55 protein-coding genes, 1 tRNA gene and 1 pseudogene (2 of these 57 cut by a window edge) are annotated in these 56,241 nt (G+C 69.5%); 21 read left to right on the top strand and 36 right to left on the bottom strand.

Annotated features, from left to right (window positions below; genetic code table 11):
- The 6 genes from AB0M73_RS01920 to AB0M73_RS01895 form a co-directional block, all read left to right on the top strand.
- A protein-coding gene (locus AB0M73_RS01920) for an ABC transporter permease (protein ID WP_363885634.1) crosses the window boundary here: on the top strand, positions 1–902 show its 3' portion. The gene continues 97 nt to the left of window position 1, outside the view; 902 of the gene's 999 nt are visible here — the last part of the coding sequence; its start codon lies beyond the left edge, outside the window; its stop codon occupies positions 900–902.
- A gap of 58 nt (positions 903–960) precedes the next feature.
- Positions 961–2,718, top strand: coding sequence for an ABC transporter substrate-binding protein (locus AB0M73_RS01915; RefSeq protein ID WP_043722381.1), 1,758 nt, complete (start codon positions 961–963; stop codon positions 2,716–2,718).
- Between the two features lie 84 nt (positions 2,719–2,802).
- The gene (locus tag AB0M73_RS01910; RefSeq protein ID WP_273935457.1) at positions 2,803–3,813 is read left to right on the top strand and encodes an ABC transporter permease; all 1,011 of its coding nucleotides are present in this window, start codon (positions 2,803–2,805) and stop codon (positions 3,811–3,813) included.
- Positions 3,813–4,859: an ABC transporter ATP-binding protein gene (locus AB0M73_RS01905; protein ID WP_043722376.1), complete on the top strand. Its 1,047-nt coding sequence runs from the start codon at positions 3,813–3,815 to the stop codon at positions 4,857–4,859. Before AB0M73_RS01910 ends, AB0M73_RS01905 begins: the two co-directional genes overlap by 1 nt.
- 4 nt (positions 4,860–4,863) lie before the next feature.
- On the top strand, positions 4,864–5,889 hold the full coding sequence (locus AB0M73_RS01900; protein WP_363885631.1) for a dipeptide ABC transporter ATP-binding protein: 1,026 nt from the start codon (positions 4,864–4,866) through the stop codon (positions 5,887–5,889).
- A gap of 354 nt (positions 5,890–6,243) precedes the next feature.
- A complete protein-coding gene (locus AB0M73_RS01895) occupies positions 6,244–7,077 on the top strand; it encodes an alpha/beta hydrolase (RefSeq protein WP_363885629.1) in 834 nt (277 codons plus the stop codon).
- Between the two features lie 76 nt (positions 7,078–7,153).
- Here AB0M73_RS01895 and AB0M73_RS01890 read toward each other — a convergent pair whose 3' ends face one another.
- Positions 7,154–9,145, bottom strand: a complete 1,992-nt coding sequence (locus AB0M73_RS01890) for a protein meaA (protein ID WP_363885627.1) — start codon at positions 9,143–9,145, stop codon at positions 7,154–7,156.
- Between the two features lie 199 nt (positions 9,146–9,344).
- Between AB0M73_RS01890 and AB0M73_RS01885 the strand changes: the two genes are divergently transcribed.
- Positions 9,345–9,947, top strand: coding sequence for a hypothetical protein (locus tag AB0M73_RS01885; protein ID WP_363885625.1), 603 nt, complete (start codon positions 9,345–9,347; stop codon positions 9,945–9,947).
- A gap of 24 nt (positions 9,948–9,971) precedes the next feature.
- On the opposite strand, the gene murA is transcribed toward AB0M73_RS01885, so the two are convergent.
- Positions 9,972–11,240 (bottom strand): UDP-N-acetylglucosamine 1-carboxyvinyltransferase, encoded by a 1,269-nt coding sequence (gene murA, locus AB0M73_RS01880; RefSeq protein WP_363885623.1) that lies wholly within the window; start codon positions 11,238–11,240, stop codon positions 9,972–9,974.
- 79 nt (positions 11,241–11,319) lie between these two features.
- Here murA and AB0M73_RS01875 point away from each other — a divergent pair, with 79 nt between their 5' ends.
- The gene (locus AB0M73_RS01875; protein WP_363885621.1) at positions 11,320–11,892 is read left to right on the top strand and encodes a cob(I)yrinic acid a,c-diamide adenosyltransferase; all 573 of its coding nucleotides are present in this window, start codon (positions 11,320–11,322) and stop codon (positions 11,890–11,892) included.
- Positions 11,893–12,013: 121 nt separating this feature from the next.
- Here the strand turns inward: AB0M73_RS01875 and AB0M73_RS01870 are convergent, their stop codons facing one another.
- The 15 genes from AB0M73_RS01870 to AB0M73_RS01800 all read right to left on the bottom strand — a co-directional run bounded on the left by AB0M73_RS01870 (position 12,014) and on the right by AB0M73_RS01800 (position 23,794).
- Positions 12,014–12,439 (bottom strand): DUF2550 domain-containing protein, encoded by a 426-nt coding sequence (locus tag AB0M73_RS01870; RefSeq protein WP_363885619.1) that lies wholly within the window; start codon positions 12,437–12,439, stop codon positions 12,014–12,016.
- A 28-nt stretch (positions 12,440–12,467) separates the two neighbouring features.
- Entirely contained in the window at positions 12,468–12,824 is a 357-nt protein-coding gene (locus AB0M73_RS01865) for a F0F1 ATP synthase subunit epsilon (protein WP_363885694.1), read from the bottom strand.
- A 142-nt stretch (positions 12,825–12,966) separates the two neighbouring features.
- On the bottom strand, positions 12,967–14,391 hold the full coding sequence (gene atpD, locus AB0M73_RS01860) for a F0F1 ATP synthase subunit beta (RefSeq protein WP_043722359.1): 1,425 nt from the start codon (positions 14,389–14,391) through the stop codon (positions 12,967–12,969).
- A 1-nt stretch (position 14,392) separates the two neighbouring features.
- The gene (locus tag AB0M73_RS01855) at positions 14,393–15,283 is read right to left on the bottom strand and encodes a F0F1 ATP synthase subunit gamma (protein WP_363885618.1); all 891 of its coding nucleotides are present in this window, start codon (positions 15,281–15,283) and stop codon (positions 14,393–14,395) included.
- A gap of 8 nt (positions 15,284–15,291) precedes the next feature.
- Positions 15,292–16,932, bottom strand: a complete 1,641-nt coding sequence (gene atpA, locus AB0M73_RS01850) for a F0F1 ATP synthase subunit alpha (protein ID WP_363885616.1) — start codon at positions 16,930–16,932, stop codon at positions 15,292–15,294.
- 49 nt (positions 16,933–16,981) lie between these two features.
- Positions 16,982–17,800, bottom strand: coding sequence for a F0F1 ATP synthase subunit delta (locus AB0M73_RS01845; RefSeq protein ID WP_363885615.1), 819 nt, complete (start codon positions 17,798–17,800; stop codon positions 16,982–16,984).
- Positions 17,800–18,336 carry a F0F1 ATP synthase subunit B gene (atpF, locus tag AB0M73_RS01840; protein ID WP_363885613.1) on the bottom strand — a complete coding sequence of 179 codons (537 nt, stop codon included), beginning with the start codon at positions 18,334–18,336 and terminating at the stop codon, positions 17,800–17,802. Before atpF ends, AB0M73_RS01845 begins: the two co-directional genes overlap by 1 nt.
- Positions 18,336–18,857, bottom strand: coding sequence for a F0F1 ATP synthase subunit B (locus AB0M73_RS01835; protein ID WP_043722351.1), 522 nt, complete (start codon positions 18,855–18,857; stop codon positions 18,336–18,338). Before AB0M73_RS01835 ends, atpF begins: the two co-directional genes overlap by 1 nt.
- A 5-nt stretch (positions 18,858–18,862) precedes the next feature.
- Entirely contained in the window at positions 18,863–19,120 is a 258-nt protein-coding gene (locus AB0M73_RS01830; RefSeq protein ID WP_043722349.1) for a F0F1 ATP synthase subunit C, read from the bottom strand.
- Positions 19,121–19,196: 76 nt separating this feature from the next.
- Entirely contained in the window at positions 19,197–19,940 is a 744-nt protein-coding gene (gene atpB, locus AB0M73_RS01825; protein ID WP_043722348.1) for a F0F1 ATP synthase subunit A, read from the bottom strand.
- Entirely contained in the window at positions 19,937–20,350 is a 414-nt protein-coding gene (locus AB0M73_RS01820; protein WP_052395682.1) for an ATP synthase subunit I, read from the bottom strand. Before AB0M73_RS01820 ends, atpB begins: the two co-directional genes overlap by 4 nt.
- A gap of 17 nt (positions 20,351–20,367) precedes the next feature.
- Positions 20,368–20,553 (bottom strand): AtpZ/AtpI family protein, encoded by a 186-nt coding sequence (locus tag AB0M73_RS01815; protein WP_198047383.1) that lies wholly within the window; start codon positions 20,551–20,553, stop codon positions 20,368–20,370.
- A gap of 370 nt (positions 20,554–20,923) precedes the next feature.
- The gene (locus tag AB0M73_RS01810; protein ID WP_157495657.1) at positions 20,924–22,093 is read right to left on the bottom strand and encodes an MraY family glycosyltransferase; all 1,170 of its coding nucleotides are present in this window, start codon (positions 22,091–22,093) and stop codon (positions 20,924–20,926) included.
- Positions 22,094–22,199: 106 nt separating this feature from the next.
- Entirely contained in the window at positions 22,200–22,850 is a 651-nt protein-coding gene (locus AB0M73_RS01805; protein WP_043722345.1) for an L-threonylcarbamoyladenylate synthase, read from the bottom strand.
- A gap of 140 nt (positions 22,851–22,990) precedes the next feature.
- Complete coding sequence (locus tag AB0M73_RS01800; protein WP_363885609.1) at positions 22,991–23,794, bottom strand: hypothetical protein; 804 nt, start codon at positions 23,792–23,794, stop codon at positions 22,991–22,993.
- Positions 23,795–23,852: 58 nt separating this feature from the next.
- Here AB0M73_RS01800 and AB0M73_RS01795 point away from each other — a divergent pair, with 58 nt between their 5' ends.
- Positions 23,853–24,449, top strand: coding sequence for a hypothetical protein (locus AB0M73_RS01795; protein ID WP_363885608.1), 597 nt, complete (start codon positions 23,853–23,855; stop codon positions 24,447–24,449).
- Here AB0M73_RS01795 and prmC read toward each other — a convergent pair.
- From prmC to rpmE, 5 genes are all read right to left on the bottom strand, one after another.
- Entirely contained in the window at positions 24,430–25,305 is an 876-nt protein-coding gene (prmC, locus tag AB0M73_RS01790; RefSeq protein WP_363885606.1) for a peptide chain release factor N(5)-glutamine methyltransferase, read from the bottom strand. The two genes, AB0M73_RS01795 and prmC, sit on opposite strands and share 20 nt — an antisense overlap.
- Positions 25,298–26,386 carry a peptide chain release factor 1 gene (prfA, locus tag AB0M73_RS01785; protein WP_363885604.1) on the bottom strand — a complete coding sequence of 363 codons (1,089 nt, stop codon included), beginning with the start codon at positions 26,384–26,386 and terminating at the stop codon, positions 25,298–25,300. Before prfA ends, prmC begins: the two co-directional genes overlap by 8 nt.
- 14 nt (positions 26,387–26,400) lie before the next feature.
- Positions 26,401–27,039, bottom strand: coding sequence for a response regulator transcription factor (locus AB0M73_RS01780; RefSeq protein ID WP_363885602.1), 639 nt, complete (start codon positions 27,037–27,039; stop codon positions 26,401–26,403).
- Positions 27,036–28,379, bottom strand: a complete 1,344-nt coding sequence (locus tag AB0M73_RS01775) for a HAMP domain-containing sensor histidine kinase (RefSeq protein ID WP_363885600.1) — start codon at positions 28,377–28,379, stop codon at positions 27,036–27,038. The genes AB0M73_RS01780 and AB0M73_RS01775 overlap by 4 nt, the downstream gene beginning before the upstream one ends.
- Before the next feature lie 472 nt (positions 28,380–28,851).
- Positions 28,852–29,064 carry a 50S ribosomal protein L31 gene (rpmE, locus tag AB0M73_RS01770; RefSeq protein WP_043722329.1) on the bottom strand — a complete coding sequence of 71 codons (213 nt, stop codon included), beginning with the start codon at positions 29,062–29,064 and terminating at the stop codon, positions 28,852–28,854.
- Positions 29,065–29,290: 226 nt separating this feature from the next.
- On the opposite strand from rpmE, the gene AB0M73_RS01765 reads away from it, so the two are divergent.
- Together AB0M73_RS01765 and AB0M73_RS01760 are read left to right on the top strand one after the other, a co-directional pair.
- A complete protein-coding gene (locus AB0M73_RS01765) occupies positions 29,291–29,698 on the top strand; it encodes a hypothetical protein (protein ID WP_363885598.1) in 408 nt (135 codons plus the stop codon).
- Positions 29,699–29,806: 108 nt separating this feature from the next.
- The gene (locus tag AB0M73_RS01760) at positions 29,807–30,298 is read left to right on the top strand and encodes a CHAP domain-containing protein (protein WP_363885596.1); all 492 of its coding nucleotides are present in this window, start codon (positions 29,807–29,809) and stop codon (positions 30,296–30,298) included.
- 191 nt (positions 30,299–30,489) lie between these two features.
- Here the strand turns inward: AB0M73_RS01760 and rho are convergent, their stop codons facing one another.
- The 6 genes from rho to argS form a co-directional block, all read right to left on the bottom strand.
- A complete protein-coding gene (gene rho / locus AB0M73_RS01755; protein WP_363885594.1) occupies positions 30,490–32,592 on the bottom strand; it encodes a transcription termination factor Rho in 2,103 nt (700 codons plus the stop codon).
- Between the two features lie 334 nt (positions 32,593–32,926).
- On the bottom strand, positions 32,927–33,802 hold the full coding sequence (gene thrB / locus AB0M73_RS01750) for a homoserine kinase (RefSeq protein ID WP_363885592.1): 876 nt from the start codon (positions 33,800–33,802) through the stop codon (positions 32,927–32,929).
- Entirely contained in the window at positions 33,799–34,869 is a 1,071-nt protein-coding gene (gene thrC / locus AB0M73_RS01745) for a threonine synthase (protein ID WP_363885590.1), read from the bottom strand. The genes thrB and thrC overlap by 4 nt, the downstream gene beginning before the upstream one ends.
- Positions 34,866–36,158 carry a homoserine dehydrogenase gene (locus AB0M73_RS01740; protein WP_363885588.1) on the bottom strand — a complete coding sequence of 431 codons (1,293 nt, stop codon included), beginning with the start codon at positions 36,156–36,158 and terminating at the stop codon, positions 34,866–34,868. Before AB0M73_RS01740 ends, thrC begins: the two co-directional genes overlap by 4 nt.
- A gap of 2 nt (positions 36,159–36,160) precedes the next feature.
- Positions 36,161–37,585 (bottom strand): diaminopimelate decarboxylase, encoded by a 1,425-nt coding sequence (gene lysA / locus AB0M73_RS01735; protein WP_363885586.1) that lies wholly within the window; start codon positions 37,583–37,585, stop codon positions 36,161–36,163.
- Between the two features lie 5 nt (positions 37,586–37,590).
- A complete protein-coding gene (gene argS, locus AB0M73_RS01730; protein ID WP_363885584.1) occupies positions 37,591–39,264 on the bottom strand; it encodes an arginine--tRNA ligase in 1,674 nt (557 codons plus the stop codon).
- Positions 39,265–39,449: 185 nt separating this feature from the next.
- Between argS and AB0M73_RS01725 the strand changes: the two genes are divergently transcribed.
- Entirely contained in the window at positions 39,450–40,292 is an 843-nt protein-coding gene (locus tag AB0M73_RS01725; protein ID WP_363885583.1) for a DUF3105 domain-containing protein, read from the top strand.
- Positions 40,292–41,032 carry a DUF305 domain-containing protein gene (locus AB0M73_RS01720; RefSeq protein ID WP_363885581.1) on the top strand — a complete coding sequence of 247 codons (741 nt, stop codon included), beginning with the start codon at positions 40,292–40,294 and terminating at the stop codon, positions 41,030–41,032. The genes AB0M73_RS01725 and AB0M73_RS01720 overlap by 1 nt, the downstream gene beginning before the upstream one ends.
- 310 nt (positions 41,033–41,342) lie before the next feature.
- Here the strand turns inward: AB0M73_RS01720 and AB0M73_RS01715 are convergent, their stop codons facing one another.
- Positions 41,343–42,527: an ROK family protein gene (locus AB0M73_RS01715; RefSeq protein WP_363885691.1), complete on the bottom strand. Its 1,185-nt coding sequence runs from the start codon at positions 42,525–42,527 to the stop codon at positions 41,343–41,345.
- Positions 42,528–42,624: 97 nt separating this feature from the next.
- Positions 42,625–42,921, bottom strand: a complete 297-nt coding sequence (locus AB0M73_RS01710; protein ID WP_363885579.1) for a hypothetical protein — start codon at positions 42,919–42,921, stop codon at positions 42,625–42,627.
- A gap of 117 nt (positions 42,922–43,038) precedes the next feature.
- On the opposite strand from AB0M73_RS01710, the gene AB0M73_RS01705 reads away from it, so the two are divergent.
- Positions 43,039–44,454, top strand: coding sequence for an APC family permease (locus tag AB0M73_RS01705; RefSeq protein ID WP_363885577.1), 1,416 nt, complete (start codon positions 43,039–43,041; stop codon positions 44,452–44,454).
- On the opposite strand, the gene AB0M73_RS01700 is transcribed toward AB0M73_RS01705, so the two are convergent.
- From AB0M73_RS01700 to AB0M73_RS01690, 3 genes are all read right to left on the bottom strand, one after another.
- A complete protein-coding gene (locus AB0M73_RS01700) occupies positions 44,429–44,866 on the bottom strand; it encodes an SsgA family sporulation/cell division regulator (RefSeq protein ID WP_232241091.1) in 438 nt (145 codons plus the stop codon). The two genes, AB0M73_RS01705 and AB0M73_RS01700, sit on opposite strands and share 26 nt — an antisense overlap.
- Positions 44,867–44,965: 99 nt before the next feature.
- Positions 44,966–45,868 carry a cation diffusion facilitator family transporter gene (locus tag AB0M73_RS01695; RefSeq protein WP_363885575.1) on the bottom strand — a complete coding sequence of 301 codons (903 nt, stop codon included), beginning with the start codon at positions 45,866–45,868 and terminating at the stop codon, positions 44,966–44,968.
- A 77-nt stretch (positions 45,869–45,945) separates the two neighbouring features.
- Positions 45,946–46,677, bottom strand: coding sequence for an alpha/beta fold hydrolase (locus tag AB0M73_RS01690; protein WP_363885573.1), 732 nt, complete (start codon positions 46,675–46,677; stop codon positions 45,946–45,948).
- Between the two features lie 69 nt (positions 46,678–46,746).
- On the opposite strand from AB0M73_RS01690, the gene AB0M73_RS01685 reads away from it, so the two are divergent.
- Positions 46,747–46,818 (top strand) — tRNA-Arg (locus AB0M73_RS01685).
- Positions 46,819–47,255: 437 nt separating this feature from the next.
- Here the strand turns inward: AB0M73_RS01685 and AB0M73_RS01680 are convergent.
- Positions 47,256–48,332, bottom strand: coding sequence for a hypothetical protein (locus AB0M73_RS01680; RefSeq protein ID WP_363885571.1), 1,077 nt, complete (start codon positions 48,330–48,332; stop codon positions 47,256–47,258).
- Between the two features lie 698 nt (positions 48,333–49,030).
- Between AB0M73_RS01680 and AB0M73_RS01675 the strand changes: the two genes are divergently transcribed.
- From AB0M73_RS01675 to AB0M73_RS01660, 4 genes are all read left to right on the top strand, one after another.
- On the top strand, positions 49,031–49,747 hold the full coding sequence (locus tag AB0M73_RS01675) for a hypothetical protein (protein ID WP_363885569.1): 717 nt from the start codon (positions 49,031–49,033) through the stop codon (positions 49,745–49,747).
- A gap of 170 nt (positions 49,748–49,917) precedes the next feature.
- Entirely contained in the window at positions 49,918–50,250 is a 333-nt protein-coding gene (locus tag AB0M73_RS01670) for a hypothetical protein (RefSeq protein WP_363885567.1), read from the top strand.
- On the top strand, positions 50,240–50,722 hold the full coding sequence (locus AB0M73_RS01665; RefSeq protein WP_363885565.1) for a hypothetical protein: 483 nt from the start codon (positions 50,240–50,242) through the stop codon (positions 50,720–50,722). The genes AB0M73_RS01670 and AB0M73_RS01665 overlap by 11 nt, the downstream gene beginning before the upstream one ends.
- Before the next feature lie 752 nt (positions 50,723–51,474).
- Positions 51,475–51,744, top strand: coding sequence for a hypothetical protein (locus tag AB0M73_RS01660; RefSeq protein ID WP_363885563.1), 270 nt, complete (start codon positions 51,475–51,477; stop codon positions 51,742–51,744).
- A 17-nt stretch (positions 51,745–51,761) separates the two neighbouring features.
- On the opposite strand, the gene AB0M73_RS01655 is transcribed toward AB0M73_RS01660, so the two are convergent.
- Both AB0M73_RS01655 and AB0M73_RS01650 read right to left on the bottom strand, forming a co-directional pair.
- Positions 51,762–51,944: a hypothetical protein gene (locus tag AB0M73_RS01655; RefSeq protein WP_363885561.1), complete on the bottom strand. Its 183-nt coding sequence runs from the start codon at positions 51,942–51,944 to the stop codon at positions 51,762–51,764.
- A 742-nt stretch (positions 51,945–52,686) separates the two neighbouring features.
- A pseudogene (locus AB0M73_RS01650) lies at positions 52,687–52,902 on the bottom strand (MFS transporter); the annotation flags it as partial.
- Between the two features lie 45 nt (positions 52,903–52,947).
- On the opposite strand from AB0M73_RS01650, the gene AB0M73_RS01645 reads away from it, so the two are divergent.
- Both AB0M73_RS01645 and AB0M73_RS01640 read left to right on the top strand, forming a co-directional pair.
- A complete protein-coding gene (locus AB0M73_RS01645; RefSeq protein ID WP_363885559.1) occupies positions 52,948–53,616 on the top strand; it encodes a hypothetical protein in 669 nt (222 codons plus the stop codon).
- Positions 53,613–56,241: the 5' portion of a tetratricopeptide repeat protein gene (locus tag AB0M73_RS01640; protein WP_363885557.1), read on the top strand. The gene runs 728 nt beyond the window's last position; only the first 2,629 of its 3,357 coding nucleotides appear in the window; its start codon is at positions 53,613–53,615; its stop codon lies beyond the right edge, outside the window. The genes AB0M73_RS01645 and AB0M73_RS01640 overlap by 4 nt, the downstream gene beginning before the upstream one ends.

Here is a 56,241-nt window from a genome sequence, read left to right as displayed (position 1 = left end):
GGCAGATCGCCTGGTTGCGACTGAAGCGGGACCGAGTCGCGATGGCCGGCGGTGTGGTCGTCGTGATCCTGGTTCTCGCCGCCGCGGCGGCGTTCGTCATGGACCGGGTGTTCGGCCTCATCCCGACCACGGAGTTCAACCAGTCGCTGATCGACCCCGACCTGCAGATCCCCAAGGGCTTCTTCGGCGGCCTGAGCGCCGACCACCCGCTGGGCGTCGAGCCGGTCAACGGCCGCGACCTGCTGGCCCGCATCTTCGCCGGGTCCTGGGTGTCGCTGCTGATCGCCTTCCTGTCCACGGTGGTGTCGGTGGTCATCGGCACCGTGCTCGGGGTGATCGCCGGCTTCTTCGGCGGCTGGGTCGACACGCTGATCAGCCGGCTGATGGACGTCTTCCTGGCGTTCCCGCTGCTGCTGTTCTCGCTGGCGCTGGCCGGCGTGGTGCCGGACACCGCGTTCGGTCTGTCCGGCGACGCGCTGCGCATCGCCCTGCTGATCTTCATCATCGGCTTCTTCAACTGGTCGTACATCGGCCGGATCATCCGCGGCCAGACGCTGTCGCTGCGCGAACGTGAGTTCGTCGACGCCGCGCGCAGCCTCGGCGCACGGGCTCCGCACATCCTGTTCCGGGAGCTGCTGCCCAACCTGGCCGCGCCGATCCTGGTGTACTCCACGCTGTTGATCCCGACCAACGTGCTGTTCGAGTCGGCGCTGTCCTACCTCGGCGTCGGCGTTCGCCCGCCCACCCCGACCTGGGGCGGCATGCTGTCCGACGCCACGCAGTACTACCAGATCGACCCGGAGTTCATGCTCGTGCCGGGTATCGCGATCTTCATCACGGTGTTGGCGTTCAACCTGTTCGGTGACGGTCTGCGCGACGCGCTCGACCCACGTGCCCGCTAGCGGGACACAGCCTTCCCACCAGTCTGGAAGCAGTTCGAGAAGAGGGGTTGACCAGATCATGAAGAGAAAGCGGGTCATGGCGGCGGTTGCCGTCGCCTCCGCGCTCGCCGTGGGCCTGACCGCGTGTGGCGGCGGTGGCGGTTCGAGTTCGAACAACACCGCGGGCGGCGCCTCCGGGTTCAACGCCGGGGCCGACAAGGTGGTCAACCCCTCGGACGCCAAGGGCGGCGTCATCAAGATGGCGAACTCCGGCGACTGGGACTCGCTGGACCCGGGCGACACGTACTACGCGTACTCCTGGAACTTCGTCCGCCTCTACGGCCGGTCCCTGGTGACGTTCCAGTCGGCGCCGGGCGCCGAGGGCGCGAAGCTCGTGCCGGACCTGGCGGAGTCGCTCGGCAAGCCCAGCGACGACAGCAAGACCTGGACCTACAAGCTCCGCAGCGGCGTCAAGTTCGAGGACGGCAAGACCGTCACGTCCAAGGACGTCAAGTACGCCGTCGAGCGCTCGCTGGACAAGACCGTCTTCCCCAACGGTCCGACGTACTTCAACGACTACCTGGACCTGGGCGACTACAAGACGCCCTACAGCGACCCGACGCCGGACAAGCTCGGCCTCAAGGCCATCGAGACGCCGGACGACTCGACCATCGTGTTCCACCTGAAGACGGCGTTCTCCGGCTTCGACTACTTCGCCATGCTGCCCTCGACCATCCCGGTCGAGCAGGCCAAGGACACCGGCTCCAAGTACAAGGAGCACGTGGTCTCCACCGGCCCGTACATGTTCAAGGAAAACAACCTCGGCAAGAACTTCACGCTGGTCCGCAACCCGCAGTGGGACCAGAAGACGGACCCGGTGCGCAAGGCGCTGCCGGACGAGTACGACGTGTCGCTCAACGTCAACGCCGACGACATCGACAACCGCCTGCTCTCGGGCGACCTCGACGTCGACATCGCGGGCTCCGGCGTGCAGGCGGCGGCCCAGGGCAAGATCCTGAGCGACCAGGCCAAGAAGGCCAACGCGGACGACCCGACGGTGGCTCGGCTCTGGTACACCTCGATCAACGGTGACGTGGCCCCGCTGGACAACGTCCACTGCCGCAAGGCGGTCGAGTACGCCGCGGACAAGACCGGCTACCTCGCCGCGTACGGCGGCCAGACCGGCGGCCAGGTCGCGACCAACATGATGCCCCCGATCATTCCGGGCGCCGAGTCGTTCAACACCTACGAGACGCCGAACAACGCCGGCGACCCGGCCAAGGCCAAGCAGGAGCTGCAGGCCTGCGGCAAGGCCGACGGCTTCGAGACCAACATCTCCTACCGGGCCGAGCGCCCGAAGGAGAAGGCGGCGGCCGAGGCGTTGCAGCAGTCGCTGTCCAAGGCCGGCATCAAGCTGACCATCAAGCCGTTCCCGACCGGCGACTACTACAAGCTGTACGCCGGCAAGCCGGACTACGCCAAGAGCAACAACCTCGGTCTGATGATCAACGGGTGGGGCGCCGACTGGCCGGACGGCTTCGGCTTCCTCAGCCAGATCGTCGACAGCCGGGTCATCCGGGCCTCGGGCGGCAACACCAACCTGTCGGTCAAGGACCCCGCCGTGGACGCGCTCATCGACAAGGCGCTGACCACGACCGACACCTCGGCCCGCGAGAAGGTCTGGGTCGACGTGGACAAGAAGGTCATGGACGACGCCTACACGCTGCCCGGACTCTGGTCGAAGGGCCTGCTCTACCGGCCGCCGCACCTGACCAACGTGTTCGTCAGCAACGGCTACCAGATGTACGACTACCTCGCCCTCGGCGTCAAGAAGTAAGCGGGAAGGTAGGTGAAGGCGTAGGGCACTCGGCCGCCGCCGTCCGTTTCGACGGCGACGGCCGGGCTGCTGTCAGCCGTCCCCGTGTTCGCATATCTGATTCGTCGCCTGCTCGGGGCGATCGTGATGCTGTTCATCGTCAGCATCGCGGTCTTCCTGATCTTCTTCCTGCTGCCCCGCATCGGTGGCGCGACCGCGGACGACCTGGCCTCGCGCTACGTCGGCAAGACCGCGGACGCGGCGCAGATCCACCTGATGGCGCAGAAGCTCGGGTTCACCGACCCGCTGTACGTCCAGTACGGGCGGTTCCTGGCCGGCATCTTCGCCGGCGCCGACTACAGCACCGGCCCGACGACCGTGCACTGCCCGGCTCCGTGCCTCGGCTACTCGTTCATCACGCAGAACCCGGTGCTGCCGGACCTGCTCGACCGCTTCCCGGTGACGCTGTCGCTGGCCATCGGCGGCGCGATCGTTTGGCTGTCCTTCGGCGTCTCGGCCGGTGTGGTCTCCGCGCTGCGCAAGGGTTCGCTGTTCGACCGGACCGCGATGGGCATCGCGCTGGCCGGCGTGTCACTGCCGATCTTCTTCACCGGTCTGTTGGCGCTGAACATCTTCAGCTACAACCTCGGCTGGTTCCCGGCGGGCGGCAGCTACACCAACTTCACCGACAACCCGGCGCTGTGGGCCTACGACCTGGTCCTGCCGTGGGTGACGCTGGCCTTCCTCAACGCCGCCGCGTACGCCCGGCTGACCCGAGCCGGCATGCTGGAGACGATGGGCGAGGACTTCATCCGCACCGCGCGGGCCAAGGGCCTGCCGGAGCGGACCGTGGTCGTCCGGCACGGCCTGCGGGCCGCGCTGACCCCGATCACCACCATCTTCGGCCTGGACATCGGCATCCTGCTGGGCAGCTCGATCCTGACCGAGCACACGTACTCGCTCAACGGCCTCGGCGCGTACGCGTTGCAGGCGATCACCAGCAACGACCTGCCGAAGGTGCTGGGCGTGACCATCCTGGCCGCCACCTTCGTCATCGTGGCCAACCTGGTGGTGGACATTCTGTACGTGGTCATCGACCCGAGGGTGCGTATCTAGTGACCGATCTGTACGAGGCGCCGACGCAGCGCAGCTTCCTGGAGGTCGACGACCTCCGGGTGCACTTCAACACCGACGACGGCGTGGTCAAGTCGGTGGACGGGCTGTCGTTCAAGCTGGAGCGCGGCAAGACGCTGGGCATCGTCGGCGAGTCCGGCTCCGGCAAGAGCGTGAGCAGCATGGCCCTGATGGGCCTGCAGCGCTACGCCAAGGCCAAGATGTCGGGCGAGATCTGGCTGGACGGCGAGGAGCTGCTCTCGGCCGACGACGAGCACGTGCGCTCGTTGCGGGGCAAGAAGATGGCGATGATCTTCCAGGACCCGCTGTCGGCGATGCACCCGTTCTACACGGTCGGCGCGCAGATCATCGAGGCCTACCGGATCCACCACAAGGTGACCAAGGCGGTGGCCCGCAAGCACGCCATCGAGATGCTGGACCGGGTCGGCATCCCGCAGCCGAGCTCGCGCGTGGACGACTACCCGCACCAGTTCTCGGGCGGCATGCGGCAGCGCGCGATGATCGCCATGGCGCTGAGCTGCGACCCGGAGCTGTTGATCGCCGACGAGCCGACGACCGCGCTGGACGTCACCGTGCAGGCCCAGATCCTGGACCTGATCAAGGACCTCCAGCAGGAGTTCGGCTCGGCGGTCATCATCATCACGCACGACCTGGGCGTGGTGGCCGAGCTGGCCGACGACATCATGGTGATGTACGCCGGGCGCTCGGTGGAGCAGGGCAGCGCGCGCGAGGTGTTCCACTCGCCGCAGCACCCGTACACCTGGGGCCTGCTGGGCTCGATGCCGCGGCTGGACCGGGACCGCTCCGAGCGGCTGCTGCCGATCAAGGGCACCCCGCCCAGCCTGATCAACGTGCCCAGCGGCTGCGCCTTCCACCCGCGCTGCGCGTTCAAGGACCTGCCCGGCGAGGCCACCACGTCGCAGGTGCCCGAACTGGTCGACATCGGCGGCGGCCACAAGGTGGCCTGCCACATGACCGTCGACCAGCGGCTGCGTATCTGGACCAACGAGATCCAGCCGAAACTCTAGGAATATGGAGACCACTGTGGACAGTCTGTTGTCGGTTTCGGGGCTGCGCAAGCACTTCCCGATCCGCCGGGGACTGCTGCGCCGGCAGGTCGGTGCGGTCAAGGCCGTCGACGGGCTCGAGTTCTCGGTGCGGGCCGGCGAGACGCTGTCCCTGGTCGGCGAGTCGGGCTGCGGCAAGACCACGACCGGCCGGCTGTTGACGCGGCTGCTCGAACCGACCGAGGGCAAGATCGTCTTCGAGGGACGGGACATCACGCACCTGTCCAACGCGGCGATGCGGCCGCTGCGCCGCGACGTGCAGATGATCTTCCAGGACCCGTACTCGTCGCTCAACCCGCGGCACAACGTCGGCACCATCATCGGCGCCCCGTTCCGGCTGCAGAAGGTGTCGACGCCGCAGGGCGTGAAGAAGGCCGTGCAGGAGCTGCTGGAGTTGGTGGGGCTCAACCCCGAGCACTACAACCGCTACCCGCACGAGTTCTCCGGCGGGCAGCGCCAGCGCATCGGCATCGCCCGGACGCTGGCCCTGAAGCCCAAGCTCATCGTGGCCGACGAGCCGGTGTCCGCGCTGGACGTGTCCATCCAGGCCCAGGTGATCAACCTGCTGGAGGACCTGCAGAGCGAGCTGGACCTGACGTACGTGATGATCGCGCACGACCTGTCGGTGGTGCGGCACGTGTCGGACCGGGTGGCGGTGATGTACCTCGGCAAGATCATGGAGATCGCCGACCGCAACGCCCTGTACGAGCGGCCGATGCACCCGTACACGGTGGCGCTGATGTCGGCCGTGCCGGTGCCGGACCCCGACAACAAGGGCAAGCGGGAGCGCATCCGCCTGTTCGGGGACGTGCCCAGCCCGATCAACCCGCCGCCGGCCTGCCGCTTCCACACCCGGTGCTGGAAGGCCCAGGACAAGTGCAAGACGGTCGAGCCCCCGCTGGTGGAGCTCGCCCCCGGCCAGCAGGTCGCCTGCCACTTCCCCGAGAACGTCGCCACCACCCCCGACAAGACCACCGCCGCCGCCGAGTAGGCCCCGACACCCGCGAGTCCCGCTCTCGGGCAGCCATACAACCAGTTCCGAACCCCCGCGAGTCCCGCTCTCCGTCACACCGAAAGTCCGAATCCGTTTCGTGCTTTCGATGTGACGCTGGGCGGGACTCGCGGGGTTTTGCTGTCCGGGGTTGCCCGTTCGGACAGGGGGCGGGCATCGGCCGCACGATGCCCTTCACTCGCCCATATCCGGCCTGACCTGCGCTTATCGTGTGCCGCAACAGCACGATCCGGAGCTACCGTGACCGCAGTCACATCGTCTACAACTTGATTGTGCACGATGTAATCGCCTACGGTTCCTGACATCGAGAACGACCACGAAGGAGCCCCCGAGATGCGCATCAAGGCCACCATCGCCCGCACCCTGGCCGTCGGCGCCGCCGTCGCGCTGACCGCGACGCTGTCCCTGGCGCCGTCCTCCTCGGCCTCGCAGGCCACCCCGGACGCCGCCGAGCACCACGGCCCCAAGCCGACGGTGATCCTGGTGCACGGCGCTTTCGCGGACGCCTCCAGCTGGAACGGGGAGATCACCGAGCTGGAACGCCGCGGCTACCCGGTGATCGCGGCGGCCAACCCGCTGCGTGGCGTCGCCTCCGACGCGGCCTCCATCCGGGGCCTGATCGAAAGCGTCAAGGGCGACGTCATCGTCGTCGGCCACTCCTACGGCGGCCAGGTCATCACCAATGCCGCTCTTGGCGAGAAGAACGTGAAGGCCCTGGTCTACGTGGCCGCGTTCCTGCCCGAGAAGGGCGAGTCCGCCCTCGACCTGACCAACAAGTTCCCCGGCAGCACGCTGGGCGCCACCATCCAGACGGTCGCGCTGCCCGACGGCAACACCGACCTGTACGTGAAGCAGGACCTGTTCCCGAAGCAGTTCGCCGCCGACGTCCCGCTGTCGCAGGCCAAGCTCATGGCCGCCACCCAGCGGCCGGTCACCCAGGCCGCGCTGACCGAGCCCTCGGGCGACGCCGCCTGGCACACCATCCCGTCCTGGTCGATCATCCCCACCGGCGACAAGAACATCCCGGTGAAGGCCCAGGAGTGGATGGCCCAGCGCGCCCACGCCCACACCGTCGAGATCAAGGGCGCCTCGCACGCCGTGCTGGTCTCCCAGCCCCACGCCGTCACCGACCAGATCATCGCCGCCGCCAACGCCACCACCCGCTGACCCCAGTTATGCAGGGAAGGACGCCTTACCCTCGTTCAACGCGGGTAAGGCGTCCTTCCCTGCATTGGGGGGTAACTCAGAGGCCGTGGGCTTGGCGGATGACGGTGACGATCTCGTCCATGATCTGGGTGAGCTCGTAGTCCTTGGGGGTGAAGACGCGGGCCACGCCCTGAGCGGCCAGGGCGGCGGCGTCATCGGGGGGAATGATGCCGCCGACGATGACCGGCACGTCGCCGGCGCCGGCGGCCCGCAGGCCCTCGACCACGGCCGGCACGACCTCCAGGTGCGAGCCGGACAGCACGGACAGGCCGACGATGTGCACGTCCTCCTGGACAGCGGCGGCGACGATCTGGGCGGGTGTGAGCCGGATCCCCTGGTAGATGACCTCGAAGCCGACGTCACGGGCCCGCACGGCGATTTGCTCGGCCCCGTTGGAATGGCCGTCGAGACCGGGCTTGCCGACCAGGACCCGCAGCCGCTCCCCGATCTCACGGCCGGTCTCCCGCACGCGTTCCCGAACGGCGGAGATGGCCGAGCCGGCCTCGCCGCCGGCTGCGGCGCCGGAAACACCGGTGGGGGCCCGGTATTCGCCGAAGGCCTCGCGCAGCGCGGCCGCCCACTCGCCGGTCGTCACCCCGGCTTGGGCGCAGGCGAGGCTGGCTTCCATGAGGTTCTCGTCGGTCTTGGCGGCATCCCGCAGGGCGACCAGCGACGCCTCCGCGGCGGCGTTGTCCCGCGACGCCCGCCACCGTTGCAACGCCTCGACGGCCTGCTTCTCCACCGCCGGGTCGATGGTCTCGATGGCCTTCGCGCCCTCGGCCTGCAGCGGCGACGGTTCGCTGGTGTCGAACTTGTTCACGCCGACGATCACGTCCTCGCCGGCCTCCAGCCGCCGACGGCGCTCGGCCAGCGAGCTCACCAGCGAGGACTTCATGTAGCCGCTCTCCACGGCGGCCACCGCGCCGCCCATGGCCTGCACGCGGTCGATCTCGTCGCGGGCCCCGGCCAGCAGCTCGTCCACCTTGGCCTGCACCACGTGCGAGCCGTCGAAGATGTCCTCGTACTCCAGCAGATCCGTCTCGTAGGCCAGCACCTGCTGCATGCGCAGGGCCCACTGCTGGTCCCACGGCCGCGGCAGGCCGAGCGCCTCGTTCCACGCCGGCAGCTGGATGGCCCGGGCGCGGGCGTCGCGGGACAGCGACACCGCCAGCATCTCCAGCACGATGCGCTGCACGTTGTTCTCCGGCTGCGCCTCGGTCAGCCCCAGCGAGTTGACCTGCACGCCATAGCGGAACCGGCGCTGCTTGGGGTCCTCGATGCCGTAGCGGTCGCGGGTGATCTCGTCCCACAGCGCCGCGAACGCCCGCATCTTGCACATCTCCTCGACGAAACGCACGCCGGCGTTGACGAAGAAGGAGATGCGGGCGACCACGTCGCCCATGCGGTCGGGCGGCACCTGCCCGGAGTCGCGGACCGCGTCCAGCACCGCGATCGCCGTGCACATGGCGTAGGCGATCTCCTGCACGGGCGTCGCGCCGGCCTCCTGCAGGTGGTACGAGCAGACGTTGATCGGGTTCCACTTCGGCACGTTGGCCACGGTCCACGCGACCATGTCGGTGATCAGCCGCAGGCTCGGCCCGGGCGGGAACACGTAGGTGCCGCGGGACAGGTACTCCTTGATGATGTCGTTCTGCGTGGTGCCGGCCAGCTTGGCCACATCGGCGCCGTCCTCACGGGCGACGCTCACGTACAGGGCCAGCAGCCACATCGCGGTGGCGTTGATGGTCATGGACGTGTTGGCGTCGGCCATGGGGATCTGGTCGAACAGCTGGCGCATGTCGCCGATGTGGGCGATGGGCACGCCGACCTTGCCGACCTCGCCCCGGGCCAGCTCGTGGTCGGAGTCGTAGCCGGTCTGGGTCGGCAGGTCGAACGCCACCGACAGGCCGGTCTGCCCCTTGGCCAGGTTGCGCCGGTAGAGCGCGTTGGACGCGGCGGCCGAGGAGTGGCCGGCATACGTCCGCATCACCCAGGGGCGATCGCGGTCACGATCGGACGGGTACGGCACGGCCCACCTCCGGTCACGGCATCGTGTCGACCCAGCGTACTGGCGGGTAACATCGTTTACCCGGTGGACTTCCTCACACGATCGATGAAGATGGTCACGCCGGCCGTGCAACCGAAACCGGTCACAGCGGGCGCGACAACCGGCCCGAAAACCACGGCGTCTCCCCTCACGTAATGATCATCGATCCGAGGGGATCACCGTGATTGTCCGCACTGCCTCCGCCGTCGCCGCCGCGTTCGCCCTGCTCACCGTGCCCGCCGCAATGGCGTCGGCCGCGCCGGCCGGCCAGCCGACCTGGGACCAGCTCTACGCCCAGCAGACGCTCAACCGCGAGCACACCGCCGCCGTGTTCCCGAAGCTGGTCCCGGGCACCCACGACGTCGACCTGTCCGACTTCGGCAACGATCGGGTCAGCCAGTTCGGCGGCCAGAGCTACCTGGGCGGCCAGGTCTGGTTCAGCGACGACAACGGCGGCGAGAACGTCTACATCCAGGTCTCCGGCCCGACCACGCTCAGCGCGCTCCAGCAGGGCTGCGACAAGGTGACCCGGTGCAGCCAGGTGCACGAGACCAACGGCTCGCACACGTACGTCCTGGAGTACGACGAGCAGACCGCCGGCGGCACCGCCACCACCAGGTTCGTGGAGAACCTGCGCGCCGACGGCACGCTCGTCCTGGTGCAGGACCACAACTACCTGCCGTCGCGGGACGGCGGCGAGCCCGTGGGCGCGCTCCACAAGACCTTCCCGCTGACCGTGAACCAGCAGCTGGCCCTGGCCCGCGACAAGGCGTACCAGATCTGATCCGGCAGCCGTCGGCGTCGGGGCTTACTGCTCCGACGCCGCGGCCACCCGCTGCACGTTGCCGCCGAGGCGCTGCATGTTCTCCACGAACTGCGGGTAGCCGCGGTCGATGTGGAAGACGTCCCACACGTCGGTGACGCCGTCGGCGCACAGCGCGCCCAGCACCAGGCCCACGCCGGCGCGGATGTCCGAGGCCCACACCGGGGCGGCCGACAGCCGCTCCAGGCCGCGCACGACGGCGTGGTGGCCGTCGGTGCGGGCGTCCGCGCCCATGCGGACCATCTCCTCGATGAACCGGAACCGGGACTCGAACAGGTTCTCGGTGATCATCGAGGTGCCGTCGGCCACCGCGGCCATGGCGATGGCGAAGGGCTGGAGGTCGGTGGCGAAGCCCGGGTAGGGCAGCGTCACGAAGTCGACCGCCTTGGGCCGCTGGCTCATCACCACGCGGAAGCCGTTGTCGACCAGCGAGACGTCCGCGCCGGCCATGCGCAGCTTCTCCAGCACGAGGTCGAGGTGGTGCGGGTCGACGCCGCGCACGGTGATGTCGCCCCGGGTGACGGCGGCGGCGAAGCCCCAGGTGGCGCCGACGATCCGGTCGCCGATGACCCGGTGCTCGGTCGGCTCCAGCTTGCTCACGCCGTGCACGGTCAGCGTCGAGGTGCCGGCGCCCTCGATCTTGGCCCCCATCTGCACCAGCATCGTGCAGAGGTCGATCATCTCCGGCTCACGGGCGGCGTTGTCGATGACCGTGGTGCCGTTGGCCAGCACCGCCGCCATGAGGATGTTCTCGGTGGCCCCCACGCTCGGGAAGTCCAGCCAGATCTGGGCGCCGCGCAGGTCCTCGGCCTCCGCCACCACGTTGCCGTGCTCGATCGTGCTGGACGCGCCGAGCTGGCGCAGGCCGCTCTGGTGCATGTCCAGCGGCCGCTGGCCGATCGCGTCGCCGCCGGGCAGCGCCACCACCGCGCGCTTGCAGCGGCCCACCAGGGGGCCCAGCACGCACACGGAGGCCCGCAGCTTGCCCACCGACGGGGAGGTGGCCTCGTGGTTGAGCTGGGCCGGTGTGGTGATGGTGACGGTCGCGCCGTCCACCACCACCTCGCAGCCCAGGTCCCGCAGCACGTCCGCCATCAGCGGCACGTCGAGGATCTCCGGGCAGTTGGTGAGCGTGGTCGTGCCCTCGGCCAGCAGGGCCGCGGCCATCAGCTTCAACACGCTGTTCTTGGCGCCGACGACGTCGACCGTGCCGACCAGCCGTGCCCCGCCCTGGACCCTGAAGTGCTCGCTCAACCTGTATCTCCTAGCGTCTTCGACCCGGCGAGAGCCGCCGACCATCGTACGGAAACGCGAAAAGGCCTAGGGTCCGGGTATGTCCGTGCACCTGACCCGCATCTACACCCGTGTCGGCGACGACGGCACCACCGCGCTCGGTGACTTCAGCCGCGTGCCGAAGACCTCGCCCCGGCTGGCCGCCTACGCCGACGTCGACGAGACCAACGCGGCCATCGGGGTGGCCATCGCACTCGGTCAGTTGCCCGAGGAGCTCCCCGGGTTGCTCCGCAAGATCCAGAATGACCTTTTCGACGTCGGAGCCGACCTCTGCACGCCCATCGTGCCCGATCCGCCGTACCCGCTGCAGCGCATCACGCAGTCGTACGTGGACCGGCTGGAGGGCTGGTGCGACCGCTACAACGCCGACCTGTCCAAGCTGGACTCGTTCATCCTCAACGGCGGCACGCCCGGGGCGGCGTTGCTGCACCAGGCCCGCACCGTCACCCGGCGGGCCGAGCGGGCCACCTGGGCCCTGCTGGAGGACGAGCCGGAGGCGACCAACATCCTGGCCGCCAAGTACCTCAACCGCCTGTCCGACCTGCTCTTCATCCTCGCCCGCTACGCCAACCCCGACGGCGACGTCCTCTGGGTGAGGGGCGAGAACGCCTAGCAAACCCCCGCGAGTCACGCTCTCAGGCAGCGCGAGTTACGCCCTCGGGACGTTGTGCGCGTGGTTGCGTCGCGCGGCGGTGTCCCGAGGACGTAACTCTCAAGCCTGAGAACGTGACTCGCTAGCTGGCCCAGGGGATGGCGCTGCCGGGGGGGCTGGATTCGAGCCACGACAGGAAACCCGTCATGGCGTCCACGCCCATGGCTATTTCTACGGTGCCGTCGGGGCCGTGGCAGCTGATCACCATGGAGCCCAGGGGCATCGAGTAGGTCTCCGGGCCGGTGGGCTCGCGGCGGGCGTCGATCTCCAGGCCGTCGCGGCGGATCACCTTGTCCGGGCCGCCGCGCACAGACAGCACCCGGTACCAGACGAACTCGTCACCGCGATAGCGGCCGACACCCAGCTGCCATCCCCGGCCGCTGTCGTCCTTGCGGCCCCGCAGGGCCACGTGCACACCGCCGGCGCGCAACAGCCGCAACCGGCGCCAGGCCAGCAGGCCCAGCCCCCCGGCCGTGACGACGAGGACCACTGTCACGATCCAAGTCATGTCCACGGCCCCGCCCCGTCAGCCCGGCTCAGACCGTCTGGCCTGCGGCGCGCAGCTGGGCGGCTGCTCTGGTCCGCTCCGACTCGTCGTCGCTGTCCAGTCCCGCTCGGGCGGCGTTGACGTCGATCTCGTCGGCCAGCTCCGCGGACTCGGCGAGAATGCTGACGCCGCGGTCGCTGATCGAGATGAAGCCACCGTGCACGGCGGCGCGCACTACCTCGCCATCCGTGGTGCGGATCTCCACGGCGTGGCCGTCGACCAGCTGGCCCAGCAGCGGAATGTGGCGAGGCAGGATGCCGATCTCGCCCTCGATCGTCCGCGCGAGCACCATCGTGGCCTGGCCCGACCACAGACGACGCTCAACGGCGACCAACTCGACGGACATCTCGGCCACGTTCATCTCCTTCGTCGACCTCGAGGACCGATTCTACTGGTTACAGAGTGTCGTTGGGCCGCACCTTCACTGTGGCCCAGCGGTGAACGCGGCGGGGGCGCCGGGCTCACCCCGACACCCCCGCCGCGGAAACTCACTTACCCGTGAGCTCCTTGTACTTCTTCTCCAGGTCCTCGAGGCCGCCGCACATGAAGAACGCCTGCTCGGGGTAGTGGTCGAAGTCGCCCTTGGCGATCCGGTCGAACGCCTCGATGCTCTCCTTGAGCGGCACGGTCGAGCCGGGCTGACCGGTGAACTGCTCGGCGGAGTACATGTTCTGCGACAGGAAGCGCTCGATGCGCCGGGCCCGCTGCACCGTCACCTTGTCCTCTTCCGACAGCTCGTCGATGCCGAGGATGGCGATGATGTCCTGCAGGTCCTTGTACTTCTGCAGCAACCGGACGACCTCGCGGGCGACGCGGTAGTGCTCCTCGCCGACGATGGCCGGGTTGAGGATGGTCGAGGTGGACACGAGCGGGTCCACCGCGGGGAAGATGCCCTTGGAGAACACCACACGCGAGAGCTCGGTGGTGGCGTCCAGGTGGGCGAAGGTGGTGGCCGGCGCCGGGTCGGTGTAGTCGTCGGCGGGCACGTAGATCGCCTGCATCGAGGTGATCGACCGGCCACGGGTCGAGGTGATGCGCTCCTGGAGCTCGCCCATCTCGTCGGCCAGCGTGGGCTGGTAACCCACGGCGGACGGCATGCGGCCGAGCAGCGTGGAGACCTCGGAGCCGGCCTGGGTGAACCGGAAGATGTTGTCGATGAACAGCAGCACGTCCTGGTTCTGCACATCGCGGAAGTACTCCGCCATGGTCAGCGCGGACAGGGCGACGCGAAGACGCGTGCCCGGCGGCTCGTCCATCTGGCCGAAGACCAGGGCGGTGTCGTTGATGACGCCGTCCTCGGTCATCTCCAGGATGAGGTCGTTGCCCTCACGGGTGCGCTCGCCGACACCGGCGAACACCGAGGTGCCACCGAAGTTCCGGGCGACACGGATGATCATCTCCTTGATGAGCACCGTCTTGCCCACGCCGGCGCCGCCGAACAGGCCGATCTTGCCACCCTGCACGTACGGGGTGAGCAGGTCGATCACCTTGAGGCCGGTCTCCAGCATCTCGGTGCGGCCTTCGAGCTTGTCGAACGCCGGCGCCTTGCGGTGGATGCCCCAGTGCTCGGCGTCGTCCGCGTAGCCGGGCTGGTCGAGGCACTGGCCCAGGGCGTTGAAGATGTGGCCCTTGACGACGTCGCCGACCGGCACCGAGATCGGCTTGCCCAGGTCGGTCACGGCGTGGCCGCGGACCAGACCGTCGGTGGGCTGCATCGAGATGGTGCGGACCAGGTTGTCACCCAGGTGCTGGGCGACCTCCAGGGTCAGCAGGCGGTTGATGCCGGCGGTGTCGACCTGCACGGTCAGGGCGTTGAAGAGCTCGGGGACGGCGCCGCGGGGGAACTCGACGTCCACGACGGCGCCGAGGACGCGCGCGATGCGCCCGGTCGAGCTGGCGGTAGCGGTAGTCATCTCAGTCATCACTTCCTGCGTCCGCCAGGGCGTTGGCGCCACCGACGATCTCGCTGATCTCCTGGGTGATCTGGGCCTGGCGGGCCGCGTTGGCCTGGCGGCTGTAGTCGCGGAGCAGGTCGTTCGCGTTGTCCGTGGCCGCCTTCATGGCCCGCTGGCGCGACGCCAGCTCGGACGCCGCCGCGTCCAACAGCGCCGAGAACAGGCGCGTGTTGATGTACTTCGGCAGCAACGCGCCGAGCAGCTGCTCGGCCTCCGGCTCGAACTCGTACGAGGTGCGCGACGTGGTCGGCTCCTCGTTGTACTCGACCTCGAGCGGCGCGACCTGCTTGGCCACCGGGGTCTGCGTCAGCATCGACTTGAACTCGGTGTACACCACGTGCACCTCGTCCACGCCCTCCTCGGACATGAACGACTCGACCAGCGCCTGGCCGGCCTCGGCCGCCGCGGCGTAGGTCGGCTGGTCGGACACGCCGTACCAGGACCCGGTCAACTCCCGGTTGCGGAAGTTGTAGTACGTCATGCCCTTGCGGCCGATCACGTACAGCACCGGCGTCTTGCCCTGCTCGCGCAGCAGCGACTGCAATTCCTCGGCCCGCTTGAGCACCGAGGAGTTGTAGGCGCCGCACATGCCCTTGTCACTGGTCACCACGAGCACCGCGGCCCGCTTCGGCTCCGGCCGGGCCACCAGCAGCGGGTGGTCGAGCGTGGAGGCGGTGGCGAGTTCGGTCAGCGCGCGGGTGATCTCCTCGGCGTACGGCCGCGCCGCGGCCATCCGCTGCTGCGCCTTGGGCAGGCGCGAGGTGGCGATCAGCTCGTAGGCACGAGTGATCTTCTGGGTCGACTTGACCGCCTTGATCTTCTGCCGAAGGATCCGAATCTCAGCTGGCATGGGTCACGTCACTTCTTCGGCGCGGGCCGGTTGACGGTAACGGACTCGTGGCCGACCTCGTCCGCGTCCATGGCGTCCGCCGGGTGCTCGACGACCGAGGAGCCGTCGGAGGCGGTGAAGCCCTTCTTGAACGTGGCGATCGCCTTCACCAGGCGCTCCTCGTTGTCCGAGGAGAGGTCCCGGGTGTCGCGGATCTCGGAGAGGATGCCGGCCTCGTTGTGCCGCAGGTGCTCGAGGAAGTCGGCCTCGAAGCGGCGGACGTCCTCGATCGGCACCGAGTCCAGGTGGCCGCGGGTGCCGAGGAAGATCGACGCGACCTGCTCCTCGACCGGGAACGGGCTGTAGGCGGGCTGCTTGAGCAGCTCGTACAGCCGCGCGCCGCGGGCCAGCTGGGCCTTGGACACGTCGTCCAGGTCGGAGGCGAAGGCGGCGAACGCCTCCAGCTCCCGGTACTGGGACAGGTCCAGACGCAGCGAGCCGGCCACCTTGCGCATGGCCTTGATCTGGGCCGAGCCGCCGACCCGGGAGACCGACACACCGACGTTGACCGCCGGGCGCTGACCCTGGTTGAACAGGTCGGACTCCAGGAAGCACTGGCCGTCGGTGATCGAGATGACGTTGGTCGGGATGTAGGCCGAGATGTCGTTGGCCTTCGTCTCGATGATCGGCAGACCGGTCATCGAGCCCGCGCCCAGCTCGTCGGACAGCTTCGCGCAGCGCTCCAGCAGGCGGGAGTGCAAGTAGAAGACGTCGCCCGGGTAGGCCTCGCGGCCCGGCGGACGGCGCAGCAGCAGCGAGATGGCCCGGTAGGCCTCGGCCTGCTTGGTCAGGTCGTCGAACACGATCAGGACGTGCTTGCCCTGGTACATCCAGTGCTGGCCGATGGCCGAGCCGGTGTACGGGGCCAGCCACTTGAAGCCGGCCGGGTCGGACGCCGGGGCGGCGACGATGGTGGTGTACTCCAGCGCGCCCGCGTCCTCCAGCGCCGTCTTCACGGCGGCGATGGTGGAGCCCTTCTGGCCGATGGCGACGTACACGCAGCGGACCTGCTGCTTGGGGTCGCCCGACTCCCAGGCCTGCTTCTGGTTGATGATCGTGTCGATGCAGACCGTGGTCTTGCCGGTCTTGCGGTCGCCGATGATCAGCTGGCGCTGGCCGCGGCCGATCGGCGTCTGCGAGTCGATCGACTTGATGCCGGTCTGCAGCGGCTCCTTGACGGGCTGGCGCTCCATCACGGTCGCGGCCTGCAGCTCGAGCACGCGCTCGTCGTCGGCCACGATGTCGCCGAGGCCGTCGATCGGCTGGCCGAGCGGGTTCACCACGCGGCCGAGGAAGCCGTCGCCGACCGGCACCGAGAGAACCTTGCCGGTCCGCTTGACCTCCTGACCCTCCTCGATCGTCTCGTAGCCGCCGAGGATGACCGTGCCGATCTCGCGCACGTCCAGGTTGAGCGCGACACCGAGGACGCCGCCCGGGAACTCCAGCAGCTCGTTGGTCACAGCGGAAGGCAGGCCCTCGACAAAGGCGATGCCATCACCCGTCGCGGTGACGGTGCCGACCTCTTCCCGGTTGACGTCCGGGGAGTAGCTGGAGACGTAGTTCTCGATCGCACTGCGGATCTCGTCCGACGAGATCGTCAGCTCCGCCATGTCGTTCCTGCTCTCACTTCGCTCTGGGCATCTAACGTTTGGAGCCGACTCAGCCGGCCAGATTGCGTCGCAGCAGGTCGAGCTGGCCGGCGACGCTGCCGTCGATGACCTCGTCCCCGACCCTGACCACCAGTCCGCCGCGCACCGTCGGATCGATCTCGACGTGCGGCATCACCTGGCGGCCGTAGATCCGCTGCAGTGCGGTCGCCAGCCGGTCCACCTGCGCGGCGGTCAGCTCGACGGCCGACCGCACGTAGGCGACGGAGCGCTCGCGGCGCCGGGCGGCGACCGCGGTGAGCTCCTCGAGGCCGGCGACGATGTCGCGGCCGCGCGGCGTGGTCACCAGCTGGCGCACCAGGATCTCGGTGACCGGCTCGACCTTGCCGGCCAGCAGCGTGTCGACCAGCGCGGCCTTGCCGGCCGAGCTGCCGCCGCTGCCGCCGAGGACCTGCGCCAGCGCCATCTGGCCGGCGATGATCCGGCCCAGCCGGAACAGCTCGTCCTCGACCGCGTCCAGCCGGTCGCCGCGCTCGGCACGCACCAGCAACGCGGTGCGGGCCAGCGACTCCAGGCCGTCCAGCAGCTCGCGGGCGCTCGACCAGCGGGCCGTGACGGCCGCCGACAGCACCTTGAGCGCGCCCTCGCCGACCTTGCTGGCCAGCAGGCCGCGGACCAGACCCTCACGGGCCGCCGGCTCGGACGCGGGGTCCGAGACGGCGCGGCGCAGCGCGTGCTCGTCGATCAGCAGCCGGACGACCGCGAACAGCTCCTCGCCCAGCGCCACCAGGCCCTGGTCGTCGGCGCCGTCGATGACGTCCAGCAGCCGCAGCTCGGCCGCCGCGAGCGCCTCACGACTTGCGGCGTGCATCAGCTCTCCCCCTTGCTCGCGACCAGCGACCGCTCGGCCGCCTCGTCACGGGCGGACATCGCGTCCAGCTCGTCCAGGAACCGGTCGACGGTGGCGCTGCGGGCGCCCGCGTCGGCCAGGTGCTCCCCGACCAGGCGGTCGGCCACCTCGACCGAACGCTGGCCGAGGTAGGCGTGCAGCTCGCGCATGAGGTGCTGGCGGCGGTTGGCGAGTTCTTCCTCGCCGCGCACCCGGATGCGCTCGACCTCGCGGTCGGCCTGAACGCGCATCTCCTCGACGATCCGCTGCGCGTCGGCCCGCGCGTTGTCGCGGATCTTCGCCGCCTCCTGGCGGGCCTCGACCACCGCGTCGGCGTACTTCGCCTCGGCGACGGCCAGCCGCTTCTCGGTCTGCTCGGCCCGCTCGATCTGGGCCTTGATGGTCTCCTGCTGAGCCCGCATCGCCTTGCGCGCCGGCGGCACGATGTACCGCATGACGAAGAAGATGATGATCGCGAACGCGACGAGCTCAGCGATGTACGCGAGAACCTCGTCCATCAGCTGTTCCCCTCCAGCTCGCCGAGAATCCGGTCGACGTTGGCGTTGCCGCGCGTCGCGGGGGCGAGTTCGCCACCGACGACCCGACCGGCCAACGACGTGGACAGCTCACCGACGTGGGTCCGCAACTCGGCGAGGACCTGAGCGCGCTGCGCGGCCAACTGCTCGTCGCCCCGCTGCACGATCTGGTCGGCCTCGGCCTGCGCCCGCTGCCGCATGTCGTCCAGGATGCGCTGGCCCTCGGCCCGCGCGTCGTCCCGGATCGACGCGGATTCGGCACGGGCCTCGGCCAACGCCTCGTTGTACTTCACCTGGGCCTGCTCGAAGCGCTCGGCAGCCGCACGCGACTGCTCCGCCTCCTTGCGGACCATGTCCTCGCGGTCCTTCAGCGCCTTCTGCACCGGCGGCAGCACGAAGCGCCAAATGACCAGCAGGACGATGGCGAAGATGACGAGCTCGCCGATGAAGGTGCCGTTGGGAATGAGGAAGTTGTCCCCAGCCGCGAGAACCTTGTCATGCATGGAGATCAGGCCCCCGGCTGGGAGAACACGATGAGGGCCATGAACGCCAGGTTGATGAAGTACGCGGCCTCGACCAGACCCACGGTGATGAAGAACGGGAGGAACAGGCGGCCCTGGGCCTCCGGCTGGCGGGCAACACCGGCGATGAACTGGCTACCAGCGATACCGTCACCGATACCGGCGCCGATCGCGCCACCACCGAGGATGAGACCGCCACCGATGTAGGCGCCAGCGGTGATGATGGCGCTGTTGAGGTCAGCCATGACTCTCCTAATCGAATATTTCTTTGATGCCTGTGGTGAATGTCGTACTAAGCCAAGCAGAGAGCTGTCGGGGGGATCAGTGGTGGTCCTCCTCCAGCTCCATGGACTGACTGAAGTAGAGAATAGTCAGCAGGGCGAAGATGAATGCCTGGATCAGTCCGACGAACAGGTCGAAGAGCTTCCAGACCACGTTGGGCGCCCACAGGATGTACGCCGGGAACATGCCCATGATCAGGGACACCATGATGGTGCCGCCGAAGACGTTGCCGAAAAGTCGCAGCGAGAGCGAGATCGGCTTGGACAGCTCCTCGACGAGGTTCAACGGGGCGAGCGCGCTGACGTGACCCTTGGCCAGCTGCACCAGGTGCTTCCCGGCGCCGCGGCGCCGGGCGCCGGCGACGTGGTACCAGACGAAGACCAGCAGCGCGAGGGCGTAGGTGAAGTTGGTGTCCGACGCCGGCGGCGGGATGATGTCGTGCCCGCCGATCTGCACCGGCAGCACGGCCAGCCAGTTGGCGATCAGGATGTACAGGAACAGCGCCATCGACAGCGGCAGCACGAAGGGCGCGACCTTCAGCCCGATCAGGTTCTCGACCTGTGTGCGCGCGGCGCCGGTGACGGTCTCGAAGAACAGCTGCACACCACCGGGCACGCCGGAGGTGATCTTCGCCCGCAACACGAACGCGAGCACGATCAGCACCGCGGCGGCGACCGCGCTGGCCAGCAACGTGTCCCCGTTGAACGTCATGCCGAACAGCTCGAAGCGGAACAGGTGCTGTCCGACCTCGATCTGCGACGCGGCCAGATTCTGCGTCGTCATTGCTGGCGAAGCCCCTTCACTGCCGATGCCGAGGTACTGGCGATCATGATGAGCTGGAAGACCGCGAGGCCGAGGAAGATCCCGATGCCGTCCGGCCGCACCAGGAAGTAGATCCCGATGGCGATCGCGGTGATGATGGCGAGCCGGCCCAGCGCGGAGAAGGCCAGCGCCTTCTTGTTCGGGTTCTCGGTGACCGTCACCTTGCCGACGGAACGCTGGACAAGGCGGGTGTTGAGCAGGCCGAGCGCGAGGCCGACGACGCCGAAGACGCCCATCAGGATGTGGCCCAGCAGACCCGACGCGACGAGCGCCAGCACCGCCATCGCGGCCGCCATCAACAGCGGACGCTTCAGATCGATGATCCGCTGGACGTGGATGGGAGTGGGCGACGCAGCTTCCCCGGCTGACATGCTTTTCCCCTCGAACCTCATTGTTTCAGGAACTTGCGGAGCTTGGCGTAGGCGAATACCCAGGCACTGACCATGCCGACGGCCAAGCCGATGAACACGAACAGCGGAACGGTGTGAAGGACGGAATCCAGCCACCATCCGAGCCCGACCCCGCCGACGACAAGACCCACGACGCCGGAGCCCATTCCGATCAGGCTCCACATGCTCGGCCGTCCGGCTTCCGGTCGGCCGTCGCTGGGCTCGTTGGCGGACATGACAGGACGGCTGTCGCTATCCGGCAGAGCGCGCGGAGAGATGACGTGCAGTCAAGGGCAGCTCCTCGTCGTAGCGGCGCCGTCCGAGCTTTGTGTCGGCCGTGACCTCGGAGTTCCGGGCGGTCACTGGGTCGGCAGGTCCCCGTCGTTCGGAGACACGGCGAACGCTACCACAGCGTACGGACGCCACTGCCACGGGCCCTAAGAGACGGGCTCGTGGTGCGTCCAGCGAGTCTGCAACCCCAAGGACTATACGCGCGGGGGCAAGCTCGGGTTCGTTAATTCCCCCGCCAGTATTGACAATTCGCCCGATATGGACCTAGTTGCCGCGTGCGGCGGCGCGGGCCGCCTTGAACCGCGGCACCGCGGAGACCCCGAGCGCGAGCAGCAGTCCAGCGGCGACGCCGAAGATCACCACCTCGACCGGGGCGAAGGCCAGCGCCACCGCGCCGAAGGCGATCAGCCCGGCCCACAGGTAGATCAGCAGCACCGCGCGGCGCTGCGAGTGGCCGATCTCCAGGAAACGGTGGTGCAGGTGCATCTTGTCGGCGCTGCCGATGCTCAGGCCCTTACGGGTGCGCCGGATGATGGCCATGATCAGGTCCAGCAGCGGCACGAACAGCACGGCCGCCACCACGATCAGCGGGGTCAGCAGCGCGATCAGGTCGCGCGGGTCGGCCACCGAGTAGTTCAGGTCGCCGGCCTGCGAGGTGCTGGCCGCGGCCAGCATCAGGCCGATCAGCATGGAGCCCGAGTCGCCCATGAATATCTTGGCCGGATTGAAGTTGTGCGGCAGGAAGCCCAGACAGGCGCCGGCCAGCGCGGCCGAGATGAGCGCCGGCGGGTACAGGTGCGCGTCGCCGTTGCGCTGGCTGAGCAGGCCGAGCGAGAAGGCGCAGGTGGCCGCGGCGGCGATGAAGCCGATGCCGGCGGCAAGGCCGTCGAGGCCGTCGACGAAGTTCATCGCGTTGATCATCGTGACGGTCAGCAGCATGGTCAGCAGCGCGCCCTGGCTGGGGCCGAGCACCAGCACCGAGCCGTAGCTGCCGTTCAACCCGTCCCACGGCACCCAGAACGCCAGCCACTGCACGCCGAACAGCACCAGCACGCCGGCCGCGGTCACCTGGCCGGACAGCTTGGTCAGCGAGTCCAGCTCGAAGCGGTCGTCGATGGCGCCGACCAGCGTGATGAGCAGGCCGGCCAGCACCACACCCCACGGCGCCAGCGAATACGTGTAGGCGACGCGCAGCACCGGCAGCTGGTGTGCCAGCAGCATCGCCGCCAGCACACCCGCGTACATCGCCATGCCGCCCAGCTTCGGGATCGGCGTGACGTGGACGTCGCGGGCGCGCGGTGCGTGCGCGGCGCCGACACGGATCGCGATGACGCGAACGAGCCCGGTGAGCAGGAACGTCACCGCCGCGGCGGTGAGCCCGACGAGGAGGTACTCCCGGACGGGCAGCAGGCCGGCGGCCGGGGTCTGCAGCAGGTTGCCCACGGCGTGCTGTCGCTCCTTGTTTGCTCGCGGCGAAAGGAAAAGAGACGACTACAACGCTACCGCCATCCGGGTCGCCCCCGGTCCGGGGGCTAGTTGATCACGCGGTGGTGACGACGTCCTCGCCGAGCACCTCGTTCAGCTCCGCCACCGTGACCGCGCCTTCGCGCAGCACCAGCGGCTTCGCGCCGGTGAGGTCCAGGATCGTCGAGGCGACGCCCTTGTCCGCCACGCCGCCGTCCAGGTACACCGCCACCGAGTCGGCCAGCTGCGCCTGCGCGTCCGCCGCCGTCGTCGCCGGCGCGTGGCCGCTGCGGTTGGCGCTGGACACCGCCATCGGGCCCACCTCGCGCAGCAGCTCGATCGCCACCGGGTGCAGCGGCATGCGCAGCATCACCGTGCCGCGGGTCTCGCCCAGGTCCCAGTTCAGCGAGGGGGCGTGGTTGAGCACGAGCGACAGGCCGCCCGGCCAGAACGCCTCGATCAGCTGCCGGGCCTGGGTCGGGACGGAGAAGACCAGGCCGTCGATCGTCTGCCAGGAGCCGACCAGCACCGGGATCGGCATGTCCGGCCCGCGCCCCTTGGCCTCCAGCAGCGACCGCACCGCCGCCGCGTCGAACGCGTCGCAGCCGATGCCGTACAGCGTGTCCGTGGGCAGCACCACCAGACGGCCCGAGCGGACCGCGCCGGCCGCCGCAGCCAGTCCCGCCTCGCGGCTGTCCTGCCGGGAACAGTCATAAACAGTGCTCACGGTGAAGGATCGTCGCAGAGACATTGCCGCGACCCTCCCGCACCCCCACCCCGACGCCACATGCGACTCCCAGCGGCACATGTGACAAAAGTGGGATGCCTCGTCAATGGGGGGAGGCAATGGGGGTGATCGCAATGGGGTCAGCGGCTCAGGGCACGGAGTTGCCAGCGTTGGCGGCGGTACTGGTACACGGCGTAGAACACGGCGGCGGCGCCGATGAGCAGGCCGGCCAGCACCAGGGGCCAGCTGTCGAGCAGGCCGCCGATGATGATGGGGGCCACGCCGAAGACCCCGGCGACACCGCCGAGGAAGCCGGCGTTGCGGGGGGCGGTCCAGATCCACTCGCGGCCGGACCGGGTCTCGTCCAGCAGGGCGCGGGCGGCGGACAGGAGCTCGGGGTCGTCGGTGCCGGAGACGGCCACCCGCTGGGCCAGGTCCTCGCACTGCTCCAGCTGCTTGGCGTCGCCGATGAGCAGGCGGCCGTCGCCGGTCTCGGTCCGCACCTCGACAGTGCGGGCCAGCAGCGCCACGGCCAGGTAGTAGCCGATGACGGGATCGCCCTTGCGGGTGCGGGCCAACACGTCCAGCTCGGCGACGGCGGTCTCGCCCTGGCCGGTGGCCGCGCGGACCAGGGCCAGCCCGAGCACGGCGAGAATGGACAGCGGGGCGACGACCAGGGCCCGCTGGAACTGGGCTTCGGCGGCCGCCCACTGCCGGCGGGCCACGTGGACGTCACCGAGGGCGACGTAGTCGTTGCCGTCGCCGCGGACCCGGCACGCCTCCTCGAACAGCGGCTGGGCCCGCTGGAGGTCGCCGGTCTCCAGGGCTAGCCAGCCCTGCGCGAACGGATCTTCCGGACGCGACGAACGCAGCCCCGCCGGCACCAGCCGCCACTTGGTGGAGATGTCCTTCCACTCCCGGCCGGCCTGCCACTCGTTGCCCATCCGCGGACCTCGCTCAGTAGGCTTTGCTCGGCTCGCATTCTTCCGGACGGGGAGGGCCGTGCGCACTCCACTACAGCTGGCGCTGGTCGCGGCGGTCGGCTACCTGGTCGCCGGCGGCCTGATCGGCGTCACGCTGCTGGCCGCGCACGGCAGCACCGCGGTCGCCGGCACGCCGGCCGCCGCCCCGGCCCCGTCGACCACCGCCGCCGCCGGCCCGCCGGCAGGGTTTCAGCAGGTCAGCGGCCCTTCGGGGCTGGTCACGGTGATCCCCGACGGGTGGACGGTCAGCCCCATCCGCAACGGCTTCCAGGCCGACGACCCCCAGCACGGCGGGGCCAGCGGCCGCTTCGTGCGCTACCAGGGCGTGGCCGGCGAGGCCGACCTCTACACCTGGCTGACCGCCTACGAGAAGCAGTCGTGGTCCACCCAACCGGGTTACCAGCGGGTCCAGATGAGCCAGCAGAAGCTCCAGGACAACCCGGCCGTGCTGTGGGAGTTCACCTATACCCTCAACGGCCAGCCGCGGCACGTGAAGATCCTGTACTGGAACGCCAAGGGCACCCAGTACGACGTCTACGCCTCGGCCCCGGCGGCCACCTGGGCGCAGACGTCGCCCCTGTTCGACAAGATGGTCGCTAGCTCCGCCGTGCGGTAGCGAACCGGGGGCGACCGGCCAGGTCGGGGTGGTCCATCACCTCGGTCAGGACCCGCCGTGAGGCCAACAGGGCCGGCACGGACTCGCCCTGGGTGTCGTCGTGCTCGATGGCGACGCCGCCGCCGGGAGCGAGCAGCCGGGCGGCCAGCGCGACGACGTGCCGGATGACGTCGAGCCCGTCGCCGCCGGAGAACACCGCCTGCACGGGATCGTGGTCGGCAACCTCGGGCGGCACCGCGGTTCCCATTGGCACGTAAGGGGGATTGCACAGCACGAGGTCGACCGCACCGTCCATTTCGGACAGAATGCCGGGCGTGGTGACGTCGGCCGAGTGCAGCCGGATCGGGGTGTCGCCGGCGGTGGCCTGCTTGTCGGCGTTGCGGCGGGCCCAGGCCAGCGCGGAGCGGTCCATCTCCACCGCGTGCACGACGGCGTCGGGCCGGGAATGCGCTACCGCCAAGGCCAAAGCGGCGGATCCGGTGCACAGGTCGACCACCACTGGGCGAGACTTGCCTTGCAGCTGAGCCAATCCCCACTCCAGCAGCAGCTCGGTCTCCGGCCGTGGCACGAAAACGCCGGGCCCGACGTCCACTGTGATCGGTCCCAGCGGGGCCCAACCCAGCAGGTGCTGCAAGGGGATCCGCTTGGCCCGCTGGTGCACGAGCTTGCCGATGCCGTCGATCACCTGCGGGTCGACCAGCGGCACCAACGGCAGCTTCATCCGCTCCACGCCGACCACGTGGGCGGCGATCTCCTCGGCGTCCCAGCGCGCGCTGTCGATGCCGGCCGCGGACAGGATGCGCTCCGCGTCGAGAATGGCCAGCCGCAGGGGCTGGCGGTGGCGCACGTCAGCCATTGCTGCCCACTGAGGCCAGCCGCTCGGCCCGGTCGGCCACGGCCAGCGCGTCCAGCAGCGGGTCCAGCTCGCCGGCCAGCACCAGGTCCAGGTTGTGCGCCTTGAAGTTGATGCGGTGGTCGGAGATCCGGTTCTCCGGGTAGTTGTACGTCCGGATCCGCTCGGAGCGGTCCACCGTGCGGACCTGGCTGCGGCGGTTGGCGGACGCGTCCTGCTGGGCCTTCTCCTCGGCCAGCGCCTGCAGCCGGGACTTCAGCACCTCCATGGCGCGGGCCTTGTTCTGCAGCTGCGAGCGCTCGTTCTGGCAGGACACCACGATGCCGGTGGGCAGGTGGGTGATGCGCACCGCCGAGTCGGTGGTGTTGACGCTCTGGCCGCCGTGCCCGGACGAGCGGAACACGTCCACCCGCAGGTCCTTCTCGTCGATCTCGACGTCCTCGACGTCCTCGACCTCCGGGTAGACCAGCACGCCGGCGGCCGAGGTGTGGATGCGGCCCTGCGACTCGGTCACCGGCACCCGCTGCACGCGGTGCACGCCGCCCTCGAACTTCAGCCGCGCCCAGACGCCGTCGAGGTCGTTGCCCTTCGACTTGATCACCAGCGTGGCGTCCTTGTAGCCGCCCAGATCCGAGTCGGTGGCGTCGAGCATCTCGGCCTTCCAGCCGTGCTTCTCGGCGTAGCGCAGGTACATCCGCACCAGATCGGAGGCGAACAGGGCCGACTCCTCGCCGCCCTCCCCCGACTTGACCTCCATCACGACATCGGAGCCGTCGTGCGGGTCGCGGGGCAGCAGCAGCTCGGTCAGCCGGTTCTCCAGCTGCGGGATCCGCTCGCGCAGCTGTTCGGCCTCGGCGGCGAACGTCGAGTCCTCGCCCGCCAGCTCCTCGGCCGCGCTGATGTCGTTGCGCACCTGCTCCAGCTCGCGGATGGTGCGCACCACCGGCGTCAGCTCGGAGTAACGACGTCCGAGCTTGCGTGCCGTCGCCTGATCGGCGTGCACCGAGGGGTCGGCGAGCCGCACCTCCAGCTCGACGTACTCGGTCAGCAGCGCCTCAAGGGCCTCAGGGACGGGTCTGGTCACACTCCCTAGTCTGCCTAACGACCGGAGCTGCCACCCGATCGGGCCAGCGCGACGGCCTCCAGCTGCGAGCCGACCTCCAGCTTGGCCAGGATCGACCGGATCTGGCTGCGCACCGTGGCCACCGACACGACGAACTCCTCGGCCACCTTGGCGGCGCGCTGACCTGCGGCAAGGCGGTCGAGGACCTCGCGCTCGCGGGCGGTCAGCCGGTCGAGCAGGCGGGTCCGGTCGTGGTCGCCGCGGTTGAGTTCGTGCAGCTCGCGGCGCTCCTGCTCGGTCAGCATCGAGCGGCCGTTGACCGCGGCCGCCGCGGCCTGGACGAGCTGCTCGAACGGCGCGGCCTTGGACACCCAGCCGATCGCGCCGGCCACCACCGCGGCGGCGATGCGGTTGCGGCTGGACGACCCGGTCACCACCAGCACCTTCCAACCCGCGGCCCGCAGCGGCATCACCAGGTCGGCGCCGTCGACGTCGAGGCCGAGGTCCATGTCCAGCAGCGCGAGGCCGGGCTCGCCGGTCTCCGCCTCGGCGATGATCGCCGCCTCGGAGGTCACCGGGCACCGTCGGGCCGGAATGCCCTGTCCCCGCAACGCCAACACCAGTGAGGTGGCCACGATCGCGTGATCGTCGATCACCAGGACGGGTGGCTTCACGGGCGGCCCGCAGGCACGGCCAGCGCCGCGACGGTGCCGTGGCCGTCGTCGGCGGGCCGCAGGGACAGCGATCCGCCGGACGCGCCGACGAGCTGCTGGCTCAGGTGCAGCCCGAGCCCGCTGCCGCCGCGGGCCTCGTCATGCACGCCGCGCCGGAACAGCCTGCCGCGGACCTCCGGGGCCAGGCCGGGGCCGTCGTCGCGCACCTCGACGTGCACGCTCCGGCCGTTGGCCCGGGCCTTGACCTGCACCTTCGCCCCGGGCGCGTGCCGCTCGCAGTTGGCCAGCAGGTTGGTCACGACCTGGGCGAACGCGTCGGCCGGCATGGTCGTGCGCAGGCCGGGCTCGATGTCCAGCTCGACGTCGAGGCCGTTGGTCCGGCGCAGCGTCACGATCCGCGTGAGCACGGGATCGACGGCGCAGCCGGCCGGCTCGGCCCGCTGGTCGAGCAGGTTGCGCAGGCGGCCGATCTCCTCGCGGACGGCCTCGCTGAGCAGCTCCCGGTCGTCCTTGCCGGCGTGGCTGAGCACGTGGGTCATGCCGTCCAGGCCGGCCAGCACGTTGTGCAGCTCGTGGTCCAGCTCGGCGATGCGGTCCACCCGCAGCTGCGAGGTCTGGAACCGCTCGCGTAGCCGGCGGGCCAGCGCCGCGCACATGATGACCGCGCCGCAGACCCGCAGGCTGGCGCCGCCGAGGCCCATGTTGCCGGTCTCGCGCATGATCTGCGCGATCGCCACCACCACCATGCCGGCGCCGATGCCGTAGGCCATGGGCACGCGGTTGCGGATGCCGTACGCGATGTAGGTCAGCGTGACCGCGCTCCAGGCCACGATGAGGAACCGGCCCAGCACGCCGGTGGTCGCCAGGTCGTCGAGCGCCGGGGTGGAGTCGATCACCAGGGCCAGGGCCACGCTCAGCACCACGCCGAGCAGGCCGCCCCGCCAGCCGGTGGTCAGCCCCGGCTGGCCCGGCGTCAGGGCGAAGGCCAACAGCACCAGGAAGAAGAAGCCGCCGGTGGTGCGCAGCAACGCCATCAGGTGCTGGGCGTCGGCGCTGGTGAAGGCGATGACGGTGGCCGGGAGGGCGACCAGGGCGTAGACCGTTACGGCGGCGGCCAGTCCGGCGATACCTCTCCTGTCGTCCATGCCCGCCAGGAAATAGGCCATCACGACACCGCACGCGGTGACACCGGCCACGGCGATGACCAGCATGAGCTGGCCGGCCTGGTCCGGGATCAGCGTGCGGGCCGGAGACAGGTTGACACCGATCGTCGCGAGCACGACGACCACCACCGGGATGCGGACCGCCGGTATTCGTGTCAACCAAGCCTGCCCTGTCATGCGCAGCCCCCTGCCCACAACGTCGGCGCGGTCGTGGGAGATCGACCGCTTGATGATGCTTCAACCAACCGGCCTATCGACCGGGCGGCCGGACGCGTTATCCGGTATTCGGGTACGAATGTCGGCAACCGAGACATCATGCATCCCGTGAGCCGGTTACCGGCCGGTCGGCGGATACCCAATTTTGACGATGAGCCGGGCCGGGCGCCGGGTGCAGTCTTGTGGAGTCAACTTCGCCGGGGTCCGGGAGAGCCCCCGACGGGGCGATGCAAGACCGTGGCGGCGTCGGTAGCCCCCAGCCGGCGCCGTCCCGGCGTATCCAGCACCACGCACCAAACACATTCCCAGCTCGAACGCGCCCGCTTGCAGACGGGTAGGGCCCGGGCACACCCACATCCGGGCCATGTCTTCACGCGAGAGGGCCCCGCAGCCACTGGCTACGGGGCCCTCTAGACGTTTGGCTAGGCCCTACCTACTTGGCGCGCTTGCCGTAGCGGGCCTCGAAGCGGGCGACGCGGCCGCCGGTGTCCAGGATCTTCTGCTTGCCCGTGTAGAACGGGTGGCAGTTGGAGCAGACCTCGACGTGGATGTCGCCGTTGCGCTTGGTGCTGTGGGTCGTGAAGGTGTTGCCGCAACCGCAGGTCACGGTGGTCTCCACGTACTCCGGGTGAATGCCGGCCCTCATGTGCTCTTTCCTCTCATCGGCGGCCGCCGGGTCCCCGTGGGGTGAACCGGAGCCTTACTCGACCATCCATTCTGCCAGATGGCCCGACACCTGCTGAAACAGGCCGGTGGGTCGGTTTGTTCCCCGTCGACCACTCGCCGCTCGGCGCGGCCCGCTGACCGCCCCCGACGGGCCATACACCGACCTCACCCGCCCGCCGAATGGCCCATTCGCCACACTGTGCCCCGTGTCGTGCGCACTCGAAGCCTGCTTGCCGGCGCGGCCGCTCCCGGTCGCGCTGTGGCTGGTCGTGCCCGTGCTGTTCACGGCCACGGTCCTGGGTCTGCTGGGCGCCGCCTTGCTGGCACTGGAGGTGGGCGACGGCACGCAGCCGTTGTCCGCGCCGGTGTTCGGGGCGGCGGCCGCGGTGACGGCGGCGCTGCACTCCGGCGTGACCTGGGGGCGACGCCATCGACTGCGGCGCATCGCGCTGTTCTACCCGGTGCTGGTGCTGGCCGTGGGCATCGGGCTGAGCTGGCTGTCCCTGCCCAACCTGCTGGCCATGGCCATCGGGGCGCCGGCCGCGGTCGCGGCGGTGGCGGTCTGCCTGTGGGTGCGCGCCGACTACCAACTTTCGTCTGACCACGAGGCGTGACCGACCGCTCACGTTTCCGGTCACGGCAATCGCCGATGACGTGTCCTCGGTCACGCCCCTAGCGTCGCTCCCAGCTCGTCAGGAACTCACCTGTTGATGGGACACGACGTGAAGAGTTTTCTGCAGACCGTGGCCAAGGCCGCATTAGCCGTCACCCTGTCCGTCACCGCGATCGGCGCCGTCCCGCTGGCCGTGGCCTCGGCCGCGCCGGCGGTCGTCGCCGCGCCCATGTCGTCGGGCGACGGCACCGCCGCCGGGGCGGTCGCCTGGTACAAGGCGCACAACGGCAGCACCGCCTACCAGGGCTACTGCGAGAAGGCCGCGGAGAACGCCTACGGCACCACCGGCGTGTGGGCCTCGGCCAACGCGCACTGGAACGGCGCCTCTCCCAAGCACGCCGGCGACAAGAACCCGCCGCTGGGGGCGTTCGTCTACTGGAACATCAGCGCGTACGGCCACGTGGGCATCTCCGACGGCGCCGGCGGCTTCTGGGCCTCCAGCGTCAACGGCCGGATCGGCCACGTCACCAAGGCCATGGGCGGCGTGAACTACTTCAACGCCTACCGCGGCTGGACCCCGGCGGCCCGCCCGCACCAGTAAGCCACCTGTCCGGGGACCCGCAGCTCCCCCGCAAGGGGTCCCCATCATGCAGGGAAGGACGCCTTACCCGCGTTCAACGAGGGTAAGGCGTCCTTCCCTGCATAACGGCTCTGCATAACGGCCCTGCACTAAGGCCGGCAGCGAAGAGGGGCCCTTCCCGGGTGGGAAGGGCCCCTCTCAGCGTTGGGCGATCAGTTGTCGTCGCCGTTGCCGCCCGGTGTGGTCTTCGCCACCTGCATCAGGAACTCGATGTTGGTGCGGGACTTGCGCAGCCGGTCCAGCAGCAGGTCGATGGCCTGCTGGCTGTCCAGGGCGTGCAGCACGCGGCGCAGCTTGTGCATGACGGCCAGCTCGTCCGCCGGGAGCAGCAGCTCCTCCTTGCGGGTGCCGGACGGGTCGACGTCGACGGCGGGGAAGACCCGCTTGTCGGCGATGCGCCGGTCCAGCTTGAGCTCGGCGTTGCCGGTGCCCTTGAACTCCTCGAAGATGACCGTGTCCATCGTCGACCCGGTCTCGACCAGCGCGGTGGCGAAGATGGTCAGCGAGCCGCCACCCTCGATGTTGCGCGCCGCGCCGAGGAAGCGCTTGGGCGGGTACAGCGCCGTGGAGTCGACACCACCGGACAGGATGCGGCCCGACGCCGGCGCGGCCAGGTTGTAGGCCCGGCCGAGGCGGGTGATCGAGTCCAGCAGCACGACCACGTCGTGGCCCATCTCCACCAGGCGCTTGGCCCGCTCGATGGACAGCTCGGCCACGGAGGTGTGGTCGCCCGGCGGGCGGTCGAAGGTGGAGGCGATGACCTCGCCCTTCACCGACCGCTGCATGTCGGTGACCTCTTCCGGACGCTCGTCGACCAGCACCACCATCAGGTGGCACTCCGGGTTGTTGGTCGTGATCGCGTTGGCGATCGACTGCAGCACGGAGGTCTTGCCGGCCTTGGGCGGCGACACGATGAGCGCGCGCTGCCCCTTGCCGACCGGCATCACCAGGTCGATGACGCGGGTGGTGAGGATGTGCGACTCGGTCTCCAGGCGCAGGCGCTCGTTCGGGTAGAGCGGCGTGAGCTTGGTGAACTCGGGCCGGTTGCGCACCTGGTCGGGCTCGAGGCCGTTGATGGTGTCCACGCGCACCAGCGGGTTGAACTTCTGCCGCTGCTGCTCGCCGTCGCGGGGCTGACGCACCGCGCCGGTGATGTTGTCGCCGCGGCGCAGGCCGTGCTTGCGCACCAGCGACAGCGAGACGTAGACGTCGTTCGGGCCGGCGAGGTAGCCGGAGGTGCGCACGAAGGCGTAGTTCTCCAGCACATCCAGGATGCCGGCGACGGGCAGCAGCACGTCGTCGTCGCGCACCTCGGTGTCGCCACCGCCACCGCCGGCCTGGCCGCGCTCGTCGCCGTCACGGCCACGCCTGCGGTCACGGAACCGACGGCCGCGACGGCCGCCGCGCTCGTCGTCGTCCTGCTGCTGGCGGTTGTCCGGCCGGTTGTTCTGCTGCCGGTCGCCACGGTCGTTGTTGCGGTCGCCGCGGTCGTTGCGGTCGCCACGCTGGCGGTCGCCCCGGTCGCTGCGCTCGCCACGGTCACTGCGCTCGCCCCGGTCGCCACGGTCGCGCTGCTCGCCGCGGTCACGCTGCGGGCGCTCGCCGTCCTGCTGACGATCCTGCTGGCGGTCCTGACGCTCCGGGCGCTCGTTCTGCTGGCGCTCCTGACGCTCGGCCTGCGGCTGGCGCTCGGCCCGGTCGGCCTGCGGCTGCTCGGCGCCGCCCTCGGGGGAACCCGCGGGACGGCTGGCGGCGCGGCGGCGGCGGTTGTTGCGACGGCCGCCCTCCTCGTCGCTCTGCCTCGGGGCAGGCGTCTCGGCAGAGGCCTCGTTCGACGGCGCAGTGGCCACCGGAGCGGCCTCGACGGGGGCGGGCGCGGCCACGGCCTTCTCGGCCTTGGGGGCGTCGGCCTTCTTGGTCTCGCGGGACTTCTCAGCGGTGCGGCGGGCCGGCTTGGACGCGGTGACACCGGTCAGCGGCAGCTCGGCGGTCTCGGCGCGGCCGCCGGAAGACCCCTGGCGCTCCTTGATGGCGGCGATCAGGTCGCCCTTGCGCATGCCCGCGGTGCCGCTGATGTTGAGTTGGCCGGCGAGCTCGCGCAGTTCCGCGAGCACCATGCCGGACAGTCCTGCGCGGCGCTTCGTGGTGGTCAGCGGGGTCTCCTTGGATTCGGTACGGGGGGCAGGAGCCGAGTCCTGCGGGGAACCCGGCGCGGCGGACACCGCGTCGCTGCCCAAGAGATCGGTGTTGCTCACACATGTCCTTCCTGACCGGTCCGAGCCTCCTACTCGGACCAGCTGCGCCGTCCCCAGAGAGCAGAACGGCGCGGTTGCCCGTGAGCGGGCCGGAAACCCGCGAACTCGGGACTTGTCGGTCACCACAGCGGCCGGGTATCCCGCCAGACGTCGACTACAGACGTTCCGATCGGGAGATGCGTACCGGGACGAGTGCCCGGGCACGACACCGGCGCCCGTGCGCTCGGTGACTGATCTACCCTGAGGGTAGACGGCACGCCGGCATGGTGCAACAACCGGTCCCCGGCGTGGCGCAACCTCGTGCAACCGCCTCCACCAGCATTTTGTTCCAGAATCAACCGATCGGCCGAACCTGTACGCCGTCCCGGTCGATTTTCAGGGCCCGCGCGTCGAAACCGGTCAGATCGAGCCCCGTCGGAACCACTCGATCGCCACTGACCAGCGTGAACACCGTCGGGCCGGCGCCGGACACGGTGGCCGGGAAGCCGGCCGCGCGCAGCGCTTCGACAACACGGATCGTGTCCGGCCAGGCCGGTTCGCGATACCCCTGGTGCAGCCGGTCCTCCGTCGCGGGCATCAGCAGCTCGGGCGCGGTCGTCACGGCGTGCACCGCCAACGCTGCCCGTCCGGCCGCGAAGGCCGCGTCGGCGTGCGGCACCTGCGCCGGCAGCAGGCCGCGGGTGGTCTTGGTGGACGACTCCGTGGACGGGATGAACACCAGAGCCCGCAGGTCGGCGTGGGGTTCCAGGCGCACGGCCCGGTAACGTTGTCCCTTGTCGCCCTCGCCCCAGGCCAGCACGAGGCCGCCGAGCAGGCTGGCCGCCGCGTTGTCGGCGTGGCCCTCGAACTCCGCGGCCAGCTGCAACGCCCGGTCATCCAACGTCCGGCCGGCCAGCGCGTAGCCGGCGGCGACGCCGGCGACCACCGCGGCCGCCGAAGAGCCTAGGCCCCGGGAGTGCGGGATCGCGTTGTCGCACCGGACAATCAGGCCATCGGGCACTCCGTCGACGGCCCGGATCGCCCGTACCAGCAGGTGGTCTTCATCCAGCGGCACCTGGCCCGCGCCCTCGCCCCGAACCTGCACGTCCAGTCCCGAAGCGGCGGCTTCCACCGTCACCTCGTCGTACAGGCCCAGCGCGATGCCCAGGGCGTCGAAGCCGGAGCCCAGGTTGGCGGTGGAGGCGGGAACCCGGACGTGAACCGCCCTCACACCAGCTCCAGGGCGTGCGCGACCGCACCGGGCTCCACCGGCAGCACCTCGACCTCCGGCAGGCCCTTGAGCGCGGTGTCCGGGTCCTTCAGCCCGTGACCGGTCACGGTGCAGACGACCGTGGAACCCTTGGGCAGCCTGCCATCCCCGGCCGTCATCAGCAGCCCGGCGATGCTGGCCGCGGAGCCGGGCTCCACGAACACGCCCTCGCGGGAGGCCAGCAACCGGTACGCGGCAAGGATCTGCTCGTCGGTGACAGCGTCGATCAGACCGCCCGAGTCGTTACGGGCGGCCACGGCGCCGTCCCACGAGGCCGGGTTGCCGATGCGGATCGCGGTGGCCACGGTCTCCGGGTGCTTCACCGGCTCACCCCGCACGATCGGCGCGGCGCCGGCCGCCTGGAAGCCGAACATCCTTGGCGGGGCGGCAATCACGCCGTCCTTCGCGTACTCGGTGTAACCCTTCCAGTACGCGGTGATGTTGCCGGCGTTGCCGACCGGCAGCAGGTGGATGTCGGGCGCCTGCCCGAGCACGTCGCACACCTCGAAGGCCGCGGTCTTCTGGCCGTCGATGCGGATCGGGTTGACCGAGTTGACCAGGGTGATCGGGTACTCGACGGCGGTCTTCTGGGCCAGTTCCAGGCAGTCGTCGAAATTGCCGTCCACCTGGAGGATGCGGCAGCCGTGCATGACCGCCTGGGCCAGCTTGCCCAGCGCGATCTTGCCGCTGGGCACCAGCACCGCGCACGTGAGCCCGGCCTTGGCGGCGTAGGCGGCGGCCGAGGCGGAAGTGTTGCCCGTGGAGGCACAGATGACGGCCTTCGAGCCCTGCGCGACCGCGAGCGTGATAGCGGCCGTCATGCCGCGGTCCTTGAAGGAGCCGGTCGGGTTCGCGCCCTCCACCTTCACGAAGACGCGGCTGCCGGTCAGCTCGGACAGGTGCCTGGCCTCGATGAGCGGCGTGCCGCCCTCGTGCAGGGTGACGATCTCGGCGTCGGCCGGCACCGGGATCCGGTCCCGGTACGCGGCGATGATTCCCGGCCAACCAGCCCTGGTGGCTGTGGTCATGACTCTTCCCCTTCGACCCGCATGACGCTGACGACCTCACGGACCACCGGCAGGCCGGCGATCTTCTCAACGGTTCCGCGCAGCGCTGCGTCGGAGGCGGCGTGCGTGACGACCACGAGGCTCGCGTCCACGGGACGGCCCTCCTGGCGCACCACGGCGATGCTGACGTCGTGCTCGGCGAACACGGCGGCGACCTGGGACAGCACACCCGGACGGTCGGCCACGTCCAGGCTGATGTGGTAGCGGGTGCTGGCCTGGCCCATGGGCCGGACCGGCAGCTCCGCGTAGGCCGACTCGCGCGGCCCACGGCCGCCGGCGACGAGATTGCGCGCCACGGCGACGAGGTCGCCCAGCACCGCGCTCGCGGTCGGGGCGCCGCCCGCGCCCTGGCCGTAGAACATCAACTGGCCGGCCGCGTCCGCTTCCACGAACACCGCGTTGAACGCGCCACCGACCGAGGCCAGCGGGTGGCTGTTGGGGATCATCGCCGGGTGCACGCGGACGGCGACGGACTCCACGCCCTCGGCGTCGGTGACCCGCTCGCAGATCGCCAGCAGCTTCACCGTACGGCCGAGGCCACGCGCCGCCGTGATGTCGGCGGAGGTGACCGAGGAGATGCCCTCGCGGTGCACGTCCCCGGCGGTGACCCGGGTGTGGAAGGCCAGCGAGGCCAGGATCGCCGCCTTGGACGCGGCGTCGAAGCCGTCCACGTCCGCCGTCGGGTCCGCCTCGGCGTAGCCCAGCCGGCTGGCCTCCTCCAACGTCTCGGCGTAGCCGGCGCCCGTGGCCGACATCGCCGACAGGATGAAGTTGGTGGTGCCGTTGACGATGCCCATCACGCGGTTGATCCGGTCCCCGGCAAGGGATTCCCGCAGCGGGCGCAGCAGCGGGATGGCGCCGGCCACGGCCGCCTCGAAGTAGATGTCCGCGCCCGAGGCGTCGGCCGCCGCGTACAGCTCGGGGCCGTGCTCGGCCAGCAGCGCCTTGTTGGCCGTGACCACGGACTTGCCGGCGTTGAGGGCCTTCAGCAGCAGCGAGCGCACCGGCTCGATGCCGCCGATGACCTCGATGACAACGTCCACATCGGACTCGACCAGCGAGTCGGCGTCGGAGGTGAGCAGCTCGGCCGGCACCTCGCGGTGCTTGTTGGGCCGGCGCACCGCGATGCCGGTCAACCGCACCGGCGCGCCGATCCGGGCCGCGAAGTCCTCCGCCTGGTCGGTGAGCAGCCGCGCCACCTCGGTGCCGACGGTGCCGCAGCCGAGCATCGCGACCTTGATGGGTTTCACGACTATGCCTCCAGGCGGAACAGGTCGTCCTCGGTCTCCCTGCGCAGCAGCAACCGACTCGCACCGTCCTTGACGGCGACGACCGCCGGACGGGGCAGCCGGTTGTAGCCGTTGGCCATGGCGTAGCAGTACGCGCCCGTCGCGGCCAGGGCGAGCAGGTCGCCCGGCGCGATGTCGGCCGGCAGCCAGCAGTCGCGCACCACGACGTCGCCGGACTCGCAGTGCTTGCCCACCACGCGGGACATCGCCGCCGGCACGTCCTCGTCGACGCGGCGGGACACCAGCCGGCAGTCGTAGGCCGCGTCGTACAGGGCGGTGCGGATGTTGTCGCTCATGCCGCCGTCGACGCTGACGTAGCGGCGTACGGCGCCGCCGCCGAGCACCACGTCCTTGGTCGTGCCGACCTCGTACACCGTGACGGTGCCGGGGCCGGCGATGGCGCGGCCGGGCTCGACCGCCACCCGTGGCACCGGCAGGCCCTCGTTCTCGCACTCCTTGCGGACGATCTGCCGCAGCTGCTCCGCGAGCTGCGCGGGCGGCGGCGGGTCGTCGTCGGGCATGTAGGCGATGCCGAGGCCGCCGCCGAGGTCCACAGTGGACATATCGCTGAGCGCGTCGTCCCCGTGTTCCTTGTGCAGCGCGGCAAGCAGGCCGATCACGCGGTGGGCGGCGATCTCGAAGCCGTCGGCGTCGTAGATCTGCGAGCCGATGTGGCTGTGCAGGCCGACCAGCGTCAGCCCCTCGGCCTTGAGCACGCGGCGGGCCGCCTCGGCGGCGTCGCCGCCGGCCAGCGAGAAGCCGAACTTCTGGTCCTCGTGCGCGGTGGCGATGAACTCGTGCGTGTGCGCCTCGACGCCGACCGTCACACGGATCATCACGGCCTGCCGGACGCCGCGCCTGCGCGCGATCTCGTCGAGCCGGGCGATCTCCAGGAACGAGTCCAGCACCACGACGCCGACGCCGGCCCCGACCGCCATGTCGAGCTCGGCCGAGGACTTGTTGTTGCCGTGCAAGGCGATCCGCTCCGGCGGGAACTCCGCGCGCAGCGCGATGGCCAGCTCGCCGCCGCTGCACACGTCCAGCCCGAGACCCTCCTGCGCGACCCAGCGGGCGATCTCCACGGACAGGAACGCCTTGGACGCGTAGTGCACCGCCGTCGGGTCGCCGAAGGCGTCGGCATAGGTGCGGCAGCGCGTGCGGAAGTCGTTCTCGTCTACGACGAACAGCGGCGTGCCGTACTGCTCCGCGAGGTCGCGGACGTCCACGCCGGCCAGCGTGACGACGCCGTCCTCGCGGCGGCGGGCGCCCAGCGGCCAGACGTTGGCCGGCAACGCGTCCAGTTCGTCCGAAGTGGACGGTCGGGTTCCCGCGGTGTTCGCCGGCACCATCACGTCGGCGTGACGTGGGCCGGCGGGGTGTGCGCGCATCGCAGCTACATCCGTTCCGGTGCAGTGACTCCCAGCAGGGCCAACCCGTTGCGCAACACCTGTTGCGTGGCGAGGTAGAGGTGCAGCTGCGGGACCGCCCGCGGCGACACCTCCTCGTCGCCCTTGGGCAGCACCTTGGCCAGGGGGTCCTTGTCGTCGTAGTACTTGTGGAAGGTGCCGGCCAGCTCTTCCAGGTACCGCGCCACCCGGTGGGGCTCGCGCAGCTCGGCCGCCGAGGCGACGGCCTTCGGGAACTCGCCGAGGGTGCGGATCAGCGCACCCTCCTTGTCCAGGGTCAGCAGGCTCAGGTCGGCGTCGGCGGCGTCGCCCAGGTCGATCTTCAGGTCCGCGGCGTTGCGCAGCACGCTGCACACCCGGGCGTGCGCGTACTGCACGTAGTAGACCGGGTTCTCGGCGGTGGTCTTGCGCAGCAGGTCCAGGTCGATGTCCACGGCCGAGTCCACCGACGACCGGATCAGCGAGTACCGGGCCGCGTCCACGCCGACGGCGTCGACCAGGTCCTCCAGCGTGATCACGGTGCCGGCGCGCTTGCTCATCCGCACCGGCTTGCCGTCCGAGACCAGGTTGACCATCTGGCCGATCAGCACCTCGACGGTGTCCGGGTCGTCGCCCAGCGCCGCCGCGGCCGCCTTGAGCCGGCCGATGTAGCCGTGGTGGTCCGCGCCCAGCATGTAGATGCACAGGTCGAAGCCGCGGTCCCGCTTGTCCTTGAAGTACGCGATGTCACCGGCGATGTAGGCCGGCGCGCCGTCGCTCTTGATGACGACCCGGTCCTTGTCGTCGCCGAAGTCCTTGGACCGGATCCACCAGGCGCCGTCCTGCTCGTACAGGTCGCCGGAGGCCTTGAGCCGCTCGACGGCCCGCTCGACCGCGCCCGACTCGTGCAGCGAGTGCTCGTGGAAGTACACGTCGAAGTCGGTGCCGAAGTCGTGCAGGGTCTGCTTGATCTCGTCGAACATCAGGTCGACGCCGATCCGCCGGAACGTCTCGTCCCGCTCGGCGTCGGGCAGCGAGAGCACGCTCGGCTCCCGCTTGACCACCTCGGCCGCGACGTCGTTGATGTAGCCGCCGGCGTAGCCGTCCTCGGGGGCGGGCTCGCCCTTGGACGCGGCGACCAGGGACCGGACGAACCGGTCGATCTGCGCGCCGGCGTCGTTGAAGTAGTACTCCCGCGTCACCTCGCCGCCCTCGGCCTCCAGCACGCGGCCCAGCGCGTCGCCGACCGCGGCCCACCGGGTGCCGCCCAGGTGCACCGGGCCGGTCGGGTTGGCCGAGACGAACTCGAGGTTGATCTTCTTGCCGGCCAGCAGCGTGTTGTGGCCGTAGCCCGCGCCGGCCGTGAGCACCTCGCGCACGAGGCTGCCCTGCGCGTCGGCGTCCAGCCGCAGGTTGAGGAAGCCCGGGCCGGCGACCTCGGCCGCGGCCACGCCGTCCTGCTTGGCCAGGGCCTCGGCCAACCAGCCGGCGAAGTCCCGGGACTGGATGCCCAGCTTCTTGGAGACCTGCAGCGCCAGGTTGGTGGCGTAGTCGCCGTGCTCGGGATTGCGGGGTCGCTCCACCGTCACCTCGGCCGGAAGCACGGCGATGTCCAGTCCTCGGGACGTGAGCACATCGACGGCGGTGGTGCGGACGAGGTCGGCAAGAGCGGCTGGAGTCACCGCAGCAGTCTAGGAGAGCGTATCCGCACGTCGCGATGGGGTTACTCACGTCCCGGGGGGTGGAACGCGCCTGGTCTGCGGTGTTCGTCCGTCCGGGTCTGACGGAATTCTCATGCCCGGTCCCTACACTGGCCGCCGAAGGTCTGGACCGGTGTGGTCCAGCTCACTACGCCAAGGGCGGGGAGATGGCCGGCGGTAAGAAGAAGGGCGGCGGCGGCAAGAGCGCCGTCAACGCGGCACGCGGACAGATGCCGGGCAAGGGCAAGCCCTGGGGCACCATCATCGCGGTCGTCGTCGTGCTGGTGCTGGCCGTCGGTGTGTTCGGCTACACCTACGTGCAGATCAACGCCAAGAACGAGGCGCAGGCCGCGTTGGCGCAGTGGCAGCCCAGCGACAGCAACAAGGACCCGTCGACCAAGATCCCGGGCGTCGTGGTCAAGGACTACAAGTCCGGCCAGCACGTGCAGCCCACCCAGCGGGTGGCCTACGACCAGTCGCCGCCCTTCGGCGGCCCGCACGACGGCTTCTGGGCCGACTGCCAGGGCATCGTGTACCCGAACGCGGTGCGCAGCGAGAACATGGTGCACGCGCTGGAGCACGGCACGGTGTGGATCGCCTACAACCCGGACAAGGTCAAGGGCGCCGATCTCGACACGCTCAAGCTCAAGGTGCAGGGCAAGCAGTTCATGATGCTCTCGCCGTACCCGGGCCTGGACAAGGCGGTGTCCCTGCAGTCCTGGGGCCACCAGCTGAAGGTGGACAGCGTCAAGGACTCGCGGATCGACGAGTTCATCTCCGCGCTGCGCACCAACCAGTACGAGTACCCCGAGGTCGGCGCCAGCTGTGACGCCCTGGGCCCGGGCCAGTTCGACCCGGCCAACCCGCCGCCGTTCGACCCGTCCAAGCCGGGCCCGGACGCCGTGCCGATGACCGGCACCGGCGCGCAGGACGCCGCCAACGAGCAGGGCGGCACCCCGCCGCCTTCCGGTTCGGGCGCCGCCCCGACCAGCACGACCGCGTCCAAGTAATGGCCGAAACCGAGGAGCTCGACGAGGTCGCGGAGGAGAACCTGCCCACGGGGCCGGTCTCCGCGACCACGCGGGTGCTCGTGCTCACCGCCGCCGCCGTGGCGATCCTGCTGCTCGGCGCCGCCGTCGGGCTGCTGATCAAGCTGCCCGGCAGCGGCGACGCGGCCGCCGACAACCCCGGCCCCGGCTCCATCGAGGTCGGCTTCGCGCAGGACATGGGCGTGCACCACCTTCAGGCCGTGACCATGGCCAACTGGGCCCGTGACCACACCCAGGTGCCCGAGATCCGGCAGCTGGCCTTCGACATCCAGTCCACTCAGCTGGACCAGGAGGGGCGGATGCGCGGCTGGCTCATGTTGTGGGGCCAGCCCGAGCAGACGCCCACCGGGCGCTACATGGCGTGGATGGCCGGGCCCAGCGACGGCATGGCCGGCATGCCCGGGATGAACGGCAACCAGATGCCGGCCAACGGTGTCGACCACATGCCCGGCTACGCCACCAACGCGGAGATCTCCAAGCTCCAGTCGTTGACCGGGCCGGACATGGACACCTACTTCCTACAGCTGATGCTCCGCCACCATCTCGGCGGCGCCCCCATGGCGCAGTTCGTCGCCGACCACTCGTCCATTCCGGCGGTGCGCGTGCTGGCGGAGAACATCCTGAAGTCCCAGGGGGCCGAGGTCGACCTGATCAAGCAGATGCTGGCCGCCCGCAACGCCCAGCCCCTGCCCATGAACTGACCTGGCCCGGTTAGGAAGGGACCATTCCTCCACTCCGAGTGGAGGAATGGTCCCTTCCTAACTTCACGTCGTGGATGAAGTGGGGCGTACGCACAAGGGGGCTGTCCCTTGCGGGACAGCCCCCTTGTGTCGTTCGGGAAGGGGCGAAAACGGCGCGGCGGCCCGCTTCCCGAACTGAGGTGGACCTGACCCCCGTCTCGGCCTGCCTCGATGATCCCCTGTGCGACCCTTTTCCCCTCCGAGGAGGTGTTGCTCACGCTATGCCACCAAAGACGGGCATGGGTTCCGCCAAACGAGTGAAACGTTCAAATCAAGCGTTCGCGCCGCTGCGCTGAGTCACCAAATTCTCGCCTCGACGGTCGAAGACGATGTCCTGCGCGGCCCGCAGCGCCGTGGCGATCGCGCCGGTCAGCACCGCGTCCTCACCCAGCTCGCCAGGGGCGATCCGGGGCGACAGCGGGCTGATCTCGCGCACCGCCTTCTCCAGCGGGTCGATCAGCAGGTCCGTGTTCGAGCCGATGCCGCCGACCAGCAGCACCAGCTCCGGGTCGATCACCGCCGACACCGAGGCCACCAGGAAGGCCAGCTTCGTCGCCTCCTGCTCGACCACGGCCCGCGCGCACGCGTCACCCTGACGGGCCAACTGGAACACCTCGCGGGCCGAGCTCGCGTTGCGCACGCCCTGCTCCTTGGCCAGCTTCACCACCGAGTTCGCCGCCGCCGCCTGCTCCAGAATGCCTGGCGTGGATGGGGTCCAGCCCTCCGAGTCGGTGTCCGTCCAGCCGTACGGCAGATAGCCCACCTCGCCCGCGGCCCCGTGCGCGCCGCGGAACAGCTGCCCGTCGACCACGATGCCCATGCCGATGCCGGTGCCCACGTTCACGCAGACGAAAACGTCCACGCCACGGGCCGCCCCCTGGTCCCGCTCGCCCACCGCGGCCAGGTTGGCGTCGTTCTCCACCAACAGGCCCGGCCCGAGCACCGCCTCCAGCTCGTCCAGCAGGCCGCGACGGCCCCAGCCGGGCAGGTTCGGCGCCAGGTGCAGCATGCGGCCGCCGCGGTCGGGCACGCCGGGGCTGCCCACCACCGTCTTGACCACATCGGACAGTGTCATGCCGGCCTGCGCCACCACACCCGTTGCCATGTCGTGCACCGTGCGGACCAGCGCGCTGGCCGAACGGCAGCGGTTGGGTTCGTCCACTTTGGCCACGACGGTGCCGGCCAGGTCGGCCACCGCCAGCCGCAGCCGGCCGCGGCCGATGTCGATGCCCAGCACGTGCCCGGCCGCCGGATCGGCCTCGTACAGCACCGCCGTCCGGCCCGGGCCGGACGAGGTGCGGCCCGCCGGGCGGACCAGGCCGTCCTGCTCAAGATCGAGCAGCGCCTGCCCCACCGTGGGCTTGGACAGTCCGGTGTCGCGCGCGAGGCTCGGCCGGGTCGCGGCGCCGCCCCTTCGCAGCCGGTCCAGCACGATTCGCTGGTTGAGCTCCCGCATGCTCGCGGGCGTGCCGACCTGTGGCGCCCTCACACCCACTGCCTCCGTGTCCAGGGGCCAAGGCCCCGCCGATCCCCCATAGTAGGAGGCCACGGCGTCAATGGGCGTGAGCCGCCATGGCGCGGCGCAGACCTGCGAACGTCGGATACACCGACACCCCCGGATCGGCGTGGGCCGTCTGGTCGAAAGAGACCATGGTCCAGACCAGTTCGCGGCCGAGGCCCGCCGTGTAGACGACCACCCCGCAGCCCGCGCAGCGGGCCACCGCCGCCACCGGCGTGACCGCGAGGGGATGGTCGTCGCCGACCGCCCCCGCCAGCTGTTTCTCCAGCGCGGTGCGCTGGTCGGCGGACGCGAGCAGCCACGACTCCGGGAAGAGTCCGGACGGCGTCACCGGCCCAGTCTCCCGCAAGATCAGGTCACGACTTCGGCGGCAGTCCCCCTCGGCGTGTTCCCTGCCACACCGTCTTTATGTTAAGAACCTTTCCTAATTCGAGCCAGGGAGGTGGGCGTGGCTACGGGCACGCAAAAGGGGCAGGTGGGCCTCGAACGGCGCATCGGGCCGTGGCAGGCGACCGCCATCAACATGACGCAGATGTGCGGGATCGGTCCGTTCCTCACGATCCCGCTGATGGTCGCGGCGATGAACGGGCCGCAGGCCATGTTCGGCTGGGTCATCGGCGCGATCATCGTGCTGGCCGACGGCCTGATCTGGGCCGAGCTCGGCGCGGCGATGCCGGGCGCCGGCGGCACCTACATCTACCTGCGGGAGGCGTTCCAGTACCGGACCGGGCGGCTGATGCCGTTCCTGTTCGTGTGGACCGCGGTGCTGTTCATCCCGCTGATCATGTCCACGGGCGTCATCGGCCTGGTGCAGTACCTCGGCGTGCTGTGGCCGGCGGTGGTGGACGACACCGGCGCCGTCAACACGCTCGGGCACGTGGTCGGCGTGGTCATCACCGGCCTGGTCGTCGTCCTGCTGTACCGCAAGATCGGCGACATCACCAAGGTCACCACGGCCTTCTTCGGCGTCATGCTGGTCAGCATCCTGGCCGTCATCATCGCCGCGTACAGCCACTTCAGCGCCTCGTTGGCCTTCGACTTCACGCCGGGCGCGTTCGGCTCGGGCGGCGCGTTCTGGACCGGTCTGGGCGCGGGCCTGATCATCGCCGTGTACGACTACCTCGGCTACAACACCAGCGCCTACCTGGGCGGCGAGGTCCGCGAGCCGGGTAAGACCCTGCCGCGGTCGATCATCCTGTCCATCGTCGGCATCATGGCGCTGTACCTGCTGCTGCAGATCGGGATCCTCGGCTCGGTGCCGTGGCAGGACGTGGCCAAGTCCTCGTCCGTCGCGACGCTGGCCGTGTCCACCGCGTGGGGCTCGGGCATCGCCAACGTGGTGACCGCCCTCATCGTGGTGACCGCCTTCGCGTCGGTGTTCGCCGGCCTGCTCGGCGGCTCCCGGGTTCCCTACGAGGCCGCGCGGGACAAGCTGTTCCTGCCCGTGTTCGCCAAGCTGCACCCGAAGGGGCACTTCCCCACCGCGGGCCTGCTGGTGATGGGTGTGATCACCGCCATCGCCTCGCTGTTCCCGCTGGGCGTGGTGATCAACGCGCTCACCGCCGTCATCGTGCTGGTGCAGTCGGTCGCGCAGATCGCCGCCCTGGTCGTGCTGCGGCGCCGGCAGCCGGGCCTGGTTCGGCCGTACAAGATGTGGCTGTTCCCGGTGCCGTTGATCATCGCGTTCGTCGGCTGGGCGTTCCTGTACTACTCCACCGACACGCTGTCCCAGATCCTGTCGGTGTCCTGGGTGGTCATCGGCGTGGTCGCGTTCCTGATCTTCGCCCGGGCCGAGCAGGTCTGGCCGTTCGGTCCGAAGGAGATCAAGGAGGAGTACCTCACGACATCGACGTCAGACGCGTGAGCTCCGCGTCGATGTCCACCCACAGGTGCTCGTTGCCGGGCATCACGATCTCGTAGGTCTCGTCCAGGAACTCGGCCAGATCCTCGGCCGGGGCCTCGAACACCGCCTGGCCCGACGGCGAGAGCAGCTCCACCACGACCATCTCCACGTCGCTGTCCGACGGCCTGATCCGGATGTCGCCCTCACCGGCGTCGCCGATCAGGCCGTCGGCCAGCAGGTCCCGGCCGAACGCCCACTCGACGCAGTCCTCGCGGCCCGGGCGGAAGGCCGCCACCACCGCGAACGGATCCAGCGTGTCGTAGCGCAGCTCCACCTCCAGCGGCACCAGGAAGTCGTGCGCGGCCAGGAAGCCGAAGTCGACCCTCGACGTGATCACCTTGCGGTCGTTGCCCATGTTCTCCATGTGGTCCATCCCCTTCGCTCTCTCACGTCATCACCCGTGACAGAGGTGGGACGCAGCACCCGTGGGATACCCACGCGGTTTTCACAGAAGACACCCGAACGGGTGCCGTCACCAAGTCAGGTCACGGCACTTCGCGGTGGCTCCCCGGGGTTCGACCTGCACCGTCGCATGATCCAACCGGTAGTCCTCGGCCAGCAGTTTCTGGGCCCTGACCAGCACATCCGCCGGCTCCGCCCCCGGGGCCACGGCGAGGTGCGCGGAGGCCACCTCCATGCCCGATGTGAGGGTCCACACATGCACGTCATGAGCCTCGGTCACACCGTCAAGTGCAGTGAGATCAACACATAGCTGCCGCACGTCCACTCGTTCGGGCGCGTGCTGGAAGAGGATGCGCAGTGCCCTCTTGGCCAGGCCCCAGGTGCGGGGCAGGACGAACAGGCCGATGGCCACCGCGATGACCGGGTCCGCGTACCGCCAGCCCGTGGTCAGCGTGATCAGTCCGCTGATCAGGACACCCACCGAGCCCACGAGGTCCGACAGCACTTCGAGGTAGGCGCCCCTGAGGTTCAGGCTCTCCTTCGCGCCGTCCTTGAGCAGGAGGAAGGCCGTAGCGTTGATCCCGATGCCGATGACCGCCGTGATCGTGACCGGCAGGCCCGGCACCTCCGGCGGCTGCGCGAAGCGCTGGACGGCCTCGTACAGCACGTAGCCGGCGACCGCGAACAGCAGCACCGCGTTGGCCAGCGCCGCCAGCACCTCCGCCCGGTACATGCCGAAGGTGCGGTCCTGGTTCTTGCTCTTCTTGGCGGCCAGGATCACCGCCGTCAGGGCGAGTCCGATGCCCACCACGTCCGTCAGCATGTGCGCCGCGTCCGAGATCAGCGCCAGGGAGCCCGTGCTGATGCCGATCGCCGCTTCCACCGCGAGGAAGGCCGCCCCCAGCCCCAGCGCCGCCCACAGACGCCCCACGTGCTGCCCCGAGGCGCTGCCGTGCCCGTGTCCGTGCCCCATCGCCGCTTCGTTCCCTTCGTGTCCCCAGCCGCCTCCCCAACATATAGCCACATGCGCATAAGCTCAATGAGGTATGCCTAACTTTCCCTGGCGAACTCCTTGATCCAGGTGGCTACGACCTCCGGGTGCGTCTTGATCACCCAGTGCCCCGCCGGCACCGTCTTCACCGTCAGGTCGTCACACCATCTCTCCGCTGCTTTCATCAGCGCCGGCGTCACGAATGCATCCTTGGTCGGGATGATCTGCAGCGTCCTGGTGGCGATCCGCTTCGGCTCGTACTTCTGGCCGATGTTCGCCCTGTACAGCTCCAGTCCCGCGGTCGGGAAGATCAGATCCGGCAGCTTGGGGATCTTGAACGCCGCCATGTACCAGGACCTGATGAGCTGGTTCACGGTGTCCTTGCTGGGGAAGTTCCTTGCGTACCAGTCGCTCGCGTGCCCCAGATCCGGTCCCGAGATCGCCGTGAACGACTCGAAGGCGTGCTCTTGGACCGCCCGCCACCCCTGCACCGCTCCCCAGTCGTGGCCCACCAGGTGCACCTTGCCGCCTGCCGCCTCCGCCACCCGGATCACGTCGTCCTTGAGGCACTCGATCCGGTAGCCCTCCCGGGTCGCCAGCGCCTCCGACCCGCCCATCCCGCGAACGTCGTACCACACCACCCTGAAGCTGTCTTTCAGCTCCCTGACCAGCGGCTCCCACACCGCCGCCGTGTCCGGGAACCCGTGCACCAGCAGCACCGTCGGGTTGGTGGCGGCACCGTCCTCGTACACCCTCAGCCTCAGGCCATCCCCCGTCATCACGTCGTCCACGCGTGTGACCGTAGGCCGTTGCAAAACCCCTCGGCGCCGTGTTGTAAGCTTCTCCTCGTTGAGCAACGGGCCCCCGTAGCTCAGGGGATAGAGCACCGCCCTCCGGAGGCGGTGGCGCAGGTTCGAATCCTGCCGGGGGCACACAAAACATGGGCAACATCAACAGGCGAGCGGCTGGTACTCGAAGACACCTTCAAGGTGTGAGCACCAGCCGCCCGCCTGTTCCTGCTGGCCAGCTCGACATCGGGCGTCTCGGTACCGCCACACCGGAGCTGACCAGCAGGTTTGCACGTTTGGCCAGATGAGCCGGTGTGGTTGACATCGCCGTACGCCACGAAGATGCGCTGGAGCTGACGAAAACTCAACCGTTGGGCTCCCAAATATCAGAGTAGTGCCCTATGTCACTATTCAGTAACCTGGGAGCGGTTAGTGACCGTACCGCTTCGCTCAGTCGCTTCGACTAACCATGGTTCGCCATTCGCCGAAGCTCGGTCGAGCAACCGGATGCAGGGCGTCCAGCGTTCGGCGGTGCCCCTCGGCGGGCTCGGGACATCCCTGTCTGCCCGTCGATTCCGGGGTCAGTCACCAGCGGGTTCCGCGACGATTCGCTGTTGGGCGAGATGTGCGACGTCCGGGTCCGTGTCGCCGGTCATCTGGCGCAGGATCGTCGAGGGTGTCCAGCGCGAACGGGCAACCGCTGTGCGCACCTTCAGATCGGGATCGCGGACGAGTTGTTTCCACACGAACTCCGGTGTCCACCACCCTGACGTGGCGGCAGCCGCGCGCACGATCGGGCTCGTGTCCTGCGCGACGCGCGTCCATCCCAAGATGTCCGCCTTGCACAAGCCGCGGACCGCAGTCGCGCGTACCCGCGGCGAGGCGTCGTCGAGGGGATCGGCGGTGAGCGGCTGGAGTTGAGCCAGCGGCACCAGGTCGCCCTCGATCGCGCCCAGATGGGCAATGACGTGGTCGTTGGTGATGTGGACGCCGTTGCGCAGAGCGGCCGTGCGCACTCCCGGATCGGGGTCGGCCAGCAGCGCTTTGCGGACGGTGAGCCCGGCGATGTCTGTGCTGAGATTGCGCATCTCGTAATTGCGCGCCAGCCCCTTGCGCACGGCCCGGTGAGGGTCAGCGACAAGCAGCACGGCTGACAGCGCGCCCTCTGCCCAGGAGTGCTCCGGCGCGGTGTTCACATCGAAAGCCTCGGCTGCCAGGGCACGATGCCGGTGATTGTGGCTGGTGCTGAATCCGCGCATCACGGCTGCGGCACTCGGGAGCGCAGCGTTCCTGTCGACGAGCCAGGGCCGATCGCCCCGCAGGGCCGACACCGCCTCGCGTAGGGAAGCCGAGGTAAACACGTCCGCGAGTAGCAGCCAGTGTTCGAGGGTGCCGTGCTCGAGGATGTCGCGAGCGAGTGATCGGCGCACGTATCCTCGGGCGCGTTTCGCGATCTGCGCCTTGATCGCGTCCACGACGTTCGGGTTGGCCAGCACCGCGCGACGCAGGGGCGTGGGTTGTGTGGCCAGGTACTGCACTACCCGCTCTGGGCAGACGGCAAGGATCTCCGGTGGCGCTTCGGGGTCCGCCCACACGGCTGCGACCGTGGCGGCGTCGCTGTCAGCAGCGCGCGTTTCCCACCGCGATGAGACCCTCATGGACAGTCAACCTACCCTGCCGGCTGCAGAAATCCCCTGCGCGCCAAGCCAACGCACGTTGCCGAACCCGTTTCCTACAGCTTCGCGATCATGTTCAGGCCCAGAAATTGCTGCCGCGGCAGGCATGTTCACGGCGCTCGCCGGCCACTCGGGGTTCGAGGCTGGACTGGTCAGTCTGGGCGCGCTGCCGATCGCGATCCGGTTCTTCCACCGGTTGATCAACTAGGGTTGCGGGGATCAACTTCGCTTCCGCCGCGGGGTGCCAGCGCCGTGCCCGCACCCCGCCCGCAGCGTGTCGCGGTCTTCATCTGCCCACAGGGCCACGCGACCGTCGACGAGATACCGCCCAGAGTGGGTTTCACTCGATCGTGTCTTTCCGTCGGTTCTGGCCGTCCGCCGCGTTCCGAGTCAGTGCCTGCCGCCTCGGCAAACGCACTGCATCGAGCCGGGTCCGCTACGCTTGTGGGTACTCGGCGAATGCGCTCGCCGGTCCACATCGGAGCCACCCACGCGGCTCATCGGTGAGGGGCGAAGGTCTCGGATACGCGCACCGGGCAATCCGAACCAGTTGGCTCTCGCGCACCCGGACCTATAGATCGTGATCGAGGATGTCCGCCGTCTCGTATCGGCGGGTGGTGCGTGGGCGCCTGCCGGGAGCGAAGGCGATCGTGTCGATCCGACGTGTCTCGAAAGCTGCCGTGCGCGAGCGCATGGCCCAGACCGGCGAGACCCACCAGCAGGCGCAGACTGCGCTGAGCAAGCAGGTGCCCGCTCACCACCTCGTGCCGCCGGAGACCGATCGGCCGTGCGTCGGCCGCTGCGCCTCCGAGTTCTCCCAAGCCGACCGCGGCGGGTACGACGGCGGCTCGATGGTCGCCTGCGCCCGCTGTCCGGGCAGCGTCTGTGTCGAGTGCGGGCGCGCGCCCGTCGAGGAATCCTTCGCACGGTGTGAGCGGTGCACCGAGACCATCGGCAAGTACGAGCAGGCAGAACGGCTCCGTGCACGATGCGCAGGGCGCCGCTGCATCTCCCAGGACCTCGCCCACACCTCAGACTCGGACTCGGCGCCGTACATCTGCGACTCGTGCTACGAGCCGATCTGCTTCTGCGGGCACCAGCCGGTGGAGAACTTCGGCGACTGGTGCGACACCGGCTGCGACGACTACGACTCCGACTACGACAGCGGATTCGAAGCACTGGACCACCACGAGGAGCTTCAAGAGCAGGTGCGCCATGCCGCCGGCCTGATCGTCAAGCTGGGTGGTGGCCCCTACAGGCAGGTGTTCGCTCGGCTGTACCGAGCGATGGGAGCGAGGTTGGCTAAGGCGAGCACTGATCAACTCCACGCGGGGCTGGAGCACGTACGCGACTGGGAGCGGCAACTGCGGAACAAGGGCTGCCGGGTTTCTCGGTGACCGGGCACCATCGCGGACAGTGTGGCCGTCGCCGTGGTCGCTGCCGCCATGTCGAGCCTCCCCGATCTCCTACTTGGCCTCATCCCGCCGATCACGGAGGGCAGAGAGGTTCACGACGACGGGTGAACGCCCGATCGTGTCGACTGGCGGCGTGCCGCTGAGCAGCGACGATGGGCAGTGTGCACGTGGTGTGGGAGCGGTTCTTCGTCGGCTTCGACGTTGTGGTGCTGGTCGACGCCGATGACGCCGAGTTGGAGCGGTGGCCGACCGGCGACCTGTACGAGAAGTTGTTGCTGGCGGGCGTGTCCATCATCGTCGACCCGACCGGCGCGGCCGGCGTGTTCGGCGGCCGGCCTGACTACTTCGAGCTGCTGGTGGCGATGACGGCGGACCTGGTCACCGCCCACCGACCCGGCGAGGGTCTCGGCGAGGTCGAGCTGCTGCCACCGGAGTCCACCGAGATCGTGCTCGACTGGTACCGAAGGAACGTCGATGTCCCCTGACCACGATCACGTCCTGACCTCCGCCGAGGAACTGCTACTGGCCGAGCTCGACCGCCGCGCCGCGCCGACCCGGGCACAGGCCACGGCCGGCATGTGGGTCTACGGGTCGGTAGAGGACCTGGTCATCCAGCGAGGTCGCTGGTACCTGCCGAACCTGGCACCGGCGCTGGTGGGCGGGATCTCCGGGGCGGCCACCCAAGCGCGAGAACGTCGCGCCACCTACGTGGAAGGTTTCCTGTATGGCGTCGACGACCAGGTCCGGACGGCTGCGTGGGTGGCCAACGGCGACGTGATCGTCGCGGGCACCGCCGGTGGCTTGGCGTTCCTGGGTGTTCCGCTGGATCTGGAGTTCGTCGACATGGTCCGCCGGCGGTCCGGGGCCGCGTCGGTGTTGCACGGGCAACAACTCGACCGCTGGCGCTTGGTCGAGTTCGGGCTGCCGCGCAACGCCACGGCCGGCACCACCGGTTGAGCGCGAGCAGTGCGCCGCATCGGAAAGTGACCGCGGCGCTGACCGACGTCATCGTGACGCGAGTGCTCGCAGTGCTTGTGCTGTCCGGGCGAGTCGATCGGCGAGGTCGTCGGCCCCGTATGCGGCGGCCATGTCGTCGGCTCAGCAGGCTGGAGTAAGGCGCATCTCACCCGAGCGGTGGAGACGTTGGAAGGGGCGCCGCACCGCGACCCGCCGTTACCGCCACGACGCACGGCCGAAGGGAGCGCGTGCGCCTACCCGATGTCGTGTGGCTTCTGCGAGGGCTCGCTCGCAGGTAGGTTGGCTGATCCTGCTATGAGAGCGCGTGCTTACCTCGAAGGTACGGTTCGTCGTCTAGCTCGATTCGGACGGGTGCGGTCTCGGGGACGGTGAACTGCCAGACGTGGCCAGGGACTCCGGCGACCGTGCAGCCGTCGCAGTCGACGAGCATCACGCCATCACGCTGGCTCGCCCGGAAGCCGATCTTGTGCACAGGGCGGGAGCAGATCTTGCACGTCGCCGGGTTGCAGAGACGGTTTCAGGTTCACTGTTGACCAGTGTTGCCGTCCAGCTTTGTGGTCCCGCGGGTTCGTCATCTGTGTCACACTCCAGGGGCCTGATGTGTCTGTCTCCACTTGGAAACGGGGCAGCCCGGGCGGTGCCGTTGAGGAGCGCGACTCCGCCGCCTGCGTCTGACACGACTTCCTTGGGACGCAGGCGCTGTTTCTTCGTCATCCGAGGAGAACAGCGCCATGACCGTCCCCGTCGACGTTCTCGTCACCGCGCCGCTCCCGATTGGGCTGCTCATCGTTCTGCTGCGAGTTGGCCCGGGGGCCGTGCTCACCCTGCTTGCCGGTCTTGTGGCGCTGTTGACCCGCAACCCTGACCGGGCCAAGATCGCGTTGACCGTGCTCCGACTCATGCGCGGCCCATCACGACCAACGAAGCGCGGCAGGCCGTGGCTGGCAGCCGGCTCGTCGGCCGGAAAGAAGCCTTCGAGCCAGAAGGCCGTCGACGAGTAGAACCAGATGCGCGCAGATCAGCCGACTGGGCGCGGGCACGGCCAACGCATCCGCACCAGCGTGCCCGAGGCGCGCGGAACCAGCTCGAACTCGGCGGCCAGCTTCTCGATCAGCAGCAGCCCTCGGCCCCGCCCGACCCGGGCGAGTCCAGATCGGTGGGCTTCCACCGGCCCCTGGTCGACCATGACAACGGTCAGCATGTCCCTGGTCTCCGGGAACGCTGGACAGGATGACGTCGGCGGTCGCTGCGAAGGTCAGGCCCGCGCCGAGGCCGGCGATGAACAGGCTGAGGCCGAGGACAACCAACCCGGTGCCCTCGTTGATTGCCAGGCACACGGCGAGCGGGACGCCGACCGTGACCAGGCCGCCGGATACCGCGTCGCGCACCGAGGTCCGGCGGGCCACGACACTGGCCGCTAGGTCTGTGCCCACGGCCGACGGCGGTGGGCACGGTGAAGAGTCTGGCCTCCAGCGGTGAGCGCTGCTGCACCAGTTGGAGGAACTGGGAGAAGAAGTAAACGAGCCCGGTCAGGCCGACGAGGGTCAGCAGGTTGTCCAGGACCGTGCCGGAGAAGCCCCGGTGGTGGAACAGCCGCATGTCCAGCAGCGGTGACGCCCGGGGTCAACTGCCGCCGCCCGAACCAGAACAGGGCCGCGACCCCGAGCATGGCTGCTGCCACGATGTCCCACCGCAAGCCGTTGACTGCGGCCTCCTTCACCGCGTACACGACCCCGACGATGCCAACGAGGGAAAGGCCGACGCTGGCCAGGTCCTAGGGACCCGGGTTGGGGTCGCGCGACTCGGGCAGCAACTTGATGCCGACGACGACGAGCACCGCCGTCACGGGCACGTTGATCAGGAAACCGAGCCCACCAGAAGTGTTGTAGAAGCACGCCGCCGAGCACCGGGCCGACCGCTTCGCCCGCTGATGCCGCGGAGGTCTAGATGCCGATGGCGAGGCTGCGCTGCTTGGCGTCGTGGAAGATGTTGCGGATCAGCGCGAGAGTGGACGGGATCAGGGTCGCGCCTGCGACGCCGAGCAGCGCACGGGCCGCGATCATCATCTCCGGGCTGCTCGCGTAGGCGCAGAGCGCCAAGACGCCGCCGAACGCGACGGCACCGGTGAGCAGCAGCTTCTTGCGGCCGATGCGGTCACCGAGGCTGCCCGCCCTCGTCTACGTCGACACCCGCATGGTCAAGACGTGCTCCCCGACGACGACTGGGCCACCGCGCTGACCGACGCGGCCTCACCCACTCTTCTGGACCCACGTCGCCCCGGACGGCAAGGTCAAGCTCGACATGAGCAGCCGACTCGCGCGGGGCGGTCCAGCGGACTGACCGGCGCACCGGACAGTGGTGTCGCAGACGCGACCCGTTGTGCCGATGCGGACGCGAATGCGACGGTCGATGATGGCCGGATGACAGGCTGGCGAAGGGTCCTGCTGTGGGCAGCGTCGATCGTGGGCGGTGTCGCCCTGGTCGCGCTGGGAGTGTTCGTGACGGTGACCAACCCGATCGCGGCCGGGCTGTGGTCCAGCGTGCTCGGAGCGTTCATTGGCCTGGTCGGTGTGGCGTTGTCGGTGTACGGGATCGTGCTGGCCCGACGCGCTTCGGACGACACTTCGACTGCGCAGTCGGTGACCGACTCGACGATCAGCGGAGACGTGACGCAGGTTCGGCGGGTAAAGGGCGGGGTGAAGCTCGGCGCCGCCCCGCCGGTGCTACCAATCGTGGGTCCGGCTCCGCCCAGCGGTACATCGACCCCGCCGGCCGCCCCGCCAGTGGGTGGGCAGTCCGTGATCGGCTCGCAGGTGGCTGGTCCGGTACGGCAGATCGACGACGTCGGCGGCGACGTCGAGACCGACCGGTGAGGCGCTCGCGTCGACGCCCTGGTGACGGTCGCACGGGAGGCGATCAGACGGTAAGCGGCAGCCTGGTCTTCGGCGACGTCATCCAGATCACCGATGTCACCGGCGAGGTCACAATCAACACCCGGACTCCGCCGCCGTACCAGGTCACAGCGCTGTCGGTTGACGTCGAGCCGTTGCCGACGCGAAAAGCGCAAGCCCAGCCCAGCCGGCTGCTGCTGCCCCGCCACCGGATCGTGCCGTTCGTCGGCCGCGACGACGAACTGCAGCGCCTGACCAGCTGGGGACAGGGCCCGGGAGTAGCAGCTCGGCTGATCCACGCCGGCGGCGGGCACGGCAAGACCCGTTTGGCCGAGGAATTCGCGACACACTGCGCGGCCGACGGGTGGGCGGTATGGCGGGCGGAGCATGTGCCGACCCCAGGCGTAACCACATCCACGTCCAGTCAAGTGGCACTACCGGTCAGCCGACGAGCGCTGATTGTGGTCGACTACGCCGACCGGTGGCCCGCCTCGCACCTGCTGACCCTACTGACTGACCTGGTCAACATTGCAGTGCAGGCGCAGCTGTCAGTGCGGGTGCTGCTCCTGGCCCGCTGGGCGGGATTCTGGTGGCCAATGTTGGCAGACCGGCTCGACCGCGCCCTCGACACCGACGACTTGGCGCTACCCGCGCTGACCGAAACACTCAACCGGCAGGAGCTGTTCACCACCGCAGCGGGTCAGTTCGCCGCTGCCCTGGAGGTCGAACACACGAACTGGCCGACGCCGCCGCGGCTGCACCTGCCCGGATACACCCAGGTCCTGTCCGTACACATGGCCGCCCTCGCTGCGGTCGACGCCCACCGGCACGCCGCCACCGCCCCGACCGAGCCACACGCGGTCTCGGCGTACTTGCTGCGCCGCGAATACGCCCACTGGCAGCAGATGAACTCCCGTGTCGAAGGCCCCGTCCCGACCTCGCCGACAGCGATGCGCCGCGCCAGCTACGTCGCCACCCTGGCCGGGCCGCTGCCCCGGCCCGCGGCCCGCGACGCGCTCACCCGCGTCGCGCTCGCCGACACCATCCGTGCGGCCGACCAAATCATCGACGACCACCGCGTCTGCTGCCCGCCGACCGACCCGACCACCGTGCTGGAAGCCCTGCACCCCGACCGGCTCGGCGAAGACTTCATCAGCCTGACCACCCCCGGCCATCCCTACACTGGCGCCGACACTGCGGCCCTGATCGACAATTGGACCCTTACGGCGCCGCGTGACCTGCTCCACACGGATGCCGACCCCCTGATATGGACGCCGGCGGCGGTCACCGTCCTGGTCGAGGCCGCCTACCGCTGGCCCCACCTCGCGGCTGGGGTGCTGGACCCGCTGCTGCGCCAGGACCCTAACCTGGCCCTCGCCGCCGGCGGCACCACCCTCGCCCGACTGGCTGGCCTACCCAACGTCGATCCCGCCGTCCTGGAGACGATCGACGATCTGCTGCCGCGCACCCGGCACATCGACCTGGATTCCGCCGCCGCGGCGATCACCACCGTCCTGGCTCCCCGCCGACTCGCCGCCGCCACCGACATGGCCGAACGCAGCCAGATCTACGCCTCCCTCGCCTGGAGACTGGGCAATGCCGGACAGCGGGAGCAGGCCCTGGCCCCCGCCGAGGAAGCCGTGAAGCTGTACCGGCAGCTCGCCGAGGCCAACCCAACGGACTACCTGCCCGACTTGGCCAGGTCGTTGGCCGATCTCGGTATCCGACTGTCTGAGGTGGGGCGGCGTGAGGAGGCCCTGACCTCGACAGAGGAAGCCAGGTCGATCCGCCGACGTCTGACGGAGGCGAACCGCATGGCGGACCTGCCCGCCCATGCCTCATTGGCGGCCAACCTGGGGGCCCGACTGGCGGAGATGGGACGGTGGGACGAGGCGGTGGCTTCGAGCGAGGAAGCCGTGCATCTGTACCGCGTCCTCGTCCAGATCGGCTCGGTAACCTACCTGTCCGAACTCGCGCTGTCGCTCAACAACCTCGGCATCCACCTCTCCGAGGTGGGGCGGCGGCAGGAAGCCGTGGCGTCGGCTGAGGAAGCCGTGCAACTGTATCGACACGCCGAGGTCAACCGGACGGTCAGTCTGCCTGATCTCGCCTTGTCGTTGACCAACCTCGGTGCCCGGCTGTCCGAGGTGGGGCGGTGGAAGGAGTCCCTGGGCCCGACCGAGGAAGCCGTGCAACTGTATCGGCAGCTGGCGCAGGTCAACCCGGCCGCCCACCTGCCCCACTTGGCCGGGTCGTTGACCCGTCTCGGCGCCCGGCTGTCTGAGGTGGGGCGGCGGCAGGAGGCCCTGACCCCGACCGAGGAAGCCGTACAGCTGTACCGGCAGCTGGCGCAGGTCAACCCAGCCGCCCACCTGCCCCACTTGGCCGCATCGATTGCCAGCCTCGGTGTCCGGCTGTCTGAGGTGGGGCGGCGGGAGGAGGCCCTGGCCCCGACCGAGGAAGCCGTACAGCTGTATCGGCAGCTGGCACAGGCCAACCCAGCCGCCCACCTGCCCAATCTGGCCTCATCGTTGGCCAACCTTGGCGTCCGGTATCGCCAGATGGGACGGCGGAAAGAGGCCCTAGCCTCGACCGAGGAGGCTACGG

Source organism: Kutzneria sp. NPDC051319 (genome assembly GCF_040682195.1).
GTDB lineage: Bacteria > Actinomycetota > Actinomycetes > Mycobacteriales > Pseudonocardiaceae > Kutzneria.
This window is presented reverse-complemented; position numbering and strand designations above follow the sequence as displayed.

What these genes read in the sequence shown, in the direction of transcription:
- AB0M73_RS01670 (WP_363885567.1), top strand. Translation starts at nt 49,918, where the DNA reads ATGGGCAGTGTGCACGTGGTGTGGGAGCGGTTCTTCGTCGGCTTCGAC.
- AB0M73_RS01800 (WP_363885609.1), bottom strand. Translation starts at nt 23,794, where the DNA reads ATGGGCAACGAGTGGCAGGCCGGCCGGGAGTGGAAGGACATCTCCACC.
- rpmE (WP_043722329.1), bottom strand. Translation starts at nt 29,064, where the DNA reads ATGAGGGCCGGCATTCACCCGGAGTACGTGGAGACCACCGTGACCTGC.
- AB0M73_RS01720 (WP_363885581.1), top strand. Translation starts at nt 40,292, where the DNA reads ATGGCCGAAACCGAGGAGCTCGACGAGGTCGCGGAGGAGAACCTGCCC.
- AB0M73_RS01655 (WP_363885561.1), bottom strand. Translation starts at nt 51,944, where the DNA reads ATGCTGACCGTTGTCATGGTCGACCAGGGGCCGGTGGAAGCCCACCGA.
- AB0M73_RS01695 (WP_363885575.1), bottom strand. Translation starts at nt 45,868, where the DNA reads ATGGGGCACGGACACGGGCACGGCAGCGCCTCGGGGCAGCACGTGGGG.
- prmC (WP_363885606.1), bottom strand. Translation starts at nt 25,305, where the DNA reads ATGGCTGACGTGCGCCACCGCCAGCCCCTGCGGCTGGCCATTCTCGAC.
- AB0M73_RS01875 (WP_363885621.1), top strand. Translation starts at nt 11,320, where the DNA reads ATGTCCGTGCACCTGACCCGCATCTACACCCGTGTCGGCGACGACGGC.
- AB0M73_RS01660 (WP_363885563.1), top strand. Translation starts at nt 51,475, where the DNA reads ATGACCGTCCCCGTCGACGTTCTCGTCACCGCGCCGCTCCCGATTGGG.
- AB0M73_RS01820 (WP_052395682.1), bottom strand. Translation starts at nt 20,350, where the DNA reads ATGTCAGCCGGGGAAGCTGCGTCGCCCACTCCCATCCACGTCCAGCGG.
- atpA (WP_363885616.1), bottom strand. Translation starts at nt 16,932, where the DNA reads ATGGCGGAGCTGACGATCTCGTCGGACGAGATCCGCAGTGCGATCGAG.
- AB0M73_RS01835 (WP_043722351.1), bottom strand. Translation starts at nt 18,857, where the DNA reads ATGCATGACAAGGTTCTCGCGGCTGGGGACAACTTCCTCATTCCCAAC.
- AB0M73_RS01830 (WP_043722349.1), bottom strand. Translation starts at nt 19,120, where the DNA reads ATGGCTGACCTCAACAGCGCCATCATCACCGCTGGCGCCTACATCGGT.
- atpB (WP_043722348.1), bottom strand. Translation starts at nt 19,940, where the DNA reads ATGACGACGCAGAATCTGGCCGCGTCGCAGATCGAGGTCGGACAGCAC.
- AB0M73_RS01900 (WP_363885631.1), top strand. Translation starts at nt 4,864, where the DNA reads ATGGAGACCACTGTGGACAGTCTGTTGTCGGTTTCGGGGCTGCGCAAG.
- AB0M73_RS01725 (WP_363885583.1), top strand. Translation starts at nt 39,450, where the DNA reads ATGGCCGGCGGTAAGAAGAAGGGCGGCGGCGGCAAGAGCGCCGTCAAC.
- atpF (WP_363885613.1), bottom strand. Translation starts at nt 18,336, where the DNA reads ATGGACGAGGTTCTCGCGTACATCGCTGAGCTCGTCGCGTTCGCGATC.
- AB0M73_RS01715 (WP_363885691.1), bottom strand. Translation starts at nt 42,527, where the DNA reads ATGCGGGAGCTCAACCAGCGAATCGTGCTGGACCGGCTGCGAAGGGGC.
- AB0M73_RS01895 (WP_363885629.1), top strand. Translation starts at nt 6,244, where the DNA reads ATGCGCATCAAGGCCACCATCGCCCGCACCCTGGCCGTCGGCGCCGCC.
- AB0M73_RS01680 (WP_363885571.1), bottom strand. Translation starts at nt 48,332, where the DNA reads ATGAGGGTCTCATCGCGGTGGGAAACGCGCGCTGCTGACAGCGACGCC.
- AB0M73_RS01775 (WP_363885600.1), bottom strand. Translation starts at nt 28,379, where the DNA reads ATGACAGGGCAGGCTTGGTTGACACGAATACCGGCGGTCCGCATCCCG.
- AB0M73_RS01700 (WP_232241091.1), bottom strand. Translation starts at nt 44,866, where the DNA reads ATGGACCACATGGAGAACATGGGCAACGACCGCAAGGTGATCACGTCG.
- AB0M73_RS01870 (WP_363885619.1), bottom strand. Translation starts at nt 12,439, where the DNA reads ATGACTTGGATCGTGACAGTGGTCCTCGTCGTCACGGCCGGGGGGCTG.
- AB0M73_RS01915 (WP_043722381.1), top strand. Translation starts at nt 961, where the DNA reads ATGAAGAGAAAGCGGGTCATGGCGGCGGTTGCCGTCGCCTCCGCGCTC.
- AB0M73_RS01665 (WP_363885565.1), top strand. Translation starts at nt 50,240, where the DNA reads ATGTCCCCTGACCACGATCACGTCCTGACCTCCGCCGAGGAACTGCTA.
- lysA (WP_363885586.1), bottom strand. Translation starts at nt 37,585, where the DNA reads ATGCGCGCACACCCCGCCGGCCCACGTCACGCCGACGTGATGGTGCCG.
- AB0M73_RS01815 (WP_198047383.1), bottom strand. Translation starts at nt 20,553, where the DNA reads ATGTGGAGCCTGATCGGAATGGGCTCCGGCGTCGTGGGTCTTGTCGTC.
- AB0M73_RS01865 (WP_363885694.1), bottom strand. Translation starts at nt 12,824, where the DNA reads ATGTCCGTCGAGTTGGTCGCCGTTGAGCGTCGTCTGTGGTCGGGCCAG.
- AB0M73_RS01845 (WP_363885615.1), bottom strand. Translation starts at nt 17,800, where the DNA reads ATGCACGCCGCAAGTCGTGAGGCGCTCGCGGCGGCCGAGCTGCGGCTG.
- AB0M73_RS01855 (WP_363885618.1), bottom strand. Translation starts at nt 15,283, where the DNA reads ATGCCAGCTGAGATTCGGATCCTTCGGCAGAAGATCAAGGCGGTCAAG.
- thrC (WP_363885590.1), bottom strand. Translation starts at nt 34,869, where the DNA reads ATGACCACAGCCACCAGGGCTGGTTGGCCGGGAATCATCGCCGCGTAC.
- atpD (WP_043722359.1), bottom strand. Translation starts at nt 14,391, where the DNA reads ATGACTACCGCTACCGCCAGCTCGACCGGGCGCATCGCGCGCGTCCTC.